The 56,053-nt window shown below is 67.7% G+C and carries 58 protein-coding genes and 2 pseudogenes (2 of these 60 cut by a window edge); 33 read left to right on the forward strand and 27 right to left on the reverse strand.

The annotated features are described in order from the left end of the window. The 4 genes from MJQ72_RS23770 to infC all read right to left on the reverse strand — a co-directional run. Window positions 1-177, reverse strand: the 5' end (the start) of a protein-coding gene (locus MJQ72_RS23770; protein WP_396427001.1) for a TrmH family RNA methyltransferase. It extends 657 nt beyond the left edge of the window; 177 of the gene's 834 nt are visible here — the first part of the coding sequence; its start codon is at window positions 175-177; its stop codon lies off the left edge, out of view. Continuing rightward, window positions 174-551: a 50S ribosomal protein L20 gene (rplT, locus tag MJQ72_RS23775; RefSeq protein ID WP_005163284.1), complete on the reverse strand. Its 378-nt coding sequence runs from the start codon at window positions 549-551 to the stop codon at window positions 174-176. The genes MJQ72_RS23770 and rplT overlap by 4 nt, the downstream gene beginning before the upstream one ends. A 62-nt stretch (window positions 552-613) precedes the next feature. After that, entirely contained in the window at window positions 614-808 is a 195-nt protein-coding gene (rpmI, locus tag MJQ72_RS23780; protein WP_007028043.1) for a 50S ribosomal protein L35, read from the reverse strand. Window positions 809-878: 70 nt separating this feature from the next. Further along, entirely contained in the window at window positions 879-1,454 is a 576-nt protein-coding gene (infC, locus tag MJQ72_RS23785; protein ID WP_051071860.1) for a translation initiation factor IF-3, read from the reverse strand. Window positions 1,455-1,724: 270 nt separating this feature from the next. On the opposite strand from infC, the gene MJQ72_RS23790 reads away from it, so the two are divergent. The 3 genes from MJQ72_RS23790 to MJQ72_RS23800 all read left to right on the forward strand — a co-directional run bounded on the left by MJQ72_RS23790 (window position 1,725) and on the right by MJQ72_RS23800 (window position 3,819). After that, the gene (locus MJQ72_RS23790) at window positions 1,725-2,084 is read left to right on the forward strand and encodes a DUF1844 domain-containing protein (protein ID WP_240593153.1); all 360 of its coding nucleotides are present in this window, start codon (window positions 1,725-1,727) and stop codon (window positions 2,082-2,084) included. Window positions 2,085-2,197: 113 nt separating this feature from the next. Beyond that, on the forward strand, window positions 2,198-2,827 hold the full coding sequence (locus MJQ72_RS23795; protein WP_240593154.1) for a GntR family transcriptional regulator: 630 nt from the start codon (window positions 2,198-2,200) through the stop codon (window positions 2,825-2,827). Beyond that, complete coding sequence (locus MJQ72_RS23800) at window positions 2,824-3,819, forward strand: 1-aminocyclopropane-1-carboxylate deaminase (protein WP_240593155.1); 996 nt, start codon at window positions 2,824-2,826, stop codon at window positions 3,817-3,819. The genes MJQ72_RS23795 and MJQ72_RS23800 overlap by 4 nt, the downstream gene beginning before the upstream one ends. 55 nt (window positions 3,820-3,874) lie before the next feature. On the opposite strand, the gene MJQ72_RS23805 is transcribed toward MJQ72_RS23800, so the two are convergent. The 3 genes and pseudogenes from MJQ72_RS23805 to MJQ72_RS23815 form a co-directional block, all read right to left on the reverse strand. After that, on the reverse strand, window positions 3,875-4,258 hold the full coding sequence (locus tag MJQ72_RS23805; RefSeq protein WP_034321592.1) for a RidA family protein: 384 nt from the start codon (window positions 4,256-4,258) through the stop codon (window positions 3,875-3,877). Next, complete coding sequence (locus tag MJQ72_RS23810) at window positions 4,255-5,019, reverse strand: IclR family transcriptional regulator (protein WP_072026456.1); 765 nt, start codon at window positions 5,017-5,019, stop codon at window positions 4,255-4,257. The genes MJQ72_RS23805 and MJQ72_RS23810 overlap by 4 nt, the downstream gene beginning before the upstream one ends. Further along, window positions 5,016-5,956, reverse strand: a pseudogene (locus MJQ72_RS23815) (sugar kinase). The gene MJQ72_RS23810 and the pseudogene MJQ72_RS23815 overlap by 4 nt, the downstream one beginning before the upstream one ends. A gap of 150 nt (window positions 5,957-6,106) precedes the next feature. On the opposite strand from MJQ72_RS23815, the gene MJQ72_RS23820 reads away from it, so the two are divergent. From MJQ72_RS23820 to MJQ72_RS23860, 9 genes are all read left to right on the forward strand, one after another. Continuing rightward, window positions 6,107-7,411 carry an amino acid deaminase gene (locus tag MJQ72_RS23820; RefSeq protein WP_240593156.1) on the forward strand — a complete coding sequence of 435 codons (1,305 nt, stop codon included), beginning with the start codon at window positions 6,107-6,109 and terminating at the stop codon, window positions 7,409-7,411. Between the two features lie 40 nt (window positions 7,412-7,451). Next, window positions 7,452-9,047, forward strand: a complete 1,596-nt coding sequence (locus MJQ72_RS23825) for an amidohydrolase family protein (protein ID WP_240593157.1) — start codon at window positions 7,452-7,454, stop codon at window positions 9,045-9,047. Beyond that, window positions 9,044-10,432 (forward strand): GntP family permease, encoded by a 1,389-nt coding sequence (locus MJQ72_RS23830; RefSeq protein WP_240593158.1) that lies wholly within the window; start codon window positions 9,044-9,046, stop codon window positions 10,430-10,432. The genes MJQ72_RS23825 and MJQ72_RS23830 overlap by 4 nt, the downstream gene beginning before the upstream one ends. A gap of 27 nt (window positions 10,433-10,459) precedes the next feature. Continuing rightward, entirely contained in the window at window positions 10,460-11,590 is a 1,131-nt protein-coding gene (locus tag MJQ72_RS23835) for a lactonase family protein (protein WP_240593159.1), read from the forward strand. 10 nt (window positions 11,591-11,600) lie between these two features. Continuing rightward, window positions 11,601-12,884, forward strand: a complete 1,284-nt coding sequence (locus MJQ72_RS23840) for an extracellular solute-binding protein (RefSeq protein WP_240593160.1) — start codon at window positions 11,601-11,603, stop codon at window positions 12,882-12,884. Beyond that, complete coding sequence (locus MJQ72_RS23845; RefSeq protein WP_037345611.1) at window positions 12,884-13,843, forward strand: carbohydrate ABC transporter permease; 960 nt, start codon at window positions 12,884-12,886, stop codon at window positions 13,841-13,843. The genes MJQ72_RS23840 and MJQ72_RS23845 overlap by 1 nt, the downstream gene beginning before the upstream one ends. Further along, the gene (locus tag MJQ72_RS23850) at window positions 13,834-14,700 is read left to right on the forward strand and encodes a carbohydrate ABC transporter permease (RefSeq protein ID WP_240593161.1); all 867 of its coding nucleotides are present in this window, start codon (window positions 13,834-13,836) and stop codon (window positions 14,698-14,700) included. Before MJQ72_RS23845 ends, MJQ72_RS23850 begins: the two co-directional genes overlap by 10 nt. A 1-nt stretch (window position 14,701) precedes the next feature. Next, window positions 14,702-16,114 carry a beta-N-acetylhexosaminidase gene (locus tag MJQ72_RS23855; protein ID WP_240593162.1) on the forward strand — a complete coding sequence of 471 codons (1,413 nt, stop codon included), beginning with the start codon at window positions 14,702-14,704 and terminating at the stop codon, window positions 16,112-16,114. A 183-nt stretch (window positions 16,115-16,297) separates the two neighbouring features. Further along, the gene (locus MJQ72_RS23860; protein ID WP_240593163.1) at window positions 16,298-16,858 is read left to right on the forward strand and encodes a hypothetical protein; all 561 of its coding nucleotides are present in this window, start codon (window positions 16,298-16,300) and stop codon (window positions 16,856-16,858) included. Here MJQ72_RS23860 and MJQ72_RS23865 read toward each other — a convergent pair. Then, on the reverse strand, window positions 16,855-17,952 hold the full coding sequence (locus tag MJQ72_RS23865) for a DUF5005 domain-containing protein (protein ID WP_240593164.1): 1,098 nt from the start codon (window positions 17,950-17,952) through the stop codon (window positions 16,855-16,857). The two genes, MJQ72_RS23860 and MJQ72_RS23865, sit on opposite strands and share 4 nt — an antisense overlap. 67 nt (window positions 17,953-18,019) lie before the next feature. Here MJQ72_RS23865 and MJQ72_RS23870 point away from each other — a divergent pair, with 67 nt between their 5' ends. Then, window positions 18,020-19,270, forward strand: a complete 1,251-nt coding sequence (locus MJQ72_RS23870; protein WP_240593165.1) for a choice-of-anchor Q domain-containing protein — start codon at window positions 18,020-18,022, stop codon at window positions 19,268-19,270. 52 nt (window positions 19,271-19,322) lie between these two features. Here the strand turns inward: MJQ72_RS23870 and MJQ72_RS23875 are convergent, their stop codons facing one another. From MJQ72_RS23875 to MJQ72_RS23895, 5 genes are all read right to left on the reverse strand, one after another. Further along, window positions 19,323-19,871, reverse strand: a complete 549-nt coding sequence (locus MJQ72_RS23875) for a snapalysin family zinc-dependent metalloprotease (RefSeq protein WP_240593166.1) — start codon at window positions 19,869-19,871, stop codon at window positions 19,323-19,325. A gap of 153 nt (window positions 19,872-20,024) precedes the next feature. Continuing rightward, window positions 20,025-20,297, reverse strand: coding sequence for a zinc-binding dehydrogenase (locus MJQ72_RS23880; protein ID WP_240593167.1), 273 nt, complete (start codon window positions 20,295-20,297; stop codon window positions 20,025-20,027). A gap of 248 nt (window positions 20,298-20,545) precedes the next feature. Next, a complete protein-coding gene (locus MJQ72_RS23885; RefSeq protein ID WP_240593168.1) occupies window positions 20,546-20,911 on the reverse strand; it encodes a MerR family transcriptional regulator in 366 nt (121 codons plus the stop codon). A 36-nt stretch (window positions 20,912-20,947) separates the two neighbouring features. Then, on the reverse strand, window positions 20,948-21,616 hold the full coding sequence (locus tag MJQ72_RS23890) for a response regulator (RefSeq protein ID WP_240593169.1): 669 nt from the start codon (window positions 21,614-21,616) through the stop codon (window positions 20,948-20,950). Further along, complete coding sequence (locus MJQ72_RS23895; RefSeq protein WP_240593170.1) at window positions 21,613-23,217, reverse strand: sensor histidine kinase; 1,605 nt, start codon at window positions 23,215-23,217, stop codon at window positions 21,613-21,615. Before MJQ72_RS23895 ends, MJQ72_RS23890 begins: the two co-directional genes overlap by 4 nt. Window positions 23,218-23,421: 204 nt before the next feature. On the opposite strand from MJQ72_RS23895, the gene MJQ72_RS23900 reads away from it, so the two are divergent. Together MJQ72_RS23900 and MJQ72_RS23905 are read left to right on the forward strand one after the other, a co-directional pair. Next, a complete protein-coding gene (locus tag MJQ72_RS23900; protein WP_240601405.1) occupies window positions 23,422-24,741 on the forward strand; it encodes a cation:dicarboxylate symporter family transporter in 1,320 nt (439 codons plus the stop codon). Between the two features lie 78 nt (window positions 24,742-24,819). Continuing rightward, on the forward strand, window positions 24,820-25,401 hold the full coding sequence (locus MJQ72_RS23905; RefSeq protein WP_240593171.1) for a DUF6000 family protein: 582 nt from the start codon (window positions 24,820-24,822) through the stop codon (window positions 25,399-25,401). Here MJQ72_RS23905 and MJQ72_RS23910 read toward each other — a convergent pair. Next, on the reverse strand, window positions 25,391-25,792 hold the full coding sequence (locus MJQ72_RS23910; RefSeq protein ID WP_240593172.1) for a helix-turn-helix domain-containing protein: 402 nt from the start codon (window positions 25,790-25,792) through the stop codon (window positions 25,391-25,393). The two genes, MJQ72_RS23905 and MJQ72_RS23910, sit on opposite strands and share 11 nt — an antisense overlap. A 98-nt stretch (window positions 25,793-25,890) precedes the next feature. Here MJQ72_RS23910 and MJQ72_RS23915 point away from each other — a divergent pair, with 98 nt between their 5' ends. After that, the gene (locus MJQ72_RS23915; RefSeq protein ID WP_240593173.1) at window positions 25,891-27,300 is read left to right on the forward strand and encodes an MFS transporter; all 1,410 of its coding nucleotides are present in this window, start codon (window positions 25,891-25,893) and stop codon (window positions 27,298-27,300) included. Here MJQ72_RS23915 and MJQ72_RS23920 read toward each other — a convergent pair. From MJQ72_RS23920 to MJQ72_RS23935, 4 genes are read right to left on the reverse strand one after another with little or no spacing between them, the layout of a single operon-like run. Then, on the reverse strand, window positions 27,279-27,983 hold the full coding sequence (locus MJQ72_RS23920; RefSeq protein WP_240593174.1) for a carbon-nitrogen hydrolase family protein: 705 nt from the start codon (window positions 27,981-27,983) through the stop codon (window positions 27,279-27,281). The genes MJQ72_RS23915 and MJQ72_RS23920 overlap by 22 nt on opposite strands. Window positions 27,984-27,992: 9 nt before the next feature. Further along, on the reverse strand, window positions 27,993-28,457 hold the full coding sequence (locus MJQ72_RS23925; RefSeq protein WP_240593175.1) for an SRPBCC family protein: 465 nt from the start codon (window positions 28,455-28,457) through the stop codon (window positions 27,993-27,995). Then, the gene (locus tag MJQ72_RS23930) at window positions 28,454-29,164 is read right to left on the reverse strand and encodes an anti-sigma factor (protein WP_240593176.1); all 711 of its coding nucleotides are present in this window, start codon (window positions 29,162-29,164) and stop codon (window positions 28,454-28,456) included. The genes MJQ72_RS23925 and MJQ72_RS23930 overlap by 4 nt, the downstream gene beginning before the upstream one ends. After that, window positions 29,161-29,712 carry a sigma-70 family RNA polymerase sigma factor gene (locus tag MJQ72_RS23935; RefSeq protein WP_161791131.1) on the reverse strand — a complete coding sequence of 184 codons (552 nt, stop codon included), beginning with the start codon at window positions 29,710-29,712 and terminating at the stop codon, window positions 29,161-29,163. The genes MJQ72_RS23930 and MJQ72_RS23935 overlap by 4 nt, the downstream gene beginning before the upstream one ends. Window positions 29,713-29,972: 260 nt before the next feature. On the opposite strand from MJQ72_RS23935, the gene MJQ72_RS23940 reads away from it, so the two are divergent. Continuing rightward, complete coding sequence (locus MJQ72_RS23940) at window positions 29,973-30,611, forward strand: fibronectin type III domain-containing protein (protein WP_240593177.1); 639 nt, start codon at window positions 29,973-29,975, stop codon at window positions 30,609-30,611. 24 nt (window positions 30,612-30,635) lie between these two features. Here the strand turns inward: MJQ72_RS23940 and uvrA are convergent, their stop codons facing one another. Both uvrA and MJQ72_RS23950 read right to left on the reverse strand, forming a co-directional pair. After that, window positions 30,636-33,491 (reverse strand): excinuclease ABC subunit UvrA, encoded by a 2,856-nt coding sequence (uvrA, locus tag MJQ72_RS23945; protein WP_240593178.1) that lies wholly within the window; start codon window positions 33,489-33,491, stop codon window positions 30,636-30,638. 76 nt (window positions 33,492-33,567) lie between these two features. Further along, window positions 33,568-34,791, reverse strand: coding sequence for an acyltransferase (locus tag MJQ72_RS23950; protein ID WP_240593179.1), 1,224 nt, complete (start codon window positions 34,789-34,791; stop codon window positions 33,568-33,570). Between the two features lie 107 nt (window positions 34,792-34,898). Here MJQ72_RS23950 and MJQ72_RS23955 point away from each other — a divergent pair, with 107 nt between their 5' ends. Beyond that, window positions 34,899-35,576, forward strand: coding sequence for an MBL fold metallo-hydrolase (locus tag MJQ72_RS23955; protein ID WP_240593180.1), 678 nt, complete (start codon window positions 34,899-34,901; stop codon window positions 35,574-35,576). 63 nt (window positions 35,577-35,639) lie between these two features. Here the strand turns inward: MJQ72_RS23955 and MJQ72_RS23960 are convergent, their stop codons facing one another. Continuing rightward, a complete protein-coding gene (locus MJQ72_RS23960; protein WP_396426868.1) occupies window positions 35,640-37,034 on the reverse strand; it encodes a DUF4365 domain-containing protein in 1,395 nt (464 codons plus the stop codon). A 130-nt stretch (window positions 37,035-37,164) separates the two neighbouring features. On the opposite strand from MJQ72_RS23960, the gene MJQ72_RS23965 reads away from it, so the two are divergent. After that, entirely contained in the window at window positions 37,165-38,418 is a 1,254-nt protein-coding gene (locus tag MJQ72_RS23965) for a hypothetical protein (protein WP_240593182.1), read from the forward strand. A 25-nt stretch (window positions 38,419-38,443) separates the two neighbouring features. Here MJQ72_RS23965 and MJQ72_RS23970 read toward each other — a convergent pair whose 3' ends face one another. Next, window positions 38,444-38,824, reverse strand: a complete 381-nt coding sequence (locus MJQ72_RS23970) for a type II toxin-antitoxin system VapC family toxin (protein ID WP_396427002.1) — start codon at window positions 38,822-38,824, stop codon at window positions 38,444-38,446. A 16-nt stretch (window positions 38,825-38,840) separates the two neighbouring features. Next, complete coding sequence (locus MJQ72_RS23975; protein ID WP_396426869.1) at window positions 38,841-39,119, reverse strand: type II toxin-antitoxin system Phd/YefM family antitoxin; 279 nt, start codon at window positions 39,117-39,119, stop codon at window positions 38,841-38,843. A 177-nt stretch (window positions 39,120-39,296) separates the two neighbouring features. Here MJQ72_RS23975 and MJQ72_RS23980 point away from each other — a divergent pair, with 177 nt between their 5' ends. Next, window positions 39,297-40,367, forward strand: coding sequence for a beta family protein (locus MJQ72_RS23980; RefSeq protein WP_240593184.1), 1,071 nt, complete (start codon window positions 39,297-39,299; stop codon window positions 40,365-40,367). A 7-nt stretch (window positions 40,368-40,374) separates the two neighbouring features. On the opposite strand, the gene MJQ72_RS23985 is transcribed toward MJQ72_RS23980, so the two are convergent. Continuing rightward, window positions 40,375-40,710 carry a hypothetical protein gene (locus tag MJQ72_RS23985; protein ID WP_240593185.1) on the reverse strand — a complete coding sequence of 112 codons (336 nt, stop codon included), beginning with the start codon at window positions 40,708-40,710 and terminating at the stop codon, window positions 40,375-40,377. A 12-nt stretch (window positions 40,711-40,722) separates the two neighbouring features. After that, window positions 40,723-41,106 (reverse strand): hypothetical protein, encoded by a 384-nt coding sequence (locus MJQ72_RS23990; RefSeq protein ID WP_240593186.1) that lies wholly within the window; start codon window positions 41,104-41,106, stop codon window positions 40,723-40,725. Window positions 41,107-41,334: 228 nt separating this feature from the next. On the opposite strand from MJQ72_RS23990, the gene MJQ72_RS23995 reads away from it, so the two are divergent. The 7 genes from MJQ72_RS23995 to MJQ72_RS24025 all read left to right on the forward strand — a co-directional run bounded on the left by MJQ72_RS23995 (window position 41,335) and on the right by MJQ72_RS24025 (window position 49,514). Further along, a complete protein-coding gene (locus tag MJQ72_RS23995) occupies window positions 41,335-42,396 on the forward strand; it encodes a DUF6734 family protein (protein ID WP_240593187.1) in 1,062 nt (353 codons plus the stop codon). 79 nt (window positions 42,397-42,475) lie between these two features. Continuing rightward, on the forward strand, window positions 42,476-42,970 hold the full coding sequence (locus MJQ72_RS24000; protein ID WP_240593188.1) for a hypothetical protein: 495 nt from the start codon (window positions 42,476-42,478) through the stop codon (window positions 42,968-42,970). 190 nt (window positions 42,971-43,160) lie between these two features. Beyond that, window positions 43,161-43,886, forward strand: a complete 726-nt coding sequence (locus tag MJQ72_RS24005) for a HEAT repeat domain-containing protein (RefSeq protein WP_240593189.1) — start codon at window positions 43,161-43,163, stop codon at window positions 43,884-43,886. 38 nt (window positions 43,887-43,924) lie between these two features. Next, window positions 43,925-44,611 carry a hypothetical protein gene (locus MJQ72_RS24010; protein WP_007028085.1) on the forward strand — a complete coding sequence of 229 codons (687 nt, stop codon included), beginning with the start codon at window positions 43,925-43,927 and terminating at the stop codon, window positions 44,609-44,611. Window positions 44,612-44,766: 155 nt separating this feature from the next. Beyond that, complete coding sequence (locus MJQ72_RS24015) at window positions 44,767-47,673, forward strand: alpha-L-fucosidase (protein WP_315860742.1); 2,907 nt, start codon at window positions 44,767-44,769, stop codon at window positions 47,671-47,673. Window positions 47,674-47,718: 45 nt separating this feature from the next. Next, window positions 47,719-48,522 carry a MerR family transcriptional regulator gene (locus tag MJQ72_RS24020; protein WP_240593191.1) on the forward strand — a complete coding sequence of 268 codons (804 nt, stop codon included), beginning with the start codon at window positions 47,719-47,721 and terminating at the stop codon, window positions 48,520-48,522. Beyond that, entirely contained in the window at window positions 48,519-49,514 is a 996-nt protein-coding gene (locus tag MJQ72_RS24025; RefSeq protein ID WP_240593192.1) for a BtrH N-terminal domain-containing protein, read from the forward strand. The genes MJQ72_RS24020 and MJQ72_RS24025 overlap by 4 nt, the downstream gene beginning before the upstream one ends. On the opposite strand, the pseudogene MJQ72_RS24030 reads toward MJQ72_RS24025, so the two are convergent. Further along, window positions 49,496-50,247: pseudogene (locus MJQ72_RS24030) on the reverse strand (DUF1684 domain-containing protein). The gene MJQ72_RS24025 and the pseudogene MJQ72_RS24030 overlap by 19 nt on opposite strands. A gap of 64 nt (window positions 50,248-50,311) precedes the next feature. Further along, complete coding sequence (locus MJQ72_RS24035; protein ID WP_240593193.1) at window positions 50,312-50,626, reverse strand: antibiotic biosynthesis monooxygenase; 315 nt, start codon at window positions 50,624-50,626, stop codon at window positions 50,312-50,314. Window positions 50,627-50,993: 367 nt separating this feature from the next. Between MJQ72_RS24035 and MJQ72_RS24040 the strand changes: the two genes are divergently transcribed. The 6 genes from MJQ72_RS24040 to MJQ72_RS24065 all read left to right on the forward strand — a co-directional run. Then, the gene (locus MJQ72_RS24040; RefSeq protein WP_240593194.1) at window positions 50,994-52,247 is read left to right on the forward strand and encodes an HNH endonuclease signature motif containing protein; all 1,254 of its coding nucleotides are present in this window, start codon (window positions 50,994-50,996) and stop codon (window positions 52,245-52,247) included. 528 nt (window positions 52,248-52,775) lie between these two features. Continuing rightward, window positions 52,776-53,066, forward strand: coding sequence for a hypothetical protein (locus MJQ72_RS24045; protein WP_240593195.1), 291 nt, complete (start codon window positions 52,776-52,778; stop codon window positions 53,064-53,066). Window positions 53,067-53,068: 2 nt separating this feature from the next. Beyond that, the gene (locus MJQ72_RS24050) at window positions 53,069-53,215 is read left to right on the forward strand and encodes a hypothetical protein (RefSeq protein ID WP_240593196.1); all 147 of its coding nucleotides are present in this window, start codon (window positions 53,069-53,071) and stop codon (window positions 53,213-53,215) included. 60 nt (window positions 53,216-53,275) lie between these two features. Further along, window positions 53,276-55,531, forward strand: coding sequence for a UvrD-helicase domain-containing protein (locus MJQ72_RS24055; protein ID WP_240593197.1), 2,256 nt, complete (start codon window positions 53,276-53,278; stop codon window positions 55,529-55,531). Window positions 55,532-55,545: 14 nt separating this feature from the next. Then, window positions 55,546-55,749: a DNA-binding protein gene (locus tag MJQ72_RS24060; RefSeq protein WP_240593198.1), complete on the forward strand. Its 204-nt coding sequence runs from the start codon at window positions 55,546-55,548 to the stop codon at window positions 55,747-55,749. A gap of 72 nt (window positions 55,750-55,821) precedes the next feature. Continuing rightward, a protein-coding gene (locus MJQ72_RS24065; RefSeq protein ID WP_240593199.1) for a DUF1801 domain-containing protein crosses the window boundary here: on the forward strand, window positions 55,822-56,053 show its 5' portion. 146 nt of this gene lie beyond the right edge of the window; 232 of the gene's 378 nt are visible here — the first part of the coding sequence; its start codon is at window positions 55,822-55,824; its stop codon lies beyond the right edge, outside the window.

Below are 56,053 nucleotides of genomic sequence, written 5' to 3' on the forward strand. Positions count from 1 at the left end.
GTACACCTTGCCGCCGTCTTGGAGAGCGGCCTCGACGGCGTTCGCGCCCTCGGCGAGGAACCGGCCGGTCTTCTCACGCTCGGCCCGGCGGGTGAGCTTGCGCGCAGCAACAACCCGGGGCGTCCGTTCGGTGAACGGAGCCGCCCCGGGTTGCGGAAGAGCGCTGTCGCCGGTCAGGCCGACTTCTTCTCTTCGGTGTTCACGTTCGCCTTGGCCAGCTCGGCCAGCGCGGTGAACGCGGCGGCGTCGTTGACGGCGAGGTCCGCGAGGATCTTGCGGTCGACCTCGACACCCGCGGCCTTGAGGCCCTGGATGAACCGGTTGTAGGTCACGCCGTTGGCGCGGGCCGCGGCGTTGATGCGGGTGATCCACAGCTGGCGGAAGTCACCCTTGCGGGCACGACGGTCCCGGTAGGCGTAGTTCAGCGAGTGAAGCGTCTGCTCCTTCGCCTTGCGGTACAGCCGCGAACGCTGGCCACGGTAGCCGCTGGCGAGTTCGAGAGTCGCGCGACGCTTCTTCTGGGCGTTGACCGCCCTCTTGACGCGTGCCACTGGTCCATCCTGTCGATCTGGGGGCGCGGCGGGCGCGCCCGGGGTTTACATGAGCAAGGGTGTCAGCGGCCGAGAAGGCGCTTGACGCGGCCGACGTCGTTCTTGGCGATCTCGGTCGTGCCTTCGAGGCGACGGGTGAGCCTGTTGGACTTCTTCTCCATCAGGTGGCGACGGCCGGCCTTCTGGCGGCGCAGCTTGCCCGAGCCCGTGACGCGGACACGCTTGGACGTCCCGCTGTGCGTCTTCATCTTCGGCATTACGTTGTCCTCTTTCGTGCGGCGGCACACCGGTGTTCCCCGGTGTGCCGCTGACATGTGCTGGTCGGCGCTACGCGTCGGCGGGCGGCTCGGACGACTCGTCCTTGGCTGCCTTCGCGGCCTTCTGCGGCTTCACGTTCTTGTGCGGAGCCAACACCATGATCATGTTGCGACCGTCCTGCTTCGGCGACGACTCGACGAACCCGAGCTCGGTCACCTCGTCGGCGAGCTTCTGCAGCAGCCGGAAACCGAGTTCCGGCCGGGACTGCTCGCGACCGCGGAACATGATCGTGACCTTGACCTTGTTGCCTGCCGCCAGGAAGCGCGACACGTGACCCTTCTTGGTCTCGTAGTCGTGCTGATCGATCTTCGGCCGCAGCTTCTGCTCTTTGATGACGGTGAGCTGCTGGTTGCGGCGGGACTCGCGGGCCTTCTGCGCGCTCTCGTACTTGAACTTGCCGAAGTCCATGAGCTTGCATACGGGCGGGCGTGCCTGCGGAGCGACCTCGACGAGATCGAGATCGTTCTCCTGTGCCAGCCGCAGCGCATCTTCGATCCGGACGATGCCGACCTGTTCACCGGCCGGCCCGACGAGGCGGACCTCCGGAACCCGGATTCGGTCGTTGATGCGTGTCTCGGAGCTGATGGGGCCTCCTTGGTCCGAGGTAAATTCTTCTACCGTTTCGACCTGGTGCCCACATGCCGAAGGCCCCGGTACCGTGAGGTACGCGAGGCCCACTCATTCCGATCGCGTTCAGTCTCCAGAACCGAACGCACCGCCTCCGACGCCCGAAATCGTCTTCGGCGAGACCGGACCCGGACACCTGATGTTGCGGCGGTGACACGGGTGGGAGCGGGGCTCCACTTGCCGCCCCCGATCACTCGGGGGCTGGTCGCTCGTGGAAGGGTACCAGACGTGTCAGATGAACCCGTTCAGCAGCCCCCGTATTCCCCGGACGTCCGCGACCTGGAGGACATCCCGAGCGTCGAGGTGATCAGCAGGGCGGCCGTCATGCTGCTCTCCGCCGGCGCCGAACGCCTCGGTCTCGCGGACGAGGACCCGGCCAGCTCACCGCACCGCGACCTCGACGAGGCCCGCCGCCTGATCACCGCCCTCGCCGGGCTGGTCACCGCTTCGGCAGAGTACCTCGGCCTGCACGCCGGCCCGTTGCGCGAGGGCCTGCAGTCGCTGCAGAAAGCGTTCCGCGAGGCTTCGGCCGTGCCGGACGCGCCCGGGCAGGGCCCGGGCGAGAAGTACACGGGACCGGTCTACTAGCCCTCCGAAGTACATGAAGGCCCCCTTCCTTGCGTCCAGGCACAGGAAGGGGGCCTTCATGTACTTCCACTTCGCCGTCGACTAACATTTCAGATGTGAGTGGGTTAGCGAAGGTGCCGAGGTCCCTCCTCAGGGACGAGGCCTACGAGAACATCCGGCGGGCGATCATCGACGGGACGCTGCCGCCGGGCACGAACCTGCGCGACGGTGATCTCGCCGAGCAGCTGGGGCTTTCCCGGGCGCCGGTGCGCCAAGCGTTGCTGCGGCTCATCGAGGACGGCCTCGTCGAGTCCAAGCCACAGAGCTACACGCGTGTGGCGGGTTTCGTCCCCGACGACGTCCGTGACGCCTTGCAGCTCGTGCGCGCACTGCACGAGTTCGCGGTCCGGGCGGGCGCGCCGCGGATGGGGCCGGCGGAGGTCGCCGCGATGCGGGCGGCCAACACGCGGTTCGCCGACGCGATCGCCGCCGGGGACATCGCGGCCGCGATCGCCGCCGACGACGAACTCCACGACGTCCCGGTGGCCGCCGCGCGCAACCGGGCGGTCGCCGCGACCCTGGCCCGCTACACCGCGCTGTTGCGCCGTCTCGAATACGCCCGCTTCGGCTCCCTGCCCGCCCACCGGTCGGTCCAGCGCCACGCGGAGCTGGCCGACGCCATCGAAGCGGGCGACGTCGACGCGGCCTGCGCGATCACCGCCACGATCTGGACCGAACTCGAAGACCTTCTGGAGACGCCATGACCCTCGCCGACTTCCCCCGCTACCCGCTGCTCTTCGGCCCCTCCCCCGTCCACCCGCTCGAACGGCTCACCGCCCACCTCGGCGGCGCGAAGGTCTGGGCGAAACGCGAGGACGTCAACTCCGGGATCGCGTTCGGCGGCAACAAGACCCGGAAGCTCGAATACCTGGTCGCCGACGCGCTGGCCCAGGGCGCGGACACGCTGATCTCGATCGGCGGCGTGCAGTCGAACCACACCCGCCAGGTCGCCGCGGCCGCCGCGCGGGCCGGGCTCAAGGCCGTGCTGGTGCAGGAGAGCTGGGTCGACTGGAACGACCCGATGTACGACAAGGTCGGCAACATCCAGCTTTCGCGCATCCTCGGCGCGGACATCCGGATGGTCGAGGCCGGATTCGGCGTCGGCTTCAAGGAGAGCTGGGAGAACGCCGTCAAGGAGATCGAAGCCGGCGGCGGGAAGCCGTACGCGATCCCGGCGGGCGGCTCGGACCACCGCCTCGGCGGGCTCGGTTTCGCGAACTGGATGGTCGAGCTCGAAGCGCAGGAGGCGGAGCTCGGCGTCTTCTTCGACACGGTGATCGTCTGCTCGGTCACCGGCAGCACGCAGGCGGGAATGGTCGCCGGGGCCGCGCTTTCCGGGAAGCCGCGCCGGATCCTCGGGATCGACGGCTCGGCGAAACCGGCGGAGACGCGTGACCAGATCACCCGCATCGCGCGGGCGACCGCGGAGCTGATCGGCGCGGGCGAGATCGGCGACGTCGAACTGGACGAGCGCTACCACGCCGGGATCTACGGCATCCCGGACGAGTCCACCTTGGACGCGATCCGGACGCTGGCGCGGCTGGAGGGAGTGCTGACCGACCCGGTGTACGAGGGCAAGTCCATGGCGGGGCTGATCGACCTCGTTTCCCGCGGCGAGATCTCGCGGGATTCGAACGTGCTCTTCGCGCATCTGGGCGGGCAGCCCGCGCTGAACGGGTACACGAGCGTGCTGTGACCTCGTGAGTGGCAAGGACGGTTAGAACCGTCCTTGCCACTCACGAGGCGCGCGGTCAGTCCGTGACGGCCAGGACGTCGATCTCCACCAGCAGGCCGGCGGGCAGGCCGACGTAAACGGTAGTGCGGGCCGGGTGCGGCGCCTCGCCGATCAGCTTGTTGTAGACCTCGTTGAACGCGCCGAAGTGGTCGACGTCGGTCAGGTAGACGCGCACCATCATCGCGTCGGCCAGGCTCGAACCGGCGGCCTCGAGCACCGCTTCGATGTTCTTGAAGGTCTGCTCGGTCTGCTCGCCGACGGTCTCGCCGACGATGGCGCCGGTGGCCGGGTCGAAGGCGACCTGGCCGGCCACCTGCAGGATGTTGCCCTTGCGGACCGCCTGCGAGAACGCGGCCACCGGCTTCGGCGCGTTCTCCGTGCTGATCGCGGTCTTGCTCATTCCAACTTCCCCTTTCGGTTCCCCGTCCATCCACTGTGGACGGAAGCTTCTTCGGTGGCGGCGATCAGCTCCGGCACGAGCGCCATCAGGCCGTCGTAGTCGAGCAGCACCTTCGGCACCGACACCGACGCGGCGGCGAGCACCACGCCGCCCGGGCCGCGGACGGGCGCGGCGACGCAGTGGATGAAGTCCTCGTGTTCGGCGTTGTCCACCGCGTAGCCGCGGTCGGCGACGAGCGCGAGCTCCTTCTCATAGGCCTCGGGTGTAGTGATCGTGTTCGGCGTGCGGACGAAGAAGTCGATCCTCGACACCACGTCCGCCTGCTTCTCCGGTGTCATCGCGGCGACCAGCACCTTGCCGACGGCGGTGCAGTGCAGCGGCGCGCGTTTCCCGATACGGGAGTACATCCGCACCGAATGCCTGCCCTCGAACTTGTCGATGTAGACGACCTCCCCGTCCTCATAGGACGCGAGGTGCACGGTGTGCCCGGTACGCGCGTTGAGCCCGGCGAGCGCGGATTGCGCGGTGCGGCGGACGTCGCGGTCCTCCAGCGCCTGCTGGGCGAGGTCGAAGAGGGCACTGCCCAGCCGGTAGTACCGCTGCCCTTCCCTGCGCACGAAGTGGTGTGCCTCCAGGGTGCGCAGCAGGCGCAGCACGGTCGACTTGTGCACGCCGATCTCCTCGGCGAGCTGGTCGAGCGTCTTCGGCTCGCGGGCGAGCCCGCCCAGCAGCGTGAGCGCCCTGTCCAGGCTCTGGCTCATCCGCCCACCACTCCCTTGTCCGTCAGCTTGGCCGCCGCCCATGCTGCCTCATCCGCTCCAAGAAGCGCTTCGACGACCGACGCGGGCAGCGGCGTGCCCACGTCGTCGTGGGTCAGCAGGGTGGCCACGGCCTGCAGATGACCGCGGCGCAGCCGCGTCGCGGGGTCGTCGCCGCGCAGGGTCGCGGCGAGGAATCCGGCCGCGAAGGCGTCGCCGGCGCCGACCGGCTCCACGACGTCCACCTGGAGCGCGGGCGAGAACAGCGGTGCCTCGTCGCCTTCGACCAGGGTCACCCCGCGTGCTCCATGCTTGACGACCAGCGTCTTCGGCCCTGGCACCGCGGCGCGCAGCCGTACCGGGTCACCGGTCCCCACACCCGCTCGGCCTCGTCCTCGCCCGCCAGCACGATGTCGGCGCGGGCGGCCAGCCCGGCCAGCACCGACGGGTCACGCCCGGCCCAGAGCGCGGGCCGGAAGTTCACGTCGAACGACACCAGCGTGTCGCCACGCGGTCGTTCCATCAGTGCCCGCACCAGGTCCAGGCAGCCGTCCGACAGCGCGGGCGTGATCCCGGACAGGTGGATCACCCGGACACCGTCGAGGTCGAGTTTCCCCAGCAATCCCGCGTCCATTCCGGACGCGGCGGAGCCCTTGCGGTAGTAGCGGACGGGGCTGCCGTCCGCGCCGCTCTCCTTGATGTAGAGCCCGGTCGGACGCGTCGGATCGACCACGACCGCGCTGACGTCCACCCCCGCCTCGCCGATCTCGCGCACCAGCGCGCGGCCGAACGGATCGTCGCCGACGGCACTCACCCACGCGCTGGTGAAACCCAGCGCGGGGAGATGGCAGGCGACGTTCGATTCGGCCCCTCCGATGCTTCGCACCCACTTACGTACCTCGTCGGGCGGCCCGGATTCGGCCGGCACGAACAAGGCCATCGACTCCCCGATGCACAAAACGTGGGGCGCGCTTGTCACCTTCGCGTCTCCTAGTCGTCACGCCGTTGACCTCCAGCGGACCGGATGCTACACCTATCCCACGCAATATGCGCAACGTCCGTTGCAACATACGCAACCGAGGTGAACCTCATGTTCCAAGCCGGCACCATCGATTCCGCCGCGGTCGCGGCCGTCCGGGAGGAGCGCGTCGACTGGCGCTTCCGCTCGGTCGCGCCCTCGCTGTCCGGTCTCACGATCGGCGAAGCCGCCGCCCGCGGCGCGAAGCTGTTCGAAGACGGCTTCCTCGGACCGTTCGTCGTCCTCGACGAAGAGGCCGTCGAGCACAACCTCCGCACGATGGCGGACTGGTGCGCCGAACGCGGGGTCGCGCTGGCCCCGCACGGCAAGACGACGATGGCGCCGCAGCTGTTCGAGCGGCAGCTGAAGCACGGCTCGTGGGGTATCACCTGCGCGAACGCCGGCCACCTCCGGATCTACCGCGCGTTCGGCGTTTCCCGCATCCTGCTGGCGAACCAGCTGCTCGACCCGTCCGGGCTGAAGTGGCTGGCCGCCGAGCTGGACGCCGACGACGACTTCGAGTTCGTCTGCTGGGTCGACTCGGTCCGCGGTGTCGAACTGATGACCGAAGCCCTGCGCGGGGCCCGCAGGAAGGTGGACGTGCTCGTCGAGCTTGGCGCCGAGGGCGGCCGCACCGGTGTCCGCGACACCGAGACCGCGCTCGCCGTGGCCGAGGCCGCGCACGCGAGCCCGGCCTTGCGGCTACGCGGTTCCGGCGGCTACGAGGGCGCGCTTTCCCATCACACGGACGAAAAGTCGCTCCAGCTGATCAGCTCCTATGTGGACGGTCTGCGCGAACTCGTCTTCGCCTTCCACGCCAAGGGTCTGCTCGACGACGCCGGGCAGATCATCGTGACCGGCGGCGGCAGCGCGTACTTCGACCGCGTCGCCGACGAGCTCACCAAGGACTGGGGTGGCCTGGAGGTCCTGCCAATCCTCCGCAGCGGCGCCTACGTGACCCACGACGACGGCTTCTACCGCGTGATCTCACCCTTGGGCGAACACCCGCGCATCGGCGGCGTCGCCTCCTTCCGGTCCGCGTTGCGTGCCTGGGCACAGGTGACGTCGAAGCCGACGGACGAACTCGCGCTGCTCACCATCGGCAAACGGGACGCCTCGTTCGACGAGGGCATGCCCGAGCCGCGCCTCATCCGCAAGGGCGACGGGCAGACGTCCGCGCTCGAAGGTCATTCCATCCAGAAGATGAACGACCAGCACGCCTTCCTCACCCTGCCCGCGTCGTCACCGGTCGAGGTCGGGGACTGGATCGCCCTCGGGCTGTCCCATCCCTGCACCGTCTTCGACAAATGGCCCCTGATCCCGGTCGTCGGCCCCGACGGCGAGACCGTGCTCGATTTCGTCCGCACCCATTTCTGATTTCTGATCCGTCCTCCACCGCCGCAGAGGAAGAATCACCATGGACATCGTCGTCCGCTCGGCACTGGTCGCCGACGGCACCGGGGATCCGCTCACCAGGCATGACGTGGGCATCTCCGACGGCCGAATCGCCAGTGTCGCCGAACCCGGCTCGCTCTCGGGCCGCCGCACCATCGACGCCGAAGGACTCGTGCTCGCGCCCGGGTTCATCGACATGCATTCGCATTCCGACCTCCAGTTGCTCGCCAATCCGGATCACCTCGCGAAGCTCTCCCAGGGCGTCACGACCGAGGTCCTCGGGCAGGACGGGCTCTCCTACGCGCCCGTGAACGACGAGGTCCTCGCCGCTTTGCGCCAGCAGCTGGCAGGCTGGAACGACGATCCGGCCGGTTTCGACTGGAACTGGCGTTCCGTCGGCGAGTACCTCGACCGGCTCGACGCGGGGGTCGCGGTCAACGCGGCCTACCTGGTACCGCAGGGCACCGTCCGCATGCTCACCGTCGGCTGGGAAGACCGGCCCGCCACCGAAGCCGAGATGAACGCGATGAAGGAACTCATCGCGACCGGGCTGGCCGAGGGTGCGATGGGCATGTCGTCCGGGCTCACCTACACACCGGGCATGTACGCGACCACCGAAGAACTGGTCGAGCTGTGCCAGGTCGTCGGCGAGCGCGGTGGCTTCTACAGCCCGCACCATCGCAGCTACGGCAAGGGCGCGCTGGAGGCGTTCGGCGAGATGGTCGACGTCTCCCGCCGGTCGGGCTGCCCGCTGCACCTCGCGCACGCCACGATGAACTTCTCGGTGAACAAGGGCAAGGCGTCGAACCTGCTGGAGCTGCTCGACCGGGCGCTCGACGACGGCTGCGACATCACGCTGGACACCTATCCCTACCTTCCCGGCGCCACCTACCTTTCCGCGCTGCTGCCGAGCTGGGCCACCGAGGGCGGGCTCGACGCCACGCTGGCCCGGTTGTCCGATGTGGACACCCGTGAGCGGATCCGCGCCGAGATCGAGGAAACCGGTTCCGACGGCGCCCACGGAGTGCCGATCGACTGGGAGGCCATCGAGATCAACGGCGTCCGCCGCGACGAGAACTCCCACCTCGTCGGGCATTCCGTCGCCGCTTCGGCACAACGGGCCGGGAAGCCGGCCGCGGAGCTGTACTTCGACGTCCTGCTCTCGGAGAAGCTCGGGACGTCCTGCCTGATGCACGTCGGGCACGAGGAGAACGTCCAGGCGATCATGCGCCACCGCACCCACACCGGCGGCAGCGACGGGCTGCTCGTCGGCGCGCGGCCACATCCCCGCGCCTGGGGCACGTTCCCGCGGTACCTCGCGCGCTACGTCCGCGAACTCGGCGTCCTCGAACTCGCCGAATGCGTCGCCCACCTCACCGGCCGCGCGGCACAGCGCCTGCGCCTGACCGATCGCGGTCTCGTCCGCGCCGGATACGCGGCGGATCTCGTGCTGTTCGACCCGGAAACCGTCGCCGACACCGCCACGTTCGACGAGCCGCGGCAGCAGGCCGCCGGTATCCCCTATGTCTTCGTCAACGGTGTCGCCGCCATCGACGATGGTCAACCGACCGGCGCCCTCGCCGGTCATTCACTGCGGAACCCCGGGAGTGCCCGATGATCGACTGGCTCCAACATTCGACGGGCGGTCTCCTGACCCTCGCCGCCGTCTCGATCGCGGTGTTGCTGTTCCTCATCATCAAGGTCAAGCTCGAGCCCTTCATCGCGCTGATCGTGGTCGGCCTGCTGACCGCGCTGGCCGCGGGCCTGCCGGTCGTCCAGATCGTCGGCTCCGCGCAGAAGGCCTCGGATTCCCTGCTGGAGAAGGGATTCGGCGGGATCCTCGGCCATATCGCCGCGATCATCGGGCTCGGCACGATCCTCGGGTCCATTTTGGAGCGTTCGGGCGGGGCGAAGGTGCTCACCAGCGCGCTGCTGCGCGCCATCGGTGAGAAGCGGGCCCCGCTGGCGATGGGGCTCGCGGGTTTCGTCTTCGGTATCCCGGTGTTCTTCGACATCGGCATCTTCGTGCTGGCGCCGCTGGTCTACGTCGCCGCCAAACAGGGCGGCCGTTCGCTCGTGCTGTACGCGTTGCCGTTGCTCGCCGGTCTTTCCATCACCCACGCGTTCCTCCCGCCGCACCCCGGCCCGGTGGCCGCGGCCGGTCTGCTGCACGTCGAACTCGGCTGGATCATCCTGATGGGCCTGGTCTGCGGTATTCCCGCGTTCCTCGTCGGCGGTGTGCTGTATTCGACGTGGATCGGCAAGCGGGTCGACGTGGCCGTTCCCGCGGAATTCCTGGTCGCCGAGGAAGAAGGCGAAAAGGAGACGAACCCGCCGTCGCTCGGGCTGGTGCTGGGGATCATCGCGGTCCCGCTGGTGCTGATCCTCGCCGGGACCTTCGGCAGCATCTGGCTTCCCAAGGCCTCCGCGGCCGCCGGTGTCGCCGCGTTCATCGGTACCCCGGCGGTCGCGCTGACCGTCTCGGTGCTGCTCGCGTCCTGGTTGCTGGGGCTGCGCCGCGGCTTGACGGGCAAGGATTTGAGCGAGCTTTCGGCGAAGTCGCTGCGCCCGGTCGCGATGATCCTGCTGGTGGTCGGCGCGGGCGCGTTCTTCGGCGCCGTGCTGTCCGCCACCGGGATCGGCAAGGCCGTCGCGGGTTCGCTCGACAACGCCGGCCTCCCGGTCATCCTGGCGGCGTACGTCATCAGTTGCGGTATGCGCATCGCACAGGGTTCGGCGACGGTCGCGATCGTGACCACGAGCGGCATCGTCGCACCGACGGTGGCGACGCTGGGCTACTCGCAGATGCAGCTCGCGCTGCTGGTCGTCGCGATTTCGGCGGGCTCGATCATCGCCTCCCACGTGAACGACGGCGGTTTCTGGATCATCTCGCGGTACTTCAACATGACCGTGCCGGAGACCCTGAAAACCTGGACCGTATTGGAAACCGTCCTTTCCGTTTCCGGTTTCGGCGTGGCAGCATTGCTCATGGCATTGGTTTAAACCACCTGACGACTGGGAGAGATCACGATGACCGGACTGGATCGACGCACCTTCCTCGGCGCCGTCGGAGCGGCTGGACTCACCACCGTTCTCGGTTCCCACCTCGCGAACGCCTCCGAACAGACCTGCGGACCGAAGGGAACCGGGGCCATCTACATCAGCAGCTACACCAGTTCCGGGCACGGGCTCGATGTCGGTCACCGGGACGCGGCCACGAACGCCGTGGTCGTCGACCGGACGATTCCGGGAGTGAGCAACGCTTCCTGGTTCGACCTCAGCGCCGACCGCAAGACGCTCTACGTGACCAATGAGGACGAGAACGGCCAGATCTCCGCGTTCAGCCTGGCCGATCCGGCGAAACCCAAGCTGCTCAACAAGAAGCCGGCCAAGGGACAGCACCCGACCCATCTGAGCGTCCATTCGAGCCAGAAGTACGTGCTGGCCGCGAACTACAGCAGCGGCAGCGTCGTCGTCCTCCCGATCCTCGCGGGCGGGAAGCTCGGCGACGTCGTCGATCTGGCGCAGCACAAGGGCGCCGAGCGTCAGGCGCACGCGCACCAGGTCGTCAACGACCCCACCGGCAAGTGGGTGCTCGCGGTCGACCTCGGCGCGGATTCGGTCTACGTCTACAAACTCGACGTCGCCACCGGGAAACTGAAGCTCAACCAGCAGCTGAAACTCCCGTCGGGCGCCGGCCCGCGGCACCTGGCGTTCCACCCGAACGGCAAGTACGCCTACATCCTCGGTGAGCTGCGTGCCGAGGTGACCGTCGCGGCGTGGAACCCGGCGACCGGGAAACTCACCGCCGGACAGGTCGTCCCGGCCGTTCCCGCGGGCACCCCCGGCGAGCAGTACCCGGGCGAGATCACCACGTCCAAGGACGGGAAGTTCGTCTACGCCTCCGTGCGCGGCTCCGACACGATCGCGTCGTTCGGCGTCAGCGAGGACGGGAAGTCCTTGAAGCTGCTGAACAACGCGCCCGTCGGCGGGGTGTACCCGCGGCACTTCACCCTCGACCCAACCGAGCGCTGGTTCTACGTCTCGAGCGACAAGTCCGGCACGCTCAGCTGGCTGCCGCGCGATCCCGGCACCGGCCTTCCCGGGGCCGTCGCCGGGAAACTGGCGCTCCCCCAAGTCAATTCCGTCTTTTTCGCCTAAGGAGAAACCCATGAGAACTCGCGTCCTCATCGCGGGCCTCGCGGCGGTCGGCCTCGTCACGGCCTGCGCGCCCGCCCAGAACACCCCGGCCGCGGGCGGCGGTGACGAGAAGACCGGCACGGTCCGGGTCTGGCTGTTCGACGAGGCCAACCGCGCGCCGAAGGAGGCCGCGGTCAAGGAGGCGATCGCCGAGTTCAAGGCGGCACACTCCGGCGTCGAGGTCGACGTCCAGTGGATCCCGGTGGAGGGCCGCGCGGACAAGTTCTCCGGCGCCTTCAACGATCCGGCCAGCGCGCCGGACGTCGCCGAGTTCGGGAACACCGACGTCTCCAGCTACGCCGCCACGGGCGCGCTGGCCGACCTGACCGGCGACCTGTCGGCGTGGAAGGAAGGCGCCGACATCCTGCCCGCCGTACTGGAGACCGCGAAATCCGGCGGCAAGACCTACGGGCTTCCGTGGTTCACCGGCATCCGCGCCTTGTACTACCGGACGGACATCTTCGCCGAACTCGGTCTCAAGCCGCCGTCCACGCTGGCGGAGCTGACCGAAACCGCGAGGACGATCCGCGCCAAGAAGCCGGAGCTGTACGGCATCTCCGTCGGCGGCAAGTACACCTACGCGATGCTGCCCTACCTGTGGGCCCACGGCGGCGAGATCGCCAAGCAGGACGGCGGCAAGTGGAAGTCCACTGTGGACTCCGAACAGGCGAAGGCTGGGGTCACGGCGTACGCGAACCTGCTCAAGGCGGACATCTGCCCGCCCGAACAGTGCGCCAACCTCACCGGGACGCAGAGCATCACGGCGTTCGCCGGCGGCAAGGCCGGGATGTCGATCGGCGGTGACTTCAACCGCAAGGCCGTCGAGGCCGGCCAGGTGAAGGGCAAGTACGCGATCATCCCGCTCCCGGGTACCGAGGCCGGCAAGATCGCCCCGGCGTTCGCGGGCGGCAACCTGCTCGGCGTGTTCAACGCGACCAAGCGCAAGAGCCTCGCGGTCGAGTTCACCCAGTTGCTCGGTGGCGCCAAGTACCAGGAGAAGATGTACGTCGCGATGGGCAACCTGCCCACGCTCGGCAGCGTCCAGCAGAAGCTCGCCGCGAGCGACCCGTCGGTCAAGCCGTTCGTCGACACGCTCACCGCGGGCACGAAGTTCGTCCCCGCCACCGCGGCGTGGTCGAAGATCGACGCGCAGAACGTGCTGCCCACCGCGATCCAGCAGATCGCGACCGGCGGCAAGGACCCCGCCACCGCGCTCACCGCGGCGGCCGCCGAGATGAACAAGGCGTTCGGTTAGTGGTCACCAAGGAAATCCCTCGCACCACGGCTCCGGCCGTCCCGGCACGGCGGTCGCCCCGCCGTCGCCGGGACGGGCGGGCCGCCCTGCTCTACCTGGCTCCCGGTGGCATCCTGCTGCTCGCGATGCTGGTGTACCCGATCTACCAGCTCGTCCTGATCTCGTTCTACGACTACGGCCAGCCGCAAGCGGTCGGCAACGCGCCGCTGGTGTTCCTCGGTTTCGGCAACTACGTCGAGCTGCTGGAGAACCTCCAGTTCTGGGAGGTGCTGGCCAAGACCCTCGGGTTCACCGCGGTCTGCGTCGTCGGCAGCCTGGCGCTCGGGACCGGGCTCGCCGTGCTGGCGACCCGAGTCCGCGCCTGGGCGCGCGTTCCGCTGTTCCTGGCCGCGCTGGCGGCATGGGCGACGCCCGCGATGGCGGGCTCGTACGTCTGGCTGTTCCTGTTCGACGCGGACTTCGGCCTGGTGAACGAGGTGCTGTCGGGCCTCGGGTTCACCGGGATGGCGAACCACTCCTGGACCTTCGACACGTACAGCACGTTCGGGCTGGTGGCCGCCGAGGTCATCTGGTGCTCGTTCCCGTTCGTCATGGTGACGATGTACGCCGGGCTCAAGGGAGTGCCGGAAGAGGTCATCGAGGCCGCGTACCTCGACGGCGCGTCGACCTGGCGCACCACCTGGTCGATCACCCTGCCGATGGTGCGGCCGCTGCTCACCATCGCCACCATCCAGTCGATCATCTGGGACTTCAAGATCTTCACCCAGATCTACGTGATGACCAACGGCGGCGGCGTGGCCGGGCGCAACCTCGTGCTCAACGTCTTCGCCTACCAACAGGCCTTCGCCGGACAGGAATACGGTCTCGGCGCGGCGCTCGGAGTCGTGATGACCTTGCTGCTGCTGTCCATCACCGGGTTGTACGTCCGGTCCCAACGCCGGAGCGCCGGATGGGTGTGACGACAGGCCGTCGAGTGCACAAGCCGGGCAGGCTGATCGCCGAGATCGTCTGCGTGGTGATCGCGGGGATGGTCGCGTTCCCCGTGTACTGGATGGTGCTTTCGGCGTTCAAGCCCACCGGGCAGATCCAGGCGGAGAACCCCCGTCCCTGGACGCTCACGCCGACACTGGAGCACTTCGAACGGGTGCTCAGCGGCGAAGGCTTCGCGATGTTCTTCCTGAACAGCGTGATCGTGGCCGTCGTGGTGGTGGCGTTGTCGCTGCTGCTCTCGTTCCTCTCGGCGGTCGCGCTGACGCGGTTCAACTTCAAGGGCCGGACCGTGCTGCTGGTGATGGTGCTGGTGGCGCAGATGGTGCCGGTCGAGGCGCTGACCATCCCGCTGTTCTTCCTGATGCGGTCGGTCGGCGACGTCGCGCCGGCGTTCGGCACCAACCATCTCGGCTCGCTGATCCTGGTGCACCTGGCGTTCAGCCTGCCGTTCGCGATCTGGATGCTGCGCGGCTTCGTCGCCGCGGTGCCGCAGGAACTGGAAGAGGCGTCGAAGATCGACGGGGCGAGCCGGATGCGGTTCACCTGGCAGATCCTCTTCCCGCTCGTGGCGCCCGGGCTGGTGGCGATCAGCGTGCTGGCGTTCATCCACGCGTGGAACGACTTCCTGTTCGCGAAGACGTTCATCATCTCCAACACCGAGAACCAGACGCTCCCGCTGGCGATCCTGGTGTTCTTCAAACCGGAGGACACCGACTGGGGCGCGGTGATGGCGGGCTCGACCCTGATGACCATCCCGGTGCTGGTGTTCTTCATCCTCGTGCAACGACGACTCGTGTCCGTCATGGGCGGCGCGGTGAAGGGTTGACATGCCTGGCTTCGAAACGCTGCTCCCCCGTCCCGTCTCGGTGGAACCCTTGCCGGGGAAGTGTTCCGTACCGTCCGAAGTGGACGTGCGCCGCGACACCGCGTTGCCGGCCGAGGGCTACCGGCTGGAGATCGACCCGTCCGGCGTGACCCTGCACGCGGCCGACACGGCAGGAGAGTTCTACGGCCGCCAGACGCTCCGGCAGCTCATCGGGCCGGACGCCTTCCGGGCCGCGCCGATCCACAGTGGACAGGCGACGATCCCGTGCGGCGTCGTGACCGACCACCCGCGGTTCGGCTGGCGCGGCTGTCTACTGGACGTGGCAAGGCATTTCCGCACGAAGGCCGAGGTGCTGCGGTTCATCGACCTGATCTCCGCGCACAAGCTCAACGTGCTCAACCTGCATCTGACCGACGACCAGGGCTGGCGGATCGAGATCCCCGAGTTCCCCAGGCTGACCGAGGTCGGCGGGTGGCGGAAGTCGTCGATGGTCGGACGGCACGACGGGCCGGAGCGCGACGGACGGCCGCACGGCGGGTTCTACACGGCCGACGATCTCCGCGAGATCGTCGCGTACGCCGCCGCGCGTTCGGTGACGGTCGTCCCGGAGGTCGACATCCCCGGCCACGCACGGGCCGCGATCGCCGCGTATCCCGAACTCGGGCCGGAGACCGCCGAACCGTGGGAGGTGTGGACGAGCTGGGGTATCAGCACGTCACTGCTGAACACCGAGAAGTCCACTGTGGACTTTTTCAAGCGTGTTTTCGACCACGTGCTGGACATCTTCCCGTCCGAGGTCATCGCGCTCGGCGGCGACGAAGTGCCCGGCGCGACCGAGGAGCACGGCCGGTTCGTGCGTGAGATCGCGCAGCACCTGGTCGATCGGGGTCGTCGTCCGCTCGGCTGGGACGAGGTGCTCGAAGCGGGCGATCTGCCGCCGATGGTCATCGGCTCCTGGCAGAGCGAGGCGGCCGGTGCCCGCGCGGCGGCCGCCGGGCACGACGTCGTCATGTGCCCGGAGGACCACGTGTACCTGGACCACCGGCAATCCGACCACCCCGACGAACCGATCCCCGTGGGTTACCTGAGCACGCTGGAAAGCTTCTACGCCTACGAGCCGGTGCCCGCCGATTACCCCGAGGGGAAGGCGATCCTCGGCGCGCAGGCGCAGGTGTGGTCGGAGCATCTCGACACCGTGCGGCGGGTGGACTACGTCGCCTTCCCGCGCCTGTGCGCGTTCGCCGAGGTGGCGTGGAGCGACCCGGACGGACGGGACTACGCGGAGTTCCTGCCGCGATTGCGGGACCATCACCTGCCGCGGCTGGACGCGCTGGGCGTCGAATACCGGCCGCTCAACGGGCCGCATCCCTGGCAGACGCGGCCGGGAGTTCCGGGGCGGCCTCGACAGCGGTAAGCGCGTGAGCAGTAAGGCAAACGTGCCGGGTTCTTGGGCGGGGTCGCGGTGGGCCGAAAGCTCCTTTCACCGCGTCTGATGCGACGAAAGGAGCTTTCGGCCCACCGCACCGACACGCCACGTTTGACTTCCCCTCACTACCCGAGTCGCCACCACCCGGAACGCGGGGGCCATCATGGGGTGATGAGTGATCAGTGGGTCGAGGCCTCCCAGCTTCCTGTAGAACTCGTAGCGCTCATAGACACGCTTCGCCCTGGCGAGAACGTGCTCATAACTCGGAACGGCGAGACCATCGCGACGATCTCCGCCGCTGTCCGTGAAGAACCGGTGCGTTCGGCGGACTCCGAGGACATCACGGTCGTGGCCACCGCCATGAAGCTGTCGGCGTCGGCGCGGGACGCGTTGTCCGAGCGGCTCGGCCCCGGGTACCTCGTCCTGGACCTGCACTCGGCGCCGCCGACCGTCGACGTCCTGCTGGTCCCGCCCGCCAGCCCGCAATTGATCGGCAACTTCCGCGCGCTGTATCCGAAGGCGCGGATCGTGATCACGGAGATCGAAGACGCCGAACTCGGCGTCAAGTACGAGGGCCCGGTCCGGCGTCTCCTCGACGCCGGGGCTGAGGCGTACCTGCCGTCGAGCACGATCCCGCGGCTGGCGGAGCAGCTGGACCGGACCATGACCCAGCTGAACCAGCTCACCGATGGCACTGTCCGGCAGGCGCTCGTGAGTGGCGAGGACGGTTAGAACCGTCCTCGCCACTCACGAGGCCAGTTCGGCTGAGGCGGCCAGTCGACCTCCACGAACCGCGGCCGGTAGATCCGCACGTCCGCGATGTTGTCCCCGTGGTCGAGCGAGTTCACGTTGTACGACACCGTGAGCTTCCCGGGACGGCTCAGCTGCGGATGCGCCGTCGCGTCGTAGACGATCCGCCGGTCGCTCGCTTCGGGTGCCCGGTGGAGAACGACCGGGGCACCGAACGGACCCGTCGGCGAGCTCGCGGTGTAGGCGAGCATCACCGGGCTGAAGCCGGGGCTGGTGTCCATGGTGATCAGCACGTATTCGCCGCCGACACGGGTCACCGAGAACGCCGTCCCGACCCCGGACAGCATCCGGGCGGAGCCCTCCTCGTGGGGCGACCAGCCGGCGCCGGTCCAGAACAGCCAAGGTCCGCGAAGCCCACCGACGGGCACTCTGGCGAGCCGGAGATGGCCTTGTTCGGCGCCGTAGATATAGGTGTATCCGCCGTCTTCGAGCAGCTCCGATCCCCACGCGACCTTGTCGCTCACCGGGATCACCAGCAGCTCGGACGGCGTCAGCGCGGGCAGCCGGAAGGTGGCCAGCGAAGTCCCGGTGCTCCGGAAGTCGAGACCGCCGGGCCCCGTCGTCTTGTACCGGTTGTAAAGCACCCGCAGGACGTCGCCCTGGACCACACCGTCGCCGACCCAGTAGTGCTCGTCCGAACCCGCGAGACCGATCAGCGCCTCCGGTTCGTCGGCGGTGCCGCCGTGCAGCGTCTCCCCCAGCGAGCCGTCGGACCGCTGGACGACCATGGTGTTGCGCGCGATCGGGCTGTCCCGCGGGCGGCTGTGGTCGGGGTTCACCCTGCCGAGGAACGTGTCCGAGAACAGCCACGCCGTGCGGCCGTCCGGCAGCGGGACCGACACCGTGCGATCCCCGCCGGTCCAATGCCCGCCCTGATCGCCGTAGTCGTTCCAAAGCTCGTTCAGCCCGGAGACGGGAGCCACCGGCGGTGGCGGCGCTGACGCGATCCCGCTGCTCGCCACCATGGCGCTGAACAGCAATGCGGCCGGCACGAGGATCCGCGACGCCCGACGCATCCGATCATGCTAAAGCCGCCGAGGTCTTTGTACGACCCTTGTGCGGCAGGTGGTTACGGTCCGCGGCATGTCCTGGAAACTGCTTTCCGTGGCCGTGCTCGCCGCTGTCGTGTGCACCGGGTTCACGACGGCCGAAGCCGCTTCGAAGACGTACTACGTCGACCAGGTCTCCGGCAGCGACACCGCGAACGGCACTTCTCAGCAGACCCCGTGGAAATCCCTGGCGAAGATCTCCGCGACCACGTTCGCGGCGGGCGACACCGTCCTGCTGCGTCGTGGCGGGAGCTGGTCCGGTGGCCTCACGGTCAACGGCTCGGGCGTCACGATCGGCGCGTACGGCACCGGCGCGCGGCCGATCGTCAAGGGCAATGCCGAAGCATGTGTCGACCTTCCAGGCGACGACAACTTGGTGAAGGACCTGCAGATCGGCGTCGCCGCTGACGCGGGGCGCTGTTCGTGGGCCGGGGTGAAGGTGTCCGGCGACCGCAACAAGGTGCTGTCGAACCTGATCACCGGTGCCGGCGCGGGCGTGTACATCGCGCCGTCGGCCGACGGCACCGAGGTCACGCAGAACGACCTCGTCGACAACAACCACATGACCGTGGTGACGCCGGGCGGCAACGACGACTCCGGCGCGTTCGCCGTGCTGGTCCAGGGCAACGACTCCGACATCGGCTGGAACCGGATCAGCGGTTCGATCGCGAAGGCCGACGACTTCGGCGGACTCGACGGCGCCGCGGTCGAGATCTTCTACGGCTCCCGGGACGTCATCCACCACAACATCTCCGAGGACAACGAGACCTTCACCGAGCTCGGCACGGACGCGAAGGACCCCGACGGCGTCTCGACCGGCAACGTCTTCGAGTACAACGCGATCTTCGGCGCCAAGACCCGCGGCGGGATCATCACGCGCGGCGCGGAGGACGGCAACGGGCCGGTGCTCGGCACGGTGTTCCGCAACAACTCGCTGGCGCTCCCGAACGCCGAGGCGGAGGGTTTCGTCTGCTACGGCGGCTGCACGAACCAGATGCTGACGATGACGCAGAACGTCGTCCAGGCCGCGTACAAGGTCGGCTACGCGGACGCGACCTTCACCGCGACCGACCACAACGTGTACTTCGGCGGGCTCCGGCAGTTCACGCCGGGCGCGACGGACAAGGTCGCGGATCCGAGGTTCACCTCGGCCACGAACCTGATCCTGCGGGCGGGCAGCCCGGCGATCGATCTCGGCACCACGAAGTACGACGACCGCGACGTCGACGGCAATCCCGTGTACTCCGGCGCGGGGGTCGATGCCGGCGCCTACGAATTCTCGTGAGTGGTAAGGACGGTTCTAACCGTCCTTACCACTCACGAGGCGACCAGAAGCGTCAGTTGTAGATGCGCTGGATGGTGCCGTTCGACAGCAGGCCGTTGGCCCACAGCGAGTTCACCCGCGAGATCTCCTGGGCGTTCGGCGTCGCGTTGGTGCAGGACGGGCCGGGGCCGCCACCGGACATCAGTTCGGAGCACGGGCCCTGGTAGTTGTCCGGCAGGCCGAGCGCGTGGCCGGTCTCGTGCGCGGCGATCCGCGTCTGGTTGTACTGCTGCGCCTGCGTGTAGTCGATGAAGATGGTGCCGCGGCCGTGGCCATCGGTCTCGGCGTACGAACCCGAGGGGTCGTTGCCCTCGGTGTAGCGCAGGGTGGCACCCGACGAGCTCTCCTGCAGCTTCACGTTCGACACCGAGTTGTTCCAGTTCGCCACGCCGGCCTGGATGGCGGCCCGGAAGCTGGGCGCCCCCGAGGCGTCGTAGTAGACCGTGGTCGCCGCCGCGGCCTTCTGAGCAGGCTGGACCGCCGCCGTGGCCTGGCCCGCGGTGACCGGGACGGCCAGCAGCGCCAGGCTCACGGACGCCGAGACGAAGAACTTCCTTGCCATGGACCCACTCCTTGTGAGGACAACGGAATGGTTCGTGAATTTAGGAGCCCCGGGCGCGCCCCGGCACCGACTTTCGTCGCGTCGGGCATCTGGTGATTTACCAACACTTTCGACCTATTGACATGCGCATGTCCGCATACGATCATGCCGAGTTCAAGGCCGGAGCACCAGCTTTCCCGAGGTCGCCCGCGCCTCCAGTTCCGCGAACGCCTTCGGCCCGTCCGCGAGGTCGTACACCGTCGGCGTCCCCGGCACGCAGACGCCCGCCGCGATCAGGGCGCGCAGTTCGTCCAGCAGCTCGGCGAAGATCGCCGGCGCGTGCTCGATCAGGACGCCGAGGTGCAGCCCGATTACGTGGATCTGGTGCCGGAAGTTCAAGTCCCGGTTGGTGATCGCGACCTCTCCCCCGGCGACGCCGTAGACCACGACCCGCCCGGTGACCCGTTTGGCGGCGGCGAGACCGGCGGCGTACGGAGCCTCCGGACCGTCTTCGTACGTCCCCGCGTCTGCATGACGTCGGCGAAGTTGACGCCAGCCGCGGTGACCTTCAGCAGGATTTCGCCTGGTCCCACAGCCGGGACGGGGACATCGGTGACGAAGTGGAGATCTTCAGGACCGTTCGCGGAATCCTGTCGCAGCGCGCGCATCGAAGTCATGTCCGCACGCTAAAACCCTCACGTTTGTGTCAGGGTCAAGTCGCGCAGGTACGCGTCGAGGGCGTCGCGGTTGCGGGTCATGAGCGCGATCCGGCGATCGAGTACTTCCCGCTGCCGCGCGACCTCGCCGATCATGTACTCGCACGGCTCCTTCGGCCGGACCTCCTCCGGTCCGTCGAGGTACGGCAGGACCTCGCGGATCAGCCGCACCGGCAGTCCGGCGTCGAGCATCCCGCGGATCTGCAGGACCGCCTCGACCGAGCCCGCGCAGAAGTCGCGATAGCCGTTCCCTTCGCGGCTCGGGCTGATCAAGCCCTCTTCCTCGTAATAGCGCAGCGCGCGGACGCTGACCCCGGTCTTCCGCGCGAGTTCGCCGATCTTCACGATCCCAAGGTAGCCCGCGGGCGGCGGTATAGGTCGTTATACGGTTTTCGGCTTGTACCAGACCTCGGGGCGGCCGACCTGGCCGTAGCGGGGTTCGCGCTGGGCGAGGCCGTTGTCGGCGAGGTATTCGAGGTAGCGGCGGGCGGTGACGCGGGAAGCGCCGATCGCGGTGGCGGCCGCTCCCGCGGAGAGGCCGTCGGCGGCCGAGGCGAGGACTTCGGTGATCGCCTCCAGGGTCTGCGCACTCATCCCCTTCGGCAAGGCCTGCCGCTCGGTGGTGCGCAGGGTGCCGAGCGCGCGGTCGATCTCGGCCTGTCCGGTGACTTCGCCCGAAGCGCCGTGGAATTCGGCGTAGCGCTCCAGCTTCTCCCGCAGCGAGGCGAAGGTGAACGGTTTCAGCAGGTACTGCACCACTCCGACCGACACGGCGGCCTTCACCAGCGCCAGATCCCGCGCCGAGGTCACGGCGATGACGTCGATCGGGAGCCCGGCCGCGCGCAGCGACCGGCAGACGGCGAGGCCGTGCGTGTCCGGGAGATAGAAGTCCAGCAGCACCAGGTCGACCGGTTCCCGTTCACAGAACCGCAGGGCGTCGCCGCCGGAGTGCACGACCCCGGCCACGGTGAAGCCGGGCATCCGCTCGACGTACACCCGATGCGCGTCGGCGGCCACCGGTTCGTCCTCGACGACCAGCACCTTGATCATCGCGCGGACTCCTTCGGCGGCAGGCACACGGTGAACACCGCGCCCTCGTCGCGGCCGACGTCGATCGTCCCACTGTGCCGCCGCACCGCCTGACCCACCAGTGCCAAGCCGAGCCCGTGCCCGTCCTCGGGTTTGGTGGACCACCCGCGCCGGAACACGTCCTCGACGTCGTCCACCCCGGGTCCGGTGTCGGCGACCCGCAGCAGCAGGCCCTCGGCGCCGGACCGCACGGTGACCTCGACCCCGGGCCGCCCGCCGTTGCCGGCGTTGCCCGCGGCCGCGTCGATGCCGTTGTCGATCAGGTTGCCGAGGATGGTCACCAGATCCCGCGGCGGGACGCCGGTGTCCGCGTCCTCCATGACGGTGTCGGGCGTGATCGTGAACTCGACGCCGCGTTCGCTCGCCTCCGCCGCCTTGCCCAGCAGGAGCGCCGCGAGCACGGGTTCGGCGACCGCGCCGACCACCCGGTCGGTGAGTTCCTGCGCCAGCGCGAGCTCTTCGGTCGCGAACTCGATGGCCTGTTCGGGGCGGCCGATCTCGACCAGCGAAACGACCGTGTGGAGCCGGTTCGCCGCCTCGTGCGCCTGCGACCGCAGTGCCTCGGCCAGTCCGCGCACCGTCGTCAGTTCGCCGGTCAGCGCCTGGAGTTCCGTGTGGTCACGCAGGATCACCACGGTGCCCATCGCCTTCCCGCGTGAGCGCACCGGCGACGTGCTGACGACGAGCACCCTGGCCTCGGTGAGATGCAGTTCGTCGGTGCGCTCCTCCCCCGAGGTGAACGCTTCGACGAGATCTTCCGGAATGTCCAATGCGGACAGTTCGCGGCCGACGACGTCTTCGGCGACGCCCAGCAATGCCCGTGCTCCGTCGTTGCACAGCACCACTCGCCCGTCCCCGCCGACGAGCAGCAGCCCCTCGCGCACGGAATGCAGGACGGCTTCGTGGTACTCGAACAGGTTGCTCAGTTCCTCCGGCGCGATCCCCCTGGTCTGCCGCCGGAGCCGGGCACTGACCAGATAGCTGCCGATCCCGCCGACCACCAGCACCGCCACCGCGACCCCGATCAGGGGCCACAGGCGTTCCCGCAGTTCCGCGTCGATCGCCTCGACCGTGATGCCGACCGACACCAGGGCGACGACCTGCCCGGCGGCGCCGCGCACCGGGACCACGACGCGTTCGGACGGACCGAGCGAACCGGCGTAGTTCTCGACGACCTTGCCGCCGCGCTGCGCCTCACCGATGTTGCCGATGAACGGCTGCCCGATCAGCGCCGGATTCGGGTGCGTGTAGCGGATGCCGTTCTTGTCCATGATGGTCACGAAATCCACGTCCGTGTCCGCACGGACACTCTGCGCGAACGGCTGCAGTGTCCGGGTCGGCTCCGATGTGGACAGTGCGGCCAGCACCCCGGGGGCGTCCGCCACCGCTTCGGCGACCGCGGTCACCTTGTCCCGCGCCCGGTCCTCGGTGGCCCTGACCGAATCGAGGTACGCGAAGGTCACCCCGGCCGCGACGAGCACGAAAAGCACCACGAGCTGCAGAATCAGCAGCTGACGGGCGAGACTGCCGCGTCTGGTCCGGATCCGCGTCGTCGAGGGCACCCGCCCATACCAGCACACCGGTGCCGGGGCCCGCGGGCCGCCCGGCCGGAATTCCCCGGAAACCACTCGTGCGAACTCAATGAACACAACCGTGACCCAGCTCACCAGCCCGGGTGATAGTGACCGGCAATCCCACGGACACCCCCTGAGCTGGAGGCAAAGGTGCCTACAACGCCGGAAGCGGCGCCACGACGCCGCGACAAGATGCACTACCTGTACCTGGCCGTGATCGCGGCGGTCGTCCTCGGCGTCATCGTCGGGTTCGCCGCGCCGGGTCTGGCCAAGGAGCTCAAACCGCTCGGCACGGGCTTCGTCAACCTGATCAAGATGATGATCTCCCCCATCATCTTCTGCACCATCGTGCTCGGCATCGGATCGGTGGCGAAGGCCGCGAAGGTCGGCAAGGTCGGGTTGCTGTCGCTCGGCTACTTCCTGATGATGTCGACGTTCGCGCTCGCGATCGGCCTCGTCGTGGGCAACCTCCTGCACCCGGGTGAGGGCCTGCACCTCGACCCCGCCGCCGCCGCGAAGGCGCACAAACAGGCCGAAGGCGGCGAAGGCACCGTCGACTTCTTGATGGGCATCATCCCCACCAGCTTCGGTTCCGCCTTCACCGAAGGCCAGGTGCTGCAGACACTCCTGGTCGCGCTCCTCGCCGGCTTCGCCGTGCAGAAGCTGGGCACCAAGGGCGAGCCGATCCGCCGCGGCATCGAGCACATCCAGCGGCTCGTGTTCCGGATCCTCGCCATGATCATGTGGGCGGCTCCGGTCGGCGCGTTCGGCGCGATCGCCGCGGTGGTCGGCGAGACCGGCTGGGGCGCGTTGCGCAGCCTCGCCGTCATCATGATCGGCTTCTACCTGACCTGCCTGGTGTTCGTGTTCGGCGTGCTCGGCTCGGTCCTGTGGCTCGGCGCGCGGATCAACATCTTCACGCTCCTGCGTTATCTCGGCCGCGAGTTCCTGCTCATCCTGTCGACGTCGTCGTCCGAGTCGGCCCTGCCGCGGCTGATCGCGAAGATGGAGCACCTCGGGGTGTCCAAACCGGTCGTCGGCATCACCGTGCCCACCGGCTACTCGTTCAACCTCGACGGCACGGCCATCTACCTGACGATGGCGACGCTGTTCATCGCCAGCGCGCAGGACCAGCCGCTGGGTGTGGGCGAGCAGATCTCCTTGCTGCTGTTCATGATCATCGCGTCGAAGGGCGCGGCGGGCGTGAGCGGCGCCGGGATCGCCACCCTCGCCGGCGGTCTCCAGTCGCACCGGCCGGAACTGGTCGACGGCGTCGGGTTCATCCTCGGCATCGACCGGTTCATGTCCGAGGCCCGCGCGCTGACCAACTTCGCGGGCAACGCCGTCGCGACCGTCCTGGTCGGAACCTGGACCAAGGAGTTCGACCGGGACCAGGCCAACCGGGTCTTCAGCGGCCATGCCCCGTTCGACGAAGCCACCCTGATCGACGACCATCCCGACACTTCGCGGGATCCCGACGGCGACAGGGAGAAGACCGTGGCGCACGCGTAGCGCCCGGAACCGGAACCGCGGTGCGAGGGGCCCCCGTCCTCGCACCGCGGTTCCTTCTTTTCTGGGAAGCTGGGCCGCATGCCGGACGCCATCGACCGTTACGTGGTCTCGCGGTACTCGAAGCTGCTGCACGGCAACTTCGCCGGGATGATGAGCGAGCCCGAACGCGAGGCATTCCTGCGAGACCTCGTCGAGGACGCGCGGACGATCACCGACGACGAACTGGGCGAACTGCTCGCCGCGGACTGGCGGCAACGGATCACCGCGGCCTGGCTGATCGGCGTCGACCGCCGCACCGCTTGGCGAGGCCGCATCCGGGAACTGTTCCTGGAAAGCGGCCTGGTCTTCGCCGGGCAGGGCTACTGTTTCGCGCTCGCCCGGTTCGGCACGATCGTCGACGCCGAGCTCCTCGTGTCCTATTTGGACCATTACCTCGCGCGGCCGGACCTGCGCTACGACCAGGAATGGGCGCTCGCGGCCCTGCACCATATCGACGTCGACCTCACGACCGCGTACACGTCACGTTATCTGCGGCCGGGCGGCCTCTGGGAAAGCTGGTCCGCGGAGAACAGCACGGACCTGCCGTTCCAGAAGATGTACTTCGCCATGCTGTGCTCGCACGTCCAGCGCGCCGTGCACACTGCGGACGTCAGGCGCTGACCTTCTCGTCGTAGACGACGCGGGACGCGGCGATCGAGTCGCGGTGACGCTCGGCCCAGCTCAGCAGGCCGCTCAGCGACGCATAGAGTTCTTTCGCCATCGGCGTGGCCTCGTACTCCACCTTCGGCGGCACCGTCGGGTACACGGTGCGCACGAGCAGGCCGTCGCGTTCGAGGTTCCGGAGCGTCAGCGTGAGCATCCGCCTGCTGATCCCCTCCACCGAGCGTTCCAGTTCGGTGAACCGCACCGGTCCGCGTGTGGCCTCCAGCAGGATGCCGATCGCCCACTTGCCGCTGATCCGGTTGATGACCTCGAGCACGGTGCACACCTCGAGTTTTTCGGGATCGACGACCCTGGCCTGCGCGGTCACATCGGTGTTCCCCTGGGACATGAAAGTGCCTCCTTCCGGCGAGGAACAGAGTCACACAAGATGGGCGCTGTTACAAGTGATGCACCAAGGCATCACCTGGGGAATCTCGAAGGATTCACATGCCACAGCGCGCTCTCGCCCTCGCCGTCCTTTGCGCCGTCTCGCTGATGGTCGTCCTCGACGGCTCGATCGTCGCCGTCGCGCTGCCCGCGATCCAGAACGACCTCGGCTTCACCCCCTCGACGCTGGCCTGGGTGGTCAACGCCTACCTGATCGCGTTCGCCGGGCTGCTCCTGTTGTCCGGCAGGCTGGGCGACCTGATCGGCCGGAAACGGGTCTTCCTCGCCGGGCTCAGCCTGTTCACCCTCGCCTCGCTGCTCTGCGGAATCGCGCAGGACCAGGCACTGCTCATCGGGTTCCGCTTCCTGCAGGGCGCCGGTGGCGCGCTGGCGTCGGCCGTCGTACTCGGCATGATCACCACGCTCTACCCGGAACCGCGGGCACGGGCGAAGGCCATCGGCGTCTACAGCTTCACCCAGGCCGCCGGATCGTCGATCGGGCTCATCGCGGGCGGCACACTCACCCAGCTGCTCGACTGGCATTGGACGTTCTTCGTCAACCTGCCGATCGGCGCGATCGCGCTCGCGCTCGCCGTCCGGCTGCTCGCGGACGATCGGGGCCCGGGCCTGCGCGACGGCACGGACGTCACCGGCGCCGGGCTGGTCACCGGCGGCCTGATGCTGCTGATCTACGCGATCGTCAAGGCCGAGGAATACACCTGGGCCGACGCCCGCACGCTCGGCCTGCTCGCCGTGTCGCTGCTCCTGCTGGCGGGATTCGTGCTCCGGCAGGCGAAGGCACGCCGGCCGTTGCTGCCGCTGCGGATCTTCCGCCTCCGCGCGGTGTCCGGGGCGAACACGGTGATGGTCCTGATGGTGGCCGGGCTGTTCGGCTTCCAGTTCATCACCGCGCTTTACCTGCAGCGGGTGCTCCAGCTCGACGCGTTGAGCACCGGGTTCGCCTTCCTGCCCGCCCCGCTCTCGATCGCGGTGATGTCGCTGGTCTTCGCCGAGCGGCTGAACCACCGTTTCGGGGCACGGACCGTACTCGTCGGCGGTCTCTCCCTGGTCGCGCTCGCGCTCGGGTTCCTCGCCACCGTCCAGGCCGACGGCGACTACGCGACGGACGTCCTGCCCGCCCTCGTCCTGATGGGCGTCGGATTCGGCGCGGCGATGCCGGCACTCATGGGACAGGCGATGTCCGACGTCGCCCCCGCCGACGCCGGAGTCGCCTCGGGGCTGATCAACACCACGCAGCAGATCGGCGCGGCGATCGGGACCGCCGTGCTCGCGACCACCGCCGCTTCGCGCACCGGATCGCTGCTGGCCGAAGGAGCCGCGATGTCCGAAGCGCTCACTAGCGGCTATCGAGCCGCGTACGCGTTAAGCGCTGGGCTGCTCGCTCTCGCGGTCTTCGCCGCGACAGTGCTCCTTCGCGCCCGGAAGGTTCAGGAAGCGATCGTCGCGTAGGCCCACTCGGAGACCTCGCCGCCGAGACGCACCTCGGCGGCGCCTCCGGGTTTCCAGACCCCGCTGCCACCGAACGCGGCCATCCCGCCGGTCTTGCCGGAGTACTGGGAAAGCACCACCCACATCCCGTGCCCGGCCGCGACGCCGACCTGGTCGAGCAACCGCTGTTCCTGACCATCGCCGAAGAGCGCGCTGAGGACGTACACCTCGGCGCCGGCCTCGGCGAGTTCCCGCGCGTGGTCCGGGTTCGCGGCGTCGAGACAGATCGCCAGCCCGAGGCGCCTCCCGCCGACCTCGACGATCACTTGCCGCGTACCCGGTTCGAAGAGCTCTTCCTCGCTGTCGTGCAGATTCCGTTTCGCATAGGTGGCAACGGTTTCCCCGTCGGGACCGAGGACGAGTGAGCCGATGTGCCCGTGACCGTCCTCCACCAGCGGCAGTCCGATGACGGCGTGGACGGCGCTCGCCCGGCAAGCCTCCCGCAGCGGTTCGAGGCGCTGATCGTCCGGTGTCAGCCAGAGTCCAGGGTCGGCGGCGAGCGCCTCGAACTCCAAACCGGTCAGGGAGAGTTCGGGGAACACACAGAGATCGGCGTCCGCGATCCGGAGGAGCCTGGCGTGTTCTGCGATGTTCGCGGCGAGGCCGGCGGGGACGGTGAACGGCTGCACGGTGGCGACTCGCATGGCGGAAGCTTAGCGCCCCAGATATCCCTGCAATCCGTGTTGCCCTCGCCGCATCATGAGCGCGTGGTTGATCCGGAAGACCGGACTGGCGACCCGATCTAGCTTGCGCAGCAACGGTTTCCGCGCCTCGACCTCCTGCGTGATCTCCAGTCTCGTGCCGCTTCCCACCGCGACCAGCGCACCGGCCAGCGTCCCTTCGAGGTCACCGCTGAGCAGCACGCGCAGCCGGCCCTCACGCTCGTCCTGACGGTCCCGGTGCATCCGCACGGTCAACGCGTACGGCAGCCTGGAGCGGCAGACGAGTTCGGCGGTGTCCTCGTCGACCCGGCTGACCGAACGCACGTCGCGCCACCACAACGGATAGGCGGCCAAGTCGACGACCGCGTCGAAAACCGCCTTGGGCGAGGCGGGCAGCACCCACGTGTCGCGGAAGCGGTACCAACCGCCTCCGCGACCCGCGAGCGAACCCGTCATACCCGCGCCGACACCAGGTTCCGGCCGTCCATCGTCACGACTTCGACCGCGGCGACGTCGCCAGGGGCGACCAGCGCGGAACCGTCGACGCCGGTGCCCTCACGCTGCCCCTTCTCCGAAACGAGCCAGCTGCCGGCGTTGACCCGCTCTCCGCTCTTGGTCACCACGATGAGCGCGCACTTCTCGCCTTCGCGGACACCTGCCGCCTTGGCGTGCAGCCGCACCCAGCCCGCCGCCGGGATCACCCGGACCGCCAGTTGCACGCCCGTGTCCCGGTTGGTCGCCGCGAGATCGCGGGTGCCGGGTACCGGGGCGGTCGCCGTCGGCACCGGCAAGGCCACCGTCGACGGCTCGGGCGAGGTCTGCCGCCCGACCAGCACACCCGCGCCGAGCGCCACCACGACCAGTACGGCCGCACCGGCCACGGCGAGGAGCCGCCGCGGCTTGCGCTCCCGGGTGCCTTCTTCTTCGCGAACCTGGCGCAGCGTGCGCTGCAGGAGCAGATCACCCCCGTCGGGCGGTCCTTCGAGGAACGCCTCCGGGGGCACCTCGTCGAGGTGGTAGCGCAGCTCCGACAGCTCGCGCACCTCACGACGGCACGTGGGGCAGTTCGCCAGATGCGTCTCGAACGTGGCCGCTTCCGCCGGGGTCAGACCGCCGAGGACGTAGGCGGCGAGCTGGCCCTGATCGTGTCCCACCGCACTCATCGCGCTACCTCCTTTCCGGGTCCGGACATCACGGCTCTGAGCGCCCGTAACGCGTAATAGGATCTCGACTTAACGGTACCCGGGGCCACGCCCAGGGATTTCGCAGCTTCGGCCACCGTCCGGCCCCGGTAGTAGATCTCCACCAGTACCTCACGATGTTCCGTGGACAGGCCGTCCATGGCCCCGAGCACGGCCATGGAGTCCACGACGCCCTGCGCGTGATCCCGCTCCACCGCCGGGGTGGGCACGCCTTCCGCCGGCTCCGCCACTTCCGGTGGCCGCGCCGCCCTGGCCCGCGCGCGGTCGGTGATGATGTTCCGGGCGACCGTGAGCAGCCAGCCCCGCACCGATCCCTTCGCGTCGTTCTCCAGGTCTTCGGCGTGTTTCCAGGCCCGGACCAAGGTCTCCTGCACGACGTCCTCCGCGGCCGCGCGGTCCCCGGTCAGCCTTGTCGCGTACGCCAGCAGGCTTCGCCCGTGTTCGGCGTACAAGTGCCGGACCAAGTCCTCGCCTTTGGCCTTTTTGGGCCGCCAGCCTCCGATCGCCACTCGCGTCCTCCCGACGGTCTTCTGGGTCGGCGAGGACAGTACTGCAACCCGCGATGGCAGAGTGGATCGTTCGGCGCCCGCCGCGATCGAACTGTGCATCGGCACCGGCCTCTCCTCGGTTCTCCATGGCCGCCTCCTCTTGCCATCCACACGGATGGCCGGGGGATGCGGTTCAACCGGGGCCTTGTCGATCACCGGACGCGCTCGTATGCTGACGCCTCCGGATTCCGCCGCCGCCTGATTCCCGGGAGGGTCTCGGCGTGCCAAGGAAACTCGCGGCCGTTCTGCTGGCGGTCGCTTTCGTGTCGGGCTGCGGCGAGGAGCCCGGTTTCACCGCGACGCTGACGGATCCGGTGAACGTCGACCTGAGCTGGCCCGACGACGATCCGGCCGCCGCGGGCAGGGTCGTCGAATACACCACCGATCCGCACGGCGAGTACACGATCCTGCAGTTCGTGCCGCCTCGGCAGACGACCTTCCGGCATCCGGACCTGATCCCGGAAACGCGGTTCCACTACCGGATCCGGCCGTTCTACGGCGCCGTCTCGGAGGCCGTGACCGTGTCCGGCCCCGCGACTCTCGCCGCTTCCGGACCCGTCGTGCCGCTGCGGTCGGGCGATCGGTCGGCCGCCCCGGCGTCGTTCCGGGCCGAGCCCGCGCCGGAGGCGACGGTGCGGTTCAGCTGGGCCGATCGCTCCAGCGACGAGGACGGCTTCCTGGTGGAGATCAAGAAACCCGGCGCGGACGGGTTCGTGCCGATCGAGGTCTCCGATCCGGGGACGACGTCGGCCGGGCTCGCCACCATGCCGGGCGAGGAAGGCGCCTCCTACCGGCTGCGCGCCTTCTACTACGGGCCCGCTTCGCCCGTGCTGGACCTCGTGAGTGGCAAGGACGGTTAGAACCGTCCTTGCCACTCACGAGCCCTATGCGAGAACGGTCTTCAAGAACTGCCCGGTGTAACTCTCTTCCACCGAAGCGACGTGCTCGGGCGTGCCCTCCGCGATCACGGTGCCACCGCCGGAACCGCCCTCGGGGCCCATGTCGATGATCCAGTCCGAGGTCTTGATGACGTCGAGGTTGTGCTCGATGACGATCACCGTGTTGCCCTTGTCCACCAGCCCGTTGATCACGCCGATCAGCTTGCTGATGTCCTCGAAGTGCAGGCCGGTGGTCGGCTCGTCCAGGATGTAGACCGTCTTGCCGGTGGACCGCTTCTGCAGTTCGCTGGCGAGCTTGACGCGCTGTGCCTCACCGCCGGACAGGGTCGGCGCGGGCTGCCCGAGTCGCACGTAGCCGAGGCCGACGTCGACGAGCGTGGCCAGGTGCCGGTGGATCGCCTTGATCGGCTCGAAGAACTCGGCCGCCTCTTCGATCGGCATGTTCAGCACGTCGGAGACGGTCTTGCCCTTGTAGTGCACCTCGAGGGTCTCGCGGTTGTACCGGTCGCCCTTGCAGACCTCGCACGGGACGTACACGTCCGGCAGGAAGTTCATCTCGATCTTGATCGTGCCGTCACCGGCGCAGGCCTCGCACCGGCCGCCCTTGACGTTGAACGAGAACCGGCCCTGCTGGTAGCCGCGCACCTTCGCCTCGGTGGTCGCGGCGAACAGCTTGCGCACGTGGTCCCAGACGCCGGTGTACGTCGCCGGGTTGGACCGCGGGGTGCGGCCGATCGGCGACTGGTCGACGCGGACCAGCTTGTCCACGTTCGCCAGTCCGTTCACGCGGGTGTGACGGCCCGGGACCTGGCGCGCTCCGTTGAGCTTGTTCGCCAGCACGGTCGCGAGGATGTCGTTGACCAGCGTGGACTTCCCGGAACCCGAGACGCCGGTGACCGACACGAGGCAGCCGAGCGGGAACGACACGTCGAGGCCGCGCAGGTTGTGCTCGCGCGCGCCGACGACGGTCAGCTGACGCTTCTTGTCGATCGGGCGCCGGATCGCCGGGACCTCGATCTTGGTGCGGCCCGACAGGTACGCGCCGGTGATCGAGTCCTTGTTCCGCAGGATCTTCTTGTACGGTCCACTGTGGACGATGTGGCCACCGTGCTCACCGGCGCCGGGGCCGATGTCGACCACCCAGTCGCTGGAGCGGATGGTGTCCTCGTCGTGCTCGACGACGATCAGCGTGTTGCCCAGATCCCGCAGGCGGACCAGTGTCTCGATCAAGCGGTGGTTGTCCCGCTGGTGCAACCCGATCGACGGCTCGTCCAGCACGTACAGCACGCCGACCAGACCGGAGCCGATCTGCGTGGCGAGCCGGATGCGCTGCGCCTCGCCGCCGGACAGCGTCCCGGAGGCGCGGTCGAGCGAGAGGTAGTTGAGGCCGACGTCGAGGAGGAAGCGCAGCCGCGCCTGGATCTCCTTGAGCACGGCGCCGGCGATCACCTGCTCGCGCTTGCCCAGCTCCAGCTCGTCGAGGAACTGCGACGCCTCGGCGATCGAGAGCGCGCAGACCTCGGCGATCGACCGGTCGCCCTGGGTCTTGTGCTCCAGGGTGACGGCGAGGATCTCCGGCTTGAGCCGCGTGCCCTGACAGGCCGGGCACGGCACCTCGCGCATGTAGCCCTCGTACCGCTCGCGCATGTACTCGGACTCGGTCTGCTCCTGGCGCCGCTCCAGGAACGGGATGACACCCTCGAAGCTCGCGTAGTACGAACGCTGACGGCCGTAGCGGTTCTTGTAGCGGACGTGGACCTGCTCGTCGACACCGTGCAGGACGGCCTTCTGCACCTTCGCCGGCAGCTTGCGCCACGGCGTGTCCATCCGGAAGCCGATGGTCTCGGACAGCGATTCGAGCAGGCGGATGAAGTAGTCCGCGCTCTGGCCGCCGGCCCACGGCGCGATGGCGCCCTCGCCGAGGGACATCTCGTCGTCCGGGACCACGAGCTCCGGGTCGACCTCCTTGCGGACGCCGATACCGGTGCAGTCGGGACAGGCGCCGTACGGGGCGTTGAACGAGAACGACCGCGGCTCGAGGTCTTCGATCGCCAGCGGGTGGCCGTTGGGGCAGGCCAGGTTCTCGGAGAAACCGCGCACGCGATGCGGATCGTTCTCCGGCAGGTCGACGAACTCCAGCTCGATCAGGCCGTCAGCCAGCCGGAGCGCCGTCTCGACCGAGTCGGTGAGGCGCTGCCGCGAGCTGGTCTTCACCGAAAGCCTGTCGATGATGACGGCGATCTGGTGCTTCTCCTGCTTCTTCAGCTTCGGCGGGTCGGTCAGCGGGTGGATCGTCCCGTCGACCACGACACGCGCGTAGCCCTGCTGCTGCAGGTTCTCGAAGAGGTCGAGGTACTCGCCCTTGCGCCCGCGCACGACCGGCGCGAGCACCTGGAAGCGAGTGCCCTCCTCCATCGCGAGCACCTGGTCGACGATCTGCTGCGGGGTCTGCTTGCTGATCGCCTCGCCGCACTGCGGGCAGTGCGCCTTGCCGGCGCGGGCGTAGAGCAGGCGCAGGTAGTCGTAGACCTCGGTGATGGTGCCGACCGTCGAACGCGGGTTGCGCGACGTGGATTTCTGGTCGATCGACACCGCGGGCGAAAGGCCCTCGATGAAGTCGACGTCCGGCTTGTCCATCTGGCCGAGGAACTGGCGCGCGTACGCCGACAGCGACTCGACGTAGCGGCGCTGCCCTTCGGCGAAGATGGTGTCGAAGGCGAGGCTCGACTTCCCGGACCCGGACAGACCGGTGAACACGATCAGGCTGTCGCGGGGCAGGTCGAGATCCACACCGCGGAGGTTGTGCTCGCGGGCGCCGCGAACAACGAGGCGATCAGCCACGCCAGGGTCCCTTCAGGTTCATTCTCAGCTGCGGTCGCCGGCCCGGTCGAGAGCTGCACGGGCGGCCGCTTCCATGCTACGAGGCACCACCGACAGAAACTGGTTCCGAGTCCTTGACCTGCGGTTTTCCAGGCTTATCGCGTCGATCCCGGCGAGCGGTGAGCCACCGGTGGACCGGCCGTTCCACGCCAGCGGTGATCGCCCAGCCCCCGAGGACGGCGGCGGCCAGCACGATGGGGAGCCGCAGCCAGCCGGGGACGCCGACGTTCAGCAGGGCACGGGCCAGGATGTAACCGAGTTCCTGGTGCACCAGATAAAGACCATACGAGATGCCCGCGAGCCAGGTGACAGCCGGGGCGATCCTGGCGAGCCAGGGGAACCGCCAGTCCGGCCCGCGCGCGGCCAGGCACACCAGCAGCAGCATGATCGCGAACCCGATGGCCGACGGCCAGCGCTCCGGATCGTTCGGCAGGGCTTGGTGGAATGGGAAGACCTGCAGGTCCTGCGCGGCGCAGGCGGCGAACACGAACAGCGCGAGATGCCAGTGCGCCAGCCGTCGTTTCGACCACAGCCAGATCGCGATGCCGATCGCGAAGACGTGCACGCGGTGCAGGCCCAGGCCGTAATAGAAGGTCTCCACGAGCTTCGGCGTGGAAACCGGGTCGAACACGACGAACCGGAGGAACAACGGGACCAGGATCAGCGCCCAGAGCAGCGCGACCGTGAGCCGGTGGGTACGCCACCGCCGCGGCCACAGCAGGGCCGCGGCGGTGAAGGCGATGAGCTGGACAGGCAGCGTCCAGTAGGCGCCGTCGAGGTAGTAGAAGAGTTCGTACCGCCAGCCCCATTCCTGGACCATGCCCAGGTTGCCGAGCAGATCGGCGCCGGTGGGGATGTACCAGGGCGACGGATCGGTCGGCGGGCCCTGGGGGATTCCGAACAGGAACCCGGACAGACCGGGCGGGAACGACAGGCCGCTGAACCGGATCGTCGCGTACCGGGCGACGACGTAGGTGACGATCACCGCCACCAGGTACGCGGGCACCAGCCGCGCGGCGCGGCTCCACAGCCACCGCCCGGGCCGCCCCTTCCTCAGGCTCGCGCAGACGAAGAAGGCGGAGATCACCAAAAGGATGGCCGCACCGAACTGAGCCGTTACCCGAAAGGGGTACCCCACCAGTTCCGGATGCAGAAGCGCCCCCTGATGGGTGACATGCCCGAGCATGACCGCGAAGACGGCGACAACGCGAAGGACGTCCCAGCTGATCTTGCGCGGGGTGCGCGGCGAGGCGTCGGGCACGAGCGTCCTGTGGTTCGGCTTGCGGGGCGACGCGAGCCTACGTCGTGCACCTGTGCGCCGCCTGTGCGGGTGGAACCGATTGCAGGCGAACGACTACCGTGTGCGGTGTGAACATCGTCGAGACCTACACCGGGCATGTCGACCCAGGCGGCGACGCCACCCGTCGCACCCTGGACGCGCTCACCATCACGAAGCTGTCGGTCGGCCCGATGGACAACAACGCGTATCTGCTCGTCTGCCGCGCGGAGAACGAGGCGCTGCTGATCGACGCCGCGAACGACCCGGAACGGATCTCCGACCTCATCGGCCACGGCCCCGACAGGCCCGCGCTGAGGACCGTCGTGACCACCCATCAGCACCAGGACCACTGGCAGGCCCTCGGCGCCGTCGCCGGAGCGAACGGCTCGAACACCGCCGCCCACCCGCTGGACGCCGAGCCGCTGCCGATCCCGCCGGACTTCCTCGTCGAACACGGCGACACCGTCAAGGTCGGGCAGATCACCCTCGAAGTGATCCACCTGCGCGGCCACACCCCCGGCTCCATCGCGCTGCTGTACCGGGACCCGAACGGACACCCGCACCTGTTCACCGGGGACTCGCTGTTCCCCGGCGGCGTCGGGAAGACCGGCTCGCCGGAGGACTTCAAGTCGCTGCTGGACGACGTCGAGACGCGGATCTTCGGCGAGCTGCCGGACGAGACTTGGTTCTACCCGGGACATGGGGACGACTCGACTCTTGGCGCGGAGCGTCCGAAGCTCGCGGAGTGGCGCGAACGCGGCTGGTGACCTGACGACGTTTCTGAACGGGGTCGCCTAACTGGTTGGCAACCCCGTTTCGCTGCAGGGAAGCTAAGCCGGGAATGCGCCGGAGCGCGTTGGGAAGGGTACCTTCCGAACAAACCTCTCCTCCGGCCAGAAGGTGTCTCCCAGCATCAATTGGTCGAAAAGCACACAGACGGCTCCGGGTGTGTCCTCGGAATCCCAGACGTCCGACACGTTTCGGCCGCGTTCGTTCCCATGCCGGCTCAGCCAGTAGATCCTGTCGCCCGGCCTGAGCTCGAAAGCCGATACGAGCTCCCGGCGCGGCGACTTGTGAGTACTCGGTCGTCCGACTCGCGCGTTGAAACCGAATTCCGGGGCTGGCCGAGGGCACCGCCAGACGATCCGGAATTGCTCGTCGATCGGCTGTGCAGGTGAACCTATCAGTACCTCTTTGACCAGGTAGAACGTGACGAGCCGACGCGCCTTGGCCGACATCTTGTGCCACGGTTTCGAGACCGCTTCGGCAGACGCCTCGGCATCCGACTCCAACTCCGTGGCGATGGTGGCCAGACCGTGGTCGGTCGCTGCTTCGGAGTGAAGTTGCCGGATCGACCGGGTCAACGCGTCGGGGTCCACCCAAAGATGGTGTTCAACTCGTCTGGACACGTAGTTGTCACGTGCGTCGATGTTGGTATGAAGCGGCGGATCATCGTCGGCCGGTTCGCGAGCCCACTGAGCCGCGTCGAAACAGGCCGCCAGCCACTGTGCTTCAGCAGTGCTCAGTATCTTGTCCACCAATACGGCCATACCGGGAAACAGCCCTGGTCGACCGTTGGGATGGAAATGCTCAGGACCCACGTGCTCCGGATGCCAGTCGAGATCGCTGTGGAGCAGGGTCGCGAATCCTTCACCCCGACGCTGCCAGAAGATCAGATCCTCGCCGAACACGTTCACGTGGTGCTGCACGATGTCCGACGGACCGAACTCGACGCCGGCCATTTCACCCAGCTGGGCCTGGATGATCCGGTTGCCTCGATAGCGACTCAGGTAGCGTCTGACCTCGGCGACGAATGCCACAACGGACACGTCGTCCAACTTCTGTTTCGGGCTGATGTTGATCGTCGTCAGCACCTTCCCTTCGCGCCGCGCCGACAGCAATTGCTTGGTGGCATTGGCCCAGTAGAGACCATCGGTGTCCGGGTCGTGCACCACGCAGAGCACAGGGATGTTGCCATCGGCCCAGGTGCCACCGTGGCCGCCGACCGGGACGGCGTAGCTGTCAGCCCTGCGCCACGAACGACCACCCTTGACCTGGACCTTGACCAGGTCGCCAGTGACCTCACCGTCCTCGGTGAATGTGACGTGTTGGTCCTCGCCGAAGTCGTTCTGGCCGTCCACCTCCTGAACGATGTGATTGTGTCGCTCCAGAAGCGCCCGCAGCGCGTTGACCGCCGCGCGACTGGGTCTGCGAGCCTCAGGCACCTTCGGCAATGGATCCCCCTGGATAGTGGCGCACGCCGGCCGGCGAGTTGGTCCGCGACTGGTTGGGCGCGGTTACAGGATAGGGGTTTGATGAACTGGCTGGGATCGTCGCCACCTGAGACACTGCGGTGTGGATCTTGATCAGGCGCGGAAGGTCGTCGGCTCGCACGCCTACCTGCACGGAGAAAGCAGTGACGGACTCATCCACCGTGTCATGAACGCGCCGGGTTTCGTCAACCCCGGCAAGACACTGTCACCGGCCAGCGGCCTGGAAAATGGTGTGGTGCTTCGACCGATCGAAGCACTACACCAACTCGCTTACGCGACAGCGTCCCGCTACCAAGACGATCTGCTCGACATTTACGCACAATGGGGACTCTTGCGTTATTTGGCGTTCTTCGATCTTGTCGACGTCGAAGACCTCACCAGAACTGGACCACCACGGCTCAAGGTGAGCGACGCGGGCAGCCGCATCGTAGGCAACCAGCGCCGCGTAGCCTCCGAGGAGATAGGGATCGGATTCGGCGTCCTCCTCGCTCGCCAATGGTTCGCTCGGACCGGAGCGGGAATGGCCCCCGTCAGCATCATCGACCTGGATGCGGCATTGGACGATCGCTATGTCTTCGCCGGCGGGGCCCGGCAAGCGGTGCGAAAAATCGGGAAACATCGCCCCGACTATCTCCTGGTCGCCGCTGACCCTCAAGCCAGCCGTCGTTACCGGATCCGCACGCTCGAATGCAAGGGAACCAAGAACCGCCGCACCGCGATACAGCAGCTCGGAAAAGCGGTCCGGCAACTCGACGGCATCACCGTCGACGGAAGAACCCCCGTCGGCCTTGCCACTTCCGTAGTCGCCTCCGACGGTGCACTTTCATATCTCGCGATCGATCCCGGCGATGAGGAAGAGCCGGCGTACGAATTCAATTCGCGCCTGATCGACGAGACTCGCCGATTTCGCTTGCGGGATGACATCAGGGATCAGCCATCACTCGCGCTCACAAACGCGGCGGTGAGCGCATCGTGGGCGATGCTCGCCGACTTCGGCGGCAACTTCCTCGCGCGCGAACGCTGGACACCCGAGATCATGCGCGCCCGGCTCAGGCGTCGCCCGCGAGATCGCGTGCACTTCGATACGCCGTTCGGCGGTGCACGCGGTACCAGTGTCACGTTCGATTTCGCAGAGGGACAAATCACCGCCAGGTATGCGATCAGCGAAGCCGTCGACCAGGAACTCGGCCAGGGCACAACTGACCGCATCATCGAAGCTCAGGCAGCGTTCGCCAACCGACTGTCACGGGATGACGAGGCAACCAGCTTGGCTGGCGACAACGAGTTGTACTCGGCCACGACCGACGGATCCATCTTCTCGCTGAGTCTCCGATAGGTCAGCGATTCGGGCTCGAAGCCGTTCAGACCGCGACGACCTCGACCATACCGCCCAGACCTTTGAAGTCGTCCGCGTTGCGGGTGTAGAGCGGCAGTCCACGCGAAGACGCGATGGCGGCGATCATCAGGTCCATCCGCCGCGGCTTCGGATCACGGTTCGCCACGAGAACCAGCGCGACCAGCGTTCCATAGCGGGCAGCCGCGTCACCGTCGAACGGCAACGGGGTGAAATCGACAATGGCGGCGCCGAGCATTTCGGTACGTGCCGCTCGGACAGCGGCGTCCTTCGCCATCGCGACTCCCTGATGCAGCTCAGCCATGGTGACTGCGGTGAGTTCCGGGAGCTTGGGAAGCGACGCGGGATCGAGCAGGCCGAGGTCGATGTAGGTACAGGTGTCGAGCACGCCTGCCTCAGGCCGATCAGTCACGAGACCGCCCCCAGGCGTCGTCATGGTCCACTCGGTCCTCGGTGCCGAAGAACTCATCGGCTTCCCGTCGCAGCTGAGCCGCCTCGACCCTGGGCAACCCACGGTGACGCTGGACCAACTCCTCCGCACTGAGGCGACGCCTGCGCGATATTGGTCGTAGCTCAGCTACCTCGACACCGTTCCGCGTGACGTGGTAGGTCTCGCCCGCCTCCACGGCATCCATCACAGCGGCGGAATTGTTCCGGAACTCTCGCTGAGTGATCACCTTCACGAGACCAGTGTAGCCATGTGTAGCTCACCAAGCTACATACCCTGAACTACTTCACGTTACGAACGCGATCACTCACAGAGCGCATCCCGCGCCACCTGCTCGGAGGACGGCTCCGAACACGGCGTTGCTCGATACTGGAAAAGTTCGACTATGTCGCCGTCCACGGGGAGGAGGCGGATGAACCCCGTTCGCCCGCTCGTCGCGGTCAAAGCCAAGCTCGGAGAGTTGACCGCCCTGGCCAGTCTGCGATCTCACGGCGCATCGGCCCGTGTAATGGTCGAGTTACTCGACTCCGTGACACCGACTGGCAGGATCCTCCCCGCGCTCGTCCGAGCCGCCGCTCAGGCCGCGCACCAAGGCCGCACTTTGTGGCTCGACACCACTTGGCTGACAGCCAACAGTCCGCTCGTACAGCAGCCAGGAGGAGTGTTCGAGTTCCTCGACCATGCCATTGAAGTGGCAGCACAGGCTGAATACGGACTTTTCGCTCCTGACAGCCCCTATCTGGTTCCCGTCGTCACGCTCGATGCCACTGAGAACGAGTTACGCAGAGTGCGTCTTCTGCTCGAACATCAGGATCGCGACGTCGCCATCCGGCTCCCCCAACCTGGCGGACCGCTACGCGAACTCCTCGGGCGGATCGACTCGATCATGAGGTCCACAGGTACGCGACAGGGGCGCGTCCATATGATCCTCGACGCCGGCTTCGTCGAATCCGTCCGTCCAGGCCATGCCGCCGCGGCGGCCGAAACCGCCTCGGCGTTGTCAGACCTGCTCGGCCCTGCCAAGACCACCCTTCTTGCCGGGTCCATCCCAGCCAAGCGAACCACCTACGTGACGACCGAACGCGATCGCCCGGAAGTCACCCTCTGGAACGAAGTACGCCACGCCCGCACGAACGAGGTCAACTACGGCGACTATGGCGTGACGCATCCGAGGCCACCGAGGTCCGACGGCCAACCGAGAACCCCTAATCCCTACCTCTGCTACACCGTGCCGGGAAAGACCGTATTGCTGCGTCGCAAAGTCGAAGACGGCGACGATCCCGCCGAGCGATTCACGGACCTGGTCGAGGAGCTGGTCGAAAGGGCCGACTTCGCCGGACCGGGCTACTCATGGGGAGACGATGAACTGACGCGATGCCGGCGCACCGGCGGCAGATCCACCGGTTCCGTCTCTCGCTGGGTCGCCATGGCCACCTCTCACCACATCGAACATGTGGCACGGAGATCCGCCGCCGACCTCTGACTCGACGTCAAAAGCACGCTTCGGGAGCAGGAGCGTGGATCCAGCAAAGCTCCCCCGTCGCCGCCTCCTCCCCCAGCGCCTTGACCTCACAGGCCAACCGCGAGAGAACGTCGTCCTTCGACCCCGGCCACGCCACGAAGTCGCGATCCTTGCCCACCAGATCGCCGGGGACCGCGCCGCGGTCGATCAAGGCGCCGACCACTGAGAGCAGCGCCGCGATCTTCTCCGTGAAGGCCGCGTCTTCGCCCACCTTCGCTCCTGCCACGGCGAGCACGACCGAGAGTCCGACCCGGTCCTCTCGCGCGTAGCCGAGCAGCGACTCCAAGCCCACGTCACTGGCCATGTTCACTCCCCATCAGCAGAAGGCGATGCCGTACTGCTCCCGTGGGCGGCACGGCCCACGAAACGTGTGCTCGACGACGCCTCGCCGGATCTCGAGCAGACGGCCGTCGCCGGCCGGTGGCCGGACCATGCGCTCACACTCGGACTGTTCGGCGTACCACCAGCAGGCCTCGGGGACGCGGTCGTCGAACGTGATGCTGACGTTCAGCCCTCCGGTCACCTTGCCCTCGTCGTCGACGACACCCGGCGCGATCCCTTGATGGTCGACATCGACGTTGATCCACCGTGTCTCCTCGTCGAGATCGCCGTGGCATACGAGGGAAACGAACTCGTGCCGTTCTCCTTTGCGCAGTGGTCTGGGGAAGCGCAGGTCCACGGCAGCCGGCGAAGTCTCCACGCGGCAACCGAAGATCGCTTTGACGGGAACCGACCCCGGATCGCCGGTCACGTAACCGTCGACACCGTTCTCACAGGCGACGACGGTTCGCACCGCCAGGCGCCGATAGGCCCTTCCGCGCCGTATTTCCACGTCCACCATCAGGCGTTCCAGGAACACAGGTTGCGCAGTCACTGTCGACGACAAGAAACCCTCCCGCCCGTCCCAAGGTGTACTAGTACACCACAAATGAGCGTAACGTTCGACCACCCCGACCCGAACCACTTCGCGATGCCGTACTACGGATACGACCCCGGCACAGCGGTCGCCATCGGCGGCCACCTGCTCGCGCCCGGGATTTCCCGGAACGGCGGATACGGCGAGGTCGCCGAGCCTGGCTGGGCTCCCCCGCCTGTCCGCGTGGTCCGTCCGGGTGACCGGGCCGCGCGCCCGATCCGCCGGGCGGTCTGGTCGTTCTGGAGCACTCCGTACCGGCGGCGGCACGGGAGACACTGGCCCAGCGATTTCTTCCACGCGCTGTCCTGGATCCTGTCGTTCCGCCTCGCGTCCCAGCTCTTCCCCACGACGGCGCTGGTCACCGACGACTGGGGGCATGAACTGCTCGTCACCCGGCTCCGGCTGCCCTTCGACGATATTTCCCTGTCACTGAACGGGCTCGACGGACAGGATCCGTCTTGGTGGGCGCTCGGGAAGCTGCACGCGTACCGGGAGCAGCGCGAACCGTTCCTGCACATCGACAACGACGTGTTCCTCTGGCCGGGCTTCCCGGCGGCTGGGCTGGACGGGGAGATCGTCGCGCAGAATCCCGAGCACGCACCGGTTTCCGATGCCGGCTACTACCGGCCCTCGGCCGTCGCCGCGGCGATCCGGAGCACCGGCGGCTTCCTGCCGGAGGAATTCCGCGGCTACACCGGGGAAGCCGCGTTGTGCACCGGAATCGTCGGCGGCACGGCGGTTCCTCTTCTCCGCCGCTACGCCGAGCTCGCCGTCCGCATGGTGGAGTCGGCCGAGAATCGGACGGCCTGGCAACGGCTCGCGCCGCTCGAGGACTACAACCTCGTTGTCGAGCAGTACCTTCTCGGCGCGCTGTGCTGGGGCGGCGACACCACCGACGTGCAGTGCGTCTTCGGTTCCCAGGACGACGGCTATCGGCAGGCTGACCGGAGATTCACGCATCTCATCGCATCCGCGAAAAGCGATCTCCGTTACCTGCGGTCGCTCGCGGAGCGAGTGAAAAACCATTTCCCCGCCGACTTCGAGATCGCTCGACGACTATACGGCGATCAGTAACGATAAGGCGAAGAACACCAACCGCCTCGGCGATCCGGGCGTCTTTCCGGAACCAACTCTCCGGCAGGAGGTCATCGCCATGGCCGTCACCCTCCGGCGCGCGCTCGGAGCGCTCGCCGCCACCTCCATCATGCTGACCGGCGCCATCGCCGCGGCCGCGCCCGCTTCCGTCGCGGCACCGGCGATCCCCACGATGACGGGGATCCGCACCGGCCAGAACACCGGGTTCGACCGGGTCGTGCTCGACCTGACCGCCGGCCCGGCACCCGCCGTCCGGTACGACCTCGTCGACGAGCTGATCGCCGACGGCTCGGGCGAAATCGTCTGGCTGACCGGGGAATTCTTCATCGCCGTCACCGCGACCCCGGCCGCCGCGCACGACGACGCCGGGAATCCCACCTATCCCGGTCCGCAGAAGTTCCGGACCAGGAATCTGCGCAACGTCATGGCGGTCGCGGTCACCGGCGACTACGAAGGCACGTTGTCCATCGGTCTCGGCGTCCGGTCGAGGACAGCGGTCACCGTGTTCACGCTGACCTCTCCGAACCGGGTCGTCATCGACGTCCGCCATTGACCACGAGCGGGAATCCGTGAAGTCTTTTCGCCTGCCGCCGCATTCTTGGTGAGCAAAATCCTTTTCGGATTCCTGCGGTGAAAATCCCGATCTGCCCCAAAAGGCGAATTTTCGGAAAATCAGGTATCTGCCGCCGGGGATCGCGTTCCTTCCTTCCGTCAGCATCACCGCCGCTGCGAAGGAGAACCTCATGCCGACCCCACGCAATCCCGACACCCCGTCCTTGGGCCCGGGTGGCGACAACCTCGAAGCGGGCCCTGGCAGTTCGGGCCTGGGAAGCTTCTCGAACAGCGAAATCGGCGAACTGGTCACCCAGGCCGCCGAAACCATGGCCGCTTCCGGCGAGGACGCCGAGCGCAATTACCAGCGAAGCCTCGACCGGCTTCGCGAGCGCGCGGACGACGTCGTCCCGGCGCTCGGCGCGCAGTACGAGGCACTGTCCGAGGAGCAGTACCTCGAACGCTGGGGCCTGGTCCAGCTGCTCACCGACCTGCGGCACGCCGCCGCCGTCCCGGCGCTCGAAAACGTGCTGCGCCGGCCGATCCCGCCGGAGCGTTCCGACGATCCCGCACACGGGATCAGCACCGTCGGCGAAGAGGTGATCATCCGCACCACCGCCGTGGAAGCGTTGGCGCGCTTGGCATCCGCCGGGGACAGCGCGGCGAAGGAGCTGCTGCTGCGGCAGGTCCGGCACGAGGTGTTCACGGTGCGGCGCGCGGCGGTCCAGGCCATCGCCGAGACCGGGGACACCGAGCTCACCGCCCGGGTGCGCGAGGAGCTCAGCGGTACCGAGGACGAGCGGCTGCTGAACATCCGGCGGGTCGACGTCCGCGGTGTCCCGCAGGCCGTCGGCGGCCGGTACGTGAAGGACTCGCGGACCGACGACGTGCCACCGCCCGAGCCTCCGCGCTCCTGAACCAGAACGAATTCCTTACTACAGACAGGTGATCTCCGATGGCCACTTGCAGTTACACCGTGCCGGACAAGAACGTGACCGGGGACAATTTCTACGGTGCCTCGATCTGCAATCAGACCTACATCGACTATTTCTGGAACACCTACGGTTTCGCGGGCAACAAGGACTACTGGGACGACGGCTTCGGCTGGGAAGACGCGTGCAACACCGACAAGCCGCTGGCCCGGACGTTCAACGCGTGCTACCTCCTGACCTACTCGGCTCAGGACTACCAGAACGACGCCTATTCCGGGGCGATGCTGAACTGGGCGCGCCGCTACGTCCGCGACAACTGCGACGACCTCCGCTCGCTTTGCGGCGACGGCAGTGCCATCGCGCGGTCGTTCAAAGGTGCGTTCGTCGACGACCGGATCGAGTTGTACCTGGGTTTCTGGTACTCCAAGGACGTTCCCGGCCGCGCCGAGACACTGATCCACGAATCACGCCATCAGGGCGGGAAGCCGCACAACGCGAACTTCCCGGCGGGTTCGGTGTTCGGCGCCGGCAAGAGCGGCGCCGACTCCACCTGGGGCTACGAGGGCGCCTGGATGTACGGCGCGCTCTACCTGTGGTGGTTCTACGCCCAGGGCGCCCGCACGACGTCGGCGTTGCGTGAACGGGCCCGCCAGCGCGGGAACCTCGTGATCGACAACGCCTTCGCGACCCATCCGGGCTTCAACATCTGAGCCCCGGCAAGGTCCTCTCGTACTGCAGACGAGAGGACCTTGTTCACGAAATACCTCGGATGACTTCATTCATGTCCCGCTCATCGGGGCTTGACCATCCAGTTTTCTGCCGCAATCATCGGATCTCTCGGTAAACATGCCTGGGATGAGAGCGGATGGTCATGAGAGTTCGAGCGCATCGCACCGCCTGGCTCACCGTTGTTCTCGCCCTGCTGGCGAGCCTGCTCACCACGACCGCGGCGAGCGCGGAAGTGCACCATCCCCGCCAGAAGTGGCTGCGCGAGGCCACCGCGGGACTCTTCCTCCACTGGGGCATGTTCACCGCGCCACGCCAGACCGACTGTGCCACCTGGGAACGCGCCGTCACCGACGGCGGCTGGAGCGCGGACTACTGGGTGGACGAAGCCCGCAAACTCGGCGCTTCCTACATCGTGCTGGCGACCTTCCACAGCAGGCTGGGCTACGCGCGGCCCTGGCCGTCGGCGATCCCGGGCAGCTGCTCCACACGTCGCGATCTCCTCGGCGAACTCGTCAAGGCTGGCAACGCGAAGGGCGTCCGGACGATCCTCTACATGACCGACGATCCCCAGTGGCACAAGGAAACCGGCGTCGAGTCGCTGGATTCCGCCGCGTACTCCGCCTACAAGGGCAAGCAGGTCGACCTGACCACCCGTCCCGGCTTCGGCGAGTACAGCTACGACCTCTTCCACGAGGTCATGGACCGTTACGCGGATCTCGCCGGGTTCTGGATCGACAACGACAACGAGTACTGGGAAAAGAACAAGCTCTACGAACAGATCCGCGAGAAGCGCCCGTCCTGGTTGCTGAGCAACAACAACGAGGACACCCCGATCATGGACACGGTCAGCAACGAGCAGAAGACGGGCATCACCCCGTCGTACGACTATCCGCAGGCCGCCTTCACCCCGATGCCGAGGCTCACCGAAGCCGACTACAAACTGCCGACCAACGGCGCCTGGTGGTACGACGGCACCGATCAGGCCGTCGACTTCCGGCTGTCCACCGGGCGCTACATCACCAACGCGGGTTCGTCGATGAAATCGCTGATGGCCGAAACCCCGATGGTGAACGGGAAGTTCCCGCCGCGGCAGGAGGCGTACAACAACTTCATGGCGAGCTGGGTACCGCCGATCAAGGCCTCCCTCCAAGGCAAGGAGGGTGGCGGCTACATGTACGGCGGGATGCAGCCCGGGTTCTGGAACGACGGCGCGCACGGCGTGATCACCGTCGAGCCCGGCGCCGGAACCCAATACCTCCACGTCGTCACCCGGCCGCGCACCGACCTGCTCCGCTTGCGCGACAACGGCTACAAGGTGACCAAGGTGTCCGACGTGCGCACGGGGAAGCAGCTGCGGTTCGGTCAATCCGGCGGCCATCTGACCATTGTGGACATCAAGGACTGGGACACCTACGACACGGTGTTCAAGGTGGAGACGGCCGGGCAGCGGTACTTCCACGACTCCCGCACGATCAAGGCGACCGCGTCGTCCTCACGCGACGGACATCCCGCGTCGAACCTCGTCGACGGGAACTTCGAGAACTACTGGGACGCCGGCGGCAAGCAGCCGGTGTCGGTCACCTTGGATCTCGGCAGGCGGCGGGCCGCGACCTATCTCGCGGTGAATCAGCGCGAGATGTCGCCGACGCACGCACGCGAATCGTTCGGCAGGCCGGAGGACTCTTCCCGGATCAAGGATTATCGCCTGTACGTCAGTGACGACGGGCGGAACTGGGGCGCGCCGATCCGCACCGGGGCGATGCCGAGCGCCCGAGGGGTGCAGTTCGTCGACTTCGGCGAACGGCAGACCCGGTTCATCAAACTCGAGGTGCTGAACACCTGGTCGGGGCCGCAGGCGAAACCGTTCTACCGGCAGTTGGCCATCGACGAGATCAAGGTGGCGTACGGCTACCCGAGTTCGGTACCGGGCGCGCAGGTTCCGCTGGAGGCCGAGTCCTTCCGCAACGACCACGACGGACGCGCACACCCGGGCCGCTGCCCGTCCTGCTCCGGGTCGTTCCAGGTCACCGGCCTCGGCGGCGGCCCGCGCAACTCGGTCACCTATCCGGACGTGATGGCCGCCGAAGCCGGAAGCCACCGGCTTCAGCTCGACACCACGGGCGGGCCCGCGACCTCGGTGGCGGTGAGCGTCAACGGCGGCACCCCCGTCGAGACCGCGATCGCCGCCGGAACGCCGGGAGTCGTGGCGTCGACGGCGATCCCCGTCGCGCTGAACGCCGGCGCCAACACCGTCAAGGTGTTCAGCGACGCACGCTCAGGGCCGGGCCTCGACCGGATCGCGATCGCTCCCCTGCCACCGTCGTCCTACACACCGAAGACGACTCTGACCGTCGAACCCTCGGGCATCCAATGGCTCTCGCCCGGACAGCAGTCCTTGCAGGTGACCGCGAGGCTACGGCTCGACGCCGATGACGCGATCGGGAAGGTCTCGCTGGCACCGGCAGTCCCGGCGGGCTGGACGCTGAGGGGCGCTCCGGCCACGGCGGAATCCATGCGCGTCGGAGACGAGCTCGAAGCGTCCTGGACGCTCGTCTCCTCCGAAGGCGTCACCGCGGCCGACATCCCGGTCACCGCGTCGTTCGACCTGCTCGGGCGGGCGAAAACGGTGAGCAAACCGGTGCGGGTGAGCCCACGACCGGCGGACCGGTTCTTCATGCGGGAGGCCGAAGATTCGGCGAACGACGTCGGCGATGCGGGCGTCACGAACTGCGGCGTGTGCTCGGGTGGCCAGAAGGTGCGCAACATCGGTGGCGACCCGGGCTCGTCCGTGCGCTTCGACGGCGTCATCGTGCCCGAGACCAGGCGCTACACCCTCTACATCGACTTCACCGTCAACGGGCCGCGCTCGTACTTCGTCACGGTCAACGGCGGCACGCCGATCGAGGTGAAGGTCGACGGTGCCGGCAACAACACCCAGCTCACGACGTCCTTGCCGGTCGAGCTGAAGGCGGGGGCGAACACCATCGCACTGGGCAACGACCACGCGTCCGCCCCCGATCTCGATCGGCTGTCACTGGGGTGAGGTACCGCTTGACCCTCTCCCCGGGAGAGGGTTCAGGCTGGTCGCATGACGACCTTGATGCCGATCGGCGTGTTCGCGCACGCCACCAGGCTGTCGGTCCGCGCGCTGCGGAACTACGACCGGATCGGGCTGCTGGTGCCCGCCGTCGTCGACCCCGGCACCGGGTACCGCCGGTATTCGCTCGGCCAGTTCGCGCGCGCGGGATTGATCCGGCGGCTCCGGGAGCTGGAAGTGCCGCTGGCGGAGATCGCCGAGATCCTCGACGCGGGCGACCAGCACGAGGTGCGGGCCGCGATCAAACGGCATCACGACCGGGTGGCGGCGCGGGCCGCGGAGCTCGCGGCGATCAGCGACGAGCTCGACTCCGTACTCGCCGAACCGACGCGGTGGCTGCACGTCTACGAACGCGTGCGCGCACCGCAGCACGTCGCCCGCCTGTCGATCCGGACTCCGCTGAACGGCCTGGCGGAGCTGATCGGTCCCTCGTACGCTCGACTGTTCGCGGCACTCGACGCTCAGGGGATCAGGCCGTCCGGGCCGCCCGGAACCCGTTACCTCACCGCCGATCCCGACGAGTTGACGGTCGAACTGTTCGTACCCGTGGACGGGCCGGTGCGGGATGACGGCGACATCGGCGCCGCCGAGCTTCCCGGCGGTCTGCTCGTGGCGACGATCCACGAGGGAGGCTACGAAGACGTCGAGACCGCGTACCGATCACTAGGCCGCTGGATCGCCGAGCGCGATCGTGCCCTCGCGGGGCCCGCCGAGGAGTTGTATCTGGTGGCGCCCGGGGCGTCGGTCGCTCCCGAGGCGTACCGCACCGAGATCGCCTGGCCGGTGGCCTCGTGATCCTCGACGGAATCAAGACCGCGGGCGGAGAGCACTGCGAGACCAGCACACTCGACGTCCTCCTCCGGCACGCCGGGATCGAGCTCTCCGAGCCGATGCTGTTCGGATTGGGCGAAGGTCTGGGCTTCGTCTATTGGGACGCGAAGAACCTGCCGTTCCCCTTCCTCGGCGGGCGTGCCAAACCGGCCGAGATCACGCGGAAGCTGGCCGACCGTCTCGGGCTGGCCCTGCGGGTCAAGGAAACGGCGTCGGTGCGCACGGCGTGGCGGAACGTGGCCGAGGAGATCGACGCCGGGGTGCCGGTCGGCCTGCAACTCGACTCGTACCACCTGGAGTACTTCACGTCGAAAGTCCACTTCGGCGGGCACTTCGTCGCCTTGTACGGCTATGACGACGAGCGGGCCTTCGTCGTCGACACGGCACAGCAGGGTGGCTCGGTATCGACATCCTTGGAGAGCCTGGAACGCGCCCGCGCGGAGAAAGGCCCGATGACCGCGAAGAACCGTTCGTTCACCATCGCCGCGGATGCACCCACCAAGCCGCTTTCGGACGCCATCCGAACCGCGGTGCGCGCCAACGCGGCCGATTTCCTCAACCCGCCCATCGCGAACCTCGGGTATCGCGGGATCGGCAAGGCCGCCGTCCAGGTGCGGAAATGGCTGGACCGCAGCGACGAACCGGCCCGCGACCTGCCGCAGGCCGCGATCCTGATGGAACGGGCGGGCACCGGCGGCGCTCTCTTCCGCCGGATCTACCGCGACTTCCTCGAAGAATGCGCGACCCTCGTCGACGACGCCGGTCTCCGTGCCGCCTACGCGGAATACCGCGAGATCAATCCACTGTGGACCGAAGTCGCGCGCTTGTTCACGCAGGCAGGGGAAACCGGTGACCCCCGGCACCTGATGGACGCGTCCGCCCTCCTGTCCGAGCTGGCTCAGCGCGAACAGGGGGCGATGACGGCGCTCGCGACGGTTCAGTGTGAGCGTTCGTAAGGCAGCTTCTCCCCCGCTTCCACCGCGAACGGCAGATCGTTGCCGTCCGGCGGCAACGGGCAAGTGGCGAAATCGGTGAACGCGCACGGGAGATTCGTCGCGCGGGTACCGCGAGCGACCGGTTCGCCGCGTAGGTGGTGACACCGCTCGTGGCGTCGGTGAACAGGATGAGCAGGCCGTCCTTCTTGCCGTTGAACGCGGTGAGCGTGTGCTCCGCGCCGTCGTGCTCGAAACGCACGATGCCCGGGGAGACATAGACATGGCTGAGCCCTTCGACGACCGCTCCGACCGTCGTCGGCCGCGGTTCGTCGAAGGGCTCGAAGGTGCCGGACAACACCCAGGCCGCGTCGGGCTCGTACGCCGGGACACCGCGGAAAGCGTTGAGCACCGGCGCCTTCGGGTCGTGCGTGCGGATCAGGTACCCGCCACGGCGCGCCACCTCGATCTCGATGTCACCGGCGACCACCCGGGTGGTCGCGCCGCTGTTGACCAGCTCGAAACGGCGGACACCGGTGACGCGCTCGCCCTCGTGCGAGAGGTCCGCGCCCTGCGGGTCGAGGTACGCCGCGTCGGCGTCCTGCCACCACAACCCGGGCAGCCCCTCGTACGCGCGAGGCTTGTCCTCCAGCCAATCGAGCGAGACCAGGGCGAGCCAGCCGAGCGGATCGGCGAGATCGCGCTCGCGCTGGGTCTTCCAGTCCTGCCAGTCCCGGGTGAACGTGTCTGTGCTCATCGCCGATTCCTTCCGTGACCTTGCTCGTTCTCCCTGGTCAACGGACTGGCGGCGGCGATATTTCCTATCCCGGTATGTGGTCGCCCGTGACACCCTCCTCGGCCGAGACCAGCTCGGCGATCGGCGCGAAGAAGGCCTTGATCCCGGGCAGGTTCGCCCCCTTCTCCCGGGACGCCGCGAAGTCTTCGGAGGAGCGCCACCACACGATGTCGAGCCAGGTCTCGTCGTCGACCCGGATCAGCTGGGCGTCGAGGAACCCCTCGCGGTCGGCCCGGAAATCGGCGACCATCGCGGGACGGGCCTGGAGCAGCTCGTCCGCGCGGTCGGCCGGGACCTTGAAGCGGGTGAGTTCCACTGTCGTCATGGTGCCTGTCGTCATGGTTCCGATGCTAGGCGACCGCTGTTCGCGTTCGGTCGACTACTCGCTTTGCGCACGAAGGGCGCTTAGCCGGCTAACTCGCTTCGCTCGCGTGCCGCATTTAGTCGACTAACTGCGGGCGCTTTTACGCCTGGCCTCCATGAGGGCCGGCGCCGCGGCGCAGCGGCTCCAGCGGTCGCTCCGCACCGGCCGTCGATCGCGTGGCCTGGGCTCGGCTTCGACTGAGCGCATTCAGTCGACTAATTGCGACGCGCTTTCTTTGCGTGGTGCTCGCGCTGGGCGGTATCACTCTTCAGTGTTGTTGGCGCGTTTCGCTGGTTGCTTAAAATTACGAACACGTGTTCGATTTTTCGGGTATGATGGAGACGTGTCCGAGACCTTCCTCCCCGAACTGCCGCAGGAACTGTGGCGCGCCGGCAAGCTGGAGCTTGCGCATGGCGTGCAACAGTCGCTGCAGGTGATCCGGATGGCGACCGCCGCGCTGGGGCAGTTCTTGGCGGAGATCGAATCTCGGGGCGTCAAAGACTTGTACGGCCATGGCAGCACGGCCAGCTGGCTCGCGGAAATGGCGGGGTTGTCGCGTGCCGAGGCCGGTGCGGTGGTGAAGCGGGCCATCGCGTTGAACCCCACCCGAGCGTTGGACGGCACCGAAGTTCCGCCTATCGCGCCTGCCACCGCCGCAGTCGCCGCCGAAGGACTGATCGGGAACGAACGGATCGACCAGATCCTGGAGATCCTGAAACGACTCCCGGCCGATACCGCTGCGGAGGATCGGGCGAAGGCGGAGAAGATCCTCGCCGACCTCGCTCCGAATGCCGGACCCGCACAGCTCACGAAAGCCGAGGCGAACCTTCTCGGCTGGCTGGACCCCGACGGCAAAGAACCCAAAGATCCTGAACCCAAAGAGCCACGCCGCGAGATCACTCTGGAACGCCGCAAAGACGGCTTCTGGAAACTCACCGGCCTCCTCGACGACGAGACCGGCGCCCGCACCGCCGCCGCGTTGGAAGCGCACGCCCAGCCACGGCCAGTCGACGAATTCGGCCAAGCCGATCTGCGGATGAAATGCGAGCGCATGGGAGACGCCTGGGCCGACCTCCTGGATCTGGCGATCGCCTGCCCGGACCAGCCCGGGACCAGCGGCTACCGCACCTTGGTGAACGTCACCATCGGACTCGAAGAGCTGAAATCGGGTCTCGGGACCGCGTGTCTCGATTTCGTCGGCACGATGACCGCGCGGGAAGCCCGGCTCGCCGCCTGCGACTGCCTCATGCTCCCGGTCGTCATGAGCGCCTCGGGCGAACCACTCGACATGGGACGCCTGCGAAGATTCGTCACCCCAGGTCAGAGACGGGCGCTGAATATTCGCGACGGTGGCTGCGCGTTCCCGGGCTGTCATCGGAAGCCGAAGAACTGCCACGCTCATCACATTGAGCACTGGGCAGACGGCGGCCCCACGGATCTCCGAAATCTGGTGCTGCTCTGTAGCTTCCACCATCGCCTGATTCACCACGGGGACTGGGAAGTACGCATGGCCGCCGACGGCCTACCGGAGTTCATCCCACCCCAATACCGAGATCCGCTCCGAATACCCCGCCGCAACACCCTGCACCACCGCTGACCCCGAGGAGCCCGCCAGCCACCCAGGCGACGGGCCCCTCGGCATGCCCGCAGTCGGTGACCGTGTGGTACCTCCGAGCCCCACACCTTGATCAACCGAAGATCCGCGACATTCCCCGATCCTCCGTTGCTCAAGCCCCATTACCGGACCGATCACCCACAACCGTGTGGATTCCGGGTCATCCAACGCACCGAATCCACACAGTCCGCCGCCAACGGACCGGTCACGACCGAACAAGACGAGCAGAACCCGCAGGAGACCCACACTGCCGACCTGAACCCGACTACCGGACCACCGCACGCACCGGAGGTCTTCCCCACAGACGATCCAATCCACTGGACCCCCGAGGTGGTCTCTCGTCACGCCCGGAACTGTTCGGTACCGGCGGATTCCCGAAGGTCGATTGCGCCGTTCGGGCGTATTCCCCCGGAAGTTCTCGTTTCTCCCGTAGCCCTCGGAGCAAGATCGTCCGTTCCGGACTTGGGAGGGGACGGAGTGGTGGATCGACCACGTGGCCTGGACGGCCGTTTGAGCAAAGACGAATACGGTGCGGGCGCACTGGCCGCCACCAGCGACATAGACAGAGACACCGCCGCCTCGCTGGATTCCGCCGCGAGCCAAGCCCTCAAAAGCAAAGGCTCCAGCAAGAAATCCGAGCAAAGGGCCACCATTCCGAAGCCTGGCAACGCTTCGGCCGGCGCGAGGCCAAGAAGACAGTCAAGCGGGAACTTAGCTGCGGACCGCATTTCCTTCGGCGAAGTCCTGCGCCATCCTCGCGTCGATCTCGATCGCATGCTGACGTCTCCGTCGCATGGGTGAAGATGCCCAAGACAACCGAAACGAGCGACCTGAAACGGCTCGTCGACAAAGACGGCACCGGCAACGTCATCTTCTTCGGCGCGGCCCCGCCCGGTAGCCGCATCACCGGCGACAAATACGACTCCCGCCTGACCAAGAGCTTGTCGTGATCGCCGAAGCCGCCGTCGAGTTTCCCGCACCTTGAACCGCCACCGACGAACGGAACGCATGTGAGCAGGAGCGACCATTCCAGAAGGCGACTCGAAAACCAGGCCCGGCAAGCGCTCGAGAGAACCTTCACCGGTCTGGACTCGCTACAACGCAACGTGCTCACCGCCTTGCTCAGCCGGACCGGCACGGGCTGGCGGCTCCTGGTCAAGGCGGCGCTGCCGTCGGGCGACAGCCGGAGCGCGGACGCCTTCCTGATCGGGCATACCGGCGTTTTCGCTCTCGTGATCTCGGACAAGGGACCCGACCTCGAAACCGCGAACCAGATCCTGCGCCATGCGAAAGAGCGTTTCGCCGGGATCCCCGGGCCACCGGGCCGTTCCCTTGCCGAGAGCGCCATCCATCTCGCGGTGATCGGCCCGGGCGCGGGCGATCCCCGCAAGGACGGCGTCCACTGGTCGCTGACCGAGTCGAGCCTCGACCGGATCTTCCGGCGGGACGCGCTCCATCTCGACAAACGGTTGGTCGCCGTCATCGCGGAGCAGGCGGAGCGACGGCTGCGCGGGTACCGGCCCTTGGCGGTCCAGCAGCCGGACCGCGATCCGGGCACGGCGGGATTGCTGGACGCCACCGAGCTGATCGAAGACCAGCTCGGTGCGGCTCAGCGACGACCGTTCGATTCGTGGCTCACCTTCCTGCATCCGCAGCAGAACGCGATCGTCAAACGGGACTACTCGGGACCGGCGCGGATCAGCGGCCCGGCGGGGACCGGCAAGACGGTCGTCGCCCTCCACCGGCTCAGGCATCTGGCGCGGCTCAGCACGGGGCCGCTGCTGTTCACCACCTACGTCCACTCGCTGCCCTCGGTGATCAAGACGGCCTTCGACCGGCTCGCCCCCGAGCTGGACGGTCGCGTCGAATTCACGAACCTGCACGCCTGGGTCCGCCGTTTCCTCGCCGAGCGAAACGTGCCCGTGCAGGTGGACCGACGCAAGATCGACACCGCCTTCGGCTTCGCGTGGATGGCCCACCGCGAGAAGTTGCAGGTCATCGAACCCAGCGTCGACTACTGGCGCACGGAACTGGACCGGGTGATCAAAGGCCGAGGGATCACGACGCTTCCCGGGTATGTCGCGGTGCAACGGCGCGGACGCGTCCTGCGGCTCGACGCGAGCCAGAAAGCGCACGTCTGGGACCTCTATACGCACTACCAGCGAGGGCTGGCCGAAAGGGAGGTGCACGACTACAACGACCTGATCGAACTCGGCCGCGCCGAGCTCGCGAAGCGGCCGCTCGAAACGCCGTACGCGGGAGTCGTCGTCGACGAGGTGCAGGACATCCCGCTGTGCGGGCTGCGGCTGCTGCGCGACCTGGCCGGTGACGGCCCGAACCGGCTGCTTCTGGTCGGCGACGGTCAACAGCAGGTCTACCCCGGCGGCTGGCGGCTGTCCGACGCCGGCATCCCCGTCCAGGGCCGCGGCGAGATCCTGAAGGTGAACTACCGCAACCGTGCCGAGGTCCTGGGTTTCGCACGGCGTTTCGACGCGACGAACCGGGTCGACGATCTCGACGGCGCAGACGGGGTCGCCCTTCACGCGGCCGAGTCCGCCAGTGAGGGCGGCACGACCGAGACCTGGCGCGGCACCTCCGGAGAACTGCCCGGCGCGCTGGTCGAAGCGGTCCGGAAGCTGCCGGTGCGCCGTGACCATTCGGCGCTGATCGTCTTCCACCACAAGGATCTCGGCCGATGTGTCGAGATCCTGCGCGCGGCGGGGATCCCCACGCTGGCACTGGAGCATTACACCGGCGCGACCGACGGCAAGCTCAAGGTCGGCACCGTGCACCGGGCGAAGGGGCTGGACTTCGAGGCCGTGCTGGTGCTGGAGAACACCCACGAGAGCGTGACCGGCAGCCAGGCCGAAGAGGAACGCCGCGAGCTGCGCGGCAGGCAGCATCTCGTGGCGGCGACGCGGGCTCGCGACTTCCTCTGGTGGGGCGTGCTCGACGACACCGCGCCCGAACAGAAGCCCGTGGAAGCCGAAGAGGACTGCGTCCACGACATGCCGATCTCTTGGTGCTCGCTGTGCCGTAAGCCGCCGCCGAACGTCCTCTCCCACGGCTACCGGACCTCCGGGGGAAACGCGTATCACAACGACCCGGACTGCACTTGGCTGCGCAAAGGCCAGGGACGCGCGCACCGGCAGGGTATGAACGTCCACGACGTCACACGTCTCGCCTGGGGTTCCGTCGCCCCGGGCGAACTCGAACCGTGCGAGTTCTGCTGCAGTCCACAATGGATGCGACGGCACGGCCACTGACCGAAGAGGACCTCATGGACGAACAGACCGATCTGCCGCCCGGCATCGGCAAACCGGCGACACGCGCCTTCACCGGCGCCGGCTACACGCGGCTGGAGCACTTCACCCGCGCCACCGAAGCCGAGCTCGCGAGCCTGCACGGCGTCGGTCCCAAAGCGCTCCGCATCATCCGCGAAGCCCTGGAAACGCGAGGTAAGACATTCAAACCCACCGACTAATTTTTTTGTCTTGACAACTCGAACCTTCGGCCGGTTGACTGAGCGCAGCACACTGACCGAAGGGATCCAGTCATGGCCAAGTTCGCGAACGTCGACGACTACATCGCCGCTCTGCCCGAGAACCTGCGTGAAGTCGCCATCGCGCTCCGGCCGATCGTCAACGCCGCTCTGCCCGGCTCCATCGAGGCGATGTACCACGCCTCCCCGACCTGGAGCGCCGGCGAAGCCGTCGGCAAGAACCTCGTCTGCCTGATGAAGGCGTACTCGTCGTACGTCACCTTCGCGCTCTGGAAGGGGCAGCTCG

The organism is Amycolatopsis sp. EV170708-02-1 (assembly GCF_022479115.1).
Lineage (GTDB): Bacteria > Actinomycetota > Actinomycetes > Mycobacteriales > Pseudonocardiaceae > Amycolatopsis.

Coding starts and splice junctions, on each gene's coding strand:
- rpmI (WP_007028043.1), bottom strand. CDS start 808: ATGCCGAAGATGAAGACGCACAGCGGGACGTCCAAGCGTGTCCGCGTC.
- MJQ72_RS23800 (WP_240593155.1), top strand. CDS start 2,824: ATGACCCTCGCCGACTTCCCCCGCTACCCGCTGCTCTTCGGCCCCTCC.
- MJQ72_RS23805 (WP_034321592.1), bottom strand. CDS start 4,258: ATGAGCAAGACCGCGATCAGCACGGAGAACGCGCCGAAGCCGGTGGCC.
- MJQ72_RS23810 (WP_072026456.1), bottom strand. CDS start 5,019: ATGAGCCAGAGCCTGGACAGGGCGCTCACGCTGCTGGGCGGGCTCGCC.
- MJQ72_RS23820 (WP_240593156.1), top strand. CDS start 6,107: ATGTTCCAAGCCGGCACCATCGATTCCGCCGCGGTCGCGGCCGTCCGG.
- MJQ72_RS23825 (WP_240593157.1), top strand. CDS start 7,452: ATGGACATCGTCGTCCGCTCGGCACTGGTCGCCGACGGCACCGGGGAT.
- MJQ72_RS23830 (WP_240593158.1), top strand. CDS start 9,044: ATGATCGACTGGCTCCAACATTCGACGGGCGGTCTCCTGACCCTCGCC.
- MJQ72_RS23835 (WP_240593159.1), top strand. CDS start 10,460: ATGACCGGACTGGATCGACGCACCTTCCTCGGCGCCGTCGGAGCGGCT.
- MJQ72_RS23840 (WP_240593160.1), top strand. CDS start 11,601: ATGAGAACTCGCGTCCTCATCGCGGGCCTCGCGGCGGTCGGCCTCGTC.
- MJQ72_RS23850 (WP_240593161.1), top strand. CDS start 13,834: ATGGGTGTGACGACAGGCCGTCGAGTGCACAAGCCGGGCAGGCTGATC.
- MJQ72_RS23855 (WP_240593162.1), top strand. CDS start 14,702: ATGCCTGGCTTCGAAACGCTGCTCCCCCGTCCCGTCTCGGTGGAACCC.
- MJQ72_RS23860 (WP_240593163.1), top strand. CDS start 16,298: ATGAGTGATCAGTGGGTCGAGGCCTCCCAGCTTCCTGTAGAACTCGTA.
- MJQ72_RS23865 (WP_240593164.1), bottom strand. CDS start 17,952: ATGCGTCGGGCGTCGCGGATCCTCGTGCCGGCCGCATTGCTGTTCAGC.
- MJQ72_RS23870 (WP_240593165.1), top strand. CDS start 18,020: ATGTCCTGGAAACTGCTTTCCGTGGCCGTGCTCGCCGCTGTCGTGTGC.
- MJQ72_RS23875 (WP_240593166.1), bottom strand. CDS start 19,871: ATGGCAAGGAAGTTCTTCGTCTCGGCGTCCGTGAGCCTGGCGCTGCTG.
- MJQ72_RS23890 (WP_240593169.1), bottom strand. CDS start 21,616: ATGATCAAGGTGCTGGTCGTCGAGGACGAACCGGTGGCCGCCGACGCG.
- MJQ72_RS23900 (WP_240601405.1), top strand. CDS start 23,422: ATGCACTACCTGTACCTGGCCGTGATCGCGGCGGTCGTCCTCGGCGTC.
- MJQ72_RS23905 (WP_240593171.1), top strand. CDS start 24,820: ATGCCGGACGCCATCGACCGTTACGTGGTCTCGCGGTACTCGAAGCTG.
- MJQ72_RS23910 (WP_240593172.1), bottom strand. CDS start 25,792: ATGTCCCAGGGGAACACCGATGTGACCGCGCAGGCCAGGGTCGTCGAT.
- MJQ72_RS23915 (WP_240593173.1), top strand. CDS start 25,891: ATGCCACAGCGCGCTCTCGCCCTCGCCGTCCTTTGCGCCGTCTCGCTG.
- MJQ72_RS23920 (WP_240593174.1), bottom strand. CDS start 27,983: ATGCGAGTCGCCACCGTGCAGCCGTTCACCGTCCCCGCCGGCCTCGCC.
- MJQ72_RS23925 (WP_240593175.1), bottom strand. CDS start 28,457: ATGACGGGTTCGCTCGCGGGTCGCGGAGGCGGTTGGTACCGCTTCCGC.
- MJQ72_RS23930 (WP_240593176.1), bottom strand. CDS start 29,164: ATGAGTGCGGTGGGACACGATCAGGGCCAGCTCGCCGCCTACGTCCTC.
- MJQ72_RS23980 (WP_240593184.1), top strand. CDS start 39,297: ATGAACCCCGTTCGCCCGCTCGTCGCGGTCAAAGCCAAGCTCGGAGAG.
- MJQ72_RS23985 (WP_240593185.1), bottom strand. CDS start 40,710: ATGGCCAGTGACGTGGGCTTGGAGTCGCTGCTCGGCTACGCGCGAGAG.
- MJQ72_RS23995 (WP_240593187.1), top strand. CDS start 41,335: ATGAGCGTAACGTTCGACCACCCCGACCCGAACCACTTCGCGATGCCG.
- MJQ72_RS24000 (WP_240593188.1), top strand. CDS start 42,476: ATGGCCGTCACCCTCCGGCGCGCGCTCGGAGCGCTCGCCGCCACCTCC.
- MJQ72_RS24005 (WP_240593189.1), top strand. CDS start 43,161: ATGCCGACCCCACGCAATCCCGACACCCCGTCCTTGGGCCCGGGTGGC.
- MJQ72_RS24010 (WP_007028085.1), top strand. CDS start 43,925: ATGGCCACTTGCAGTTACACCGTGCCGGACAAGAACGTGACCGGGGAC.
- MJQ72_RS24015 (WP_315860742.1), top strand. CDS start 44,767: ATGGTCATGAGAGTTCGAGCGCATCGCACCGCCTGGCTCACCGTTGTT.
- MJQ72_RS24020 (WP_240593191.1), top strand. CDS start 47,719: ATGACGACCTTGATGCCGATCGGCGTGTTCGCGCACGCCACCAGGCTG.
- MJQ72_RS24035 (WP_240593193.1), bottom strand. CDS start 50,626: ATGACGACAGGCACCATGACGACAGTGGAACTCACCCGCTTCAAGGTC.
- MJQ72_RS24050 (WP_240593196.1), top strand. CDS start 53,069: ATGCCCAAGACAACCGAAACGAGCGACCTGAAACGGCTCGTCGACAAA.
- MJQ72_RS24060 (WP_240593198.1), top strand. CDS start 55,546: ATGGACGAACAGACCGATCTGCCGCCCGGCATCGGCAAACCGGCGACA.